Origin of the sequence: Actinopolyspora mortivallis DSM 44261 (assembly GCF_000384035.1) — a bacterium.
Classification (GTDB): Bacteria; Actinomycetota; Actinomycetes; order Mycobacteriales; family Pseudonocardiaceae; genus Actinopolyspora; species Actinopolyspora mortivallis.
The window spans coordinates 2,992,389-3,049,747 of sequence record NZ_KB913024.1 but is presented as its reverse complement, the minus strand read 5'-3'; the positions used below and the strand labels follow the sequence as shown (position 1 = coordinate 3,049,747).

Sequence of the window (57,359 nt, the reverse complement as noted above, 5' to 3'; positions counted from 1 at the left end):
CCGAACTGCAGCCGATCGGCGGTGGTCTGCTGAGCATGGAGGAGATCGTCGCGGCCGTACACGAAGCTCGCGGGGAGAGACCCGAACCGGATGACCAAGAGGGGACGGCTTGCTCGTCGTAGACACCTCCACCCTTGTCGCGTTTTTCCTGGGAGCCGGTCACAGCAGTCCGATGGTGCGGAGAACGCTGGGCGCGGACCCGCACTGGGCGGCTCCACCACATCAGCCAGTCGAGATGCTCAATGTGCTTCGTGGTCTGGTACGCGGACGCAGGATCTCGGAGCGGGATGCGCACACGGCCCTGGAACGCTGGTCCAGCGCCGCGGTGGAGACGCTCGATTTCACGATTCCGGTGAACGGGCGGATCTGGGAACTGCGTGACAACCTCTCCCCGTACGACGCCGCTTATGTCGCGGTCGCGGAGGTGCACGATTCAGTACTGGTCACGGGGGATACTCGGTTGGCGAGGGCGCCAGGGTTGCATTGTGAGATCCGGCTCGTGCGGTAGCCGGGCTCGCCTCGGAGGCCGGATGTCGGCAACCGGCTCGGCCGTGCCGAAGTGGTGGTCGGTAGCGGTGTCCGGCCGGGATCCGATCCCTCGCGAGATCTCTGCCCGGCCGGGATGTCGCCGAAACCCGTGACCACGGTTCGTCGCTGTGCTGCGGTACCGCCGAGGGTGGTCAGTAGCGCAGACTGCGCAGGAAGGCCCGCCACTGGTGGTGGTCGAAGGTCAGCACCGCGCCCTGGCGGTCCTTGGAGTCGCGGGCGGCGACCGCGCCGGGCAGCACGGCGACTTCGACGCACGCGCCGTTGTTGCCGCTGTAGCTGGACTTACGCCACCGCCAAGTATCGTGCCTAGTCGTCACCGCAAAAACCTTTCAATCGATACGTTCTTCGATAGCTGCGGCCGAGTCATCCGGAGACAGCGCTGTCGAGAGTGTTCGAGGTGTTCGCGGTGCACGGCGAACTCCACGGGAGGTTCCGGAGCCCGGAGTCGGCGCTGCGCCTGCTCTCCCGGCGACGCAGGCTGCACCTGGTCCGCCTCGGCTCCGAGCCGAACGGCTCCGGACACGCCGTTCCCGGATCTCACGGCGAACCGTGAAACCGGGACCGCGCAGGAGGACTCACCGCGGCAGGAGGGGCCTTCCCGGCGGAGCCGGACCACGTCCGAGGACTCCTCCGGGAGCGGGTGATCAGGCCGAACCGGGTCTCAGCGTGCCCGGGAACCGCGCTGCTCGGTGTCCTTGTCCTTCCCGGGCGGGTCCGTGTCGTTCTCGGCCGCGTCCTCGGGGGTCGATCCGGTCAGCATCGCCATCGAGTCGGCCAGTGCCCGGGCGGCCTCCCCCACGTTCGGCAGGGGCGAGGGTTGCGTGGCGCTGTCCAACACGTCGGTCGCTCCGCGTAATTTCCCGGCCAGCCCGGTGAGTTCCTCCGCTTCGACTCCGTTCATCGTCCGTCTCCCTCGTTCCGTCCTCGCGTCGGTCCTCGGCCGGACGGGAGTCCGAGTTCCGGATCCGTCGTGCCGTCGAACCCCGTGATCACTCCATCGGCAGGCCGAGCGACCCGCTGGAGGTCCTTCCGGTGCGGAAACGGTGTGGGCACCGTCGTCCGTTCCGAAAGCGGTTCGATCCGGACCGACTCGCGGGATTCCGTTCTGGAAAACCGAGCATACCGAGTTTCGGGGCGGAGGATGAAACATTTTCAGTGCTGATTGTCACATCGCCCGAGCGTCGTTTCCGATATTGTCGACGGCGAGGTCGATCCTATTGTCGACCAGAGGATTCTCACCTTCTGGAACGATGTTTCGTGCCCGGGTTATTCCCCTTGCGGAAGGACGGCGGAAACCCCGTCCGGATTCCTTCCGGAAAACGGGCCGGACCGGAAAGCACCCGACGGAAGCCCACCGGTCCGGCCGCAGGTCACGACCTCGACCCGGCCCGATCTCCGTCCAGCCGAGGGGCGGCCGCGGTCAGCAGCGGACCGAGATCACTCTCGTCGGGCGGTTCCGCCAGGGGCCACCAGCGCAGATCGACCGACTCGGCGCTGCGCCGGGCGAGGGCCCCCTCCGGGGCGCGCACCAGGAACCGCACGTCGAAGTGCCGGGTGGGCACGCCGAGCGAGCACGTCACCGGGTGCACGTCCAGATGCACCGGCTCCTCCTCCACGGTCAGCCCCTCGATCCCGGACTCCTCGGTGGCCTCGCGCAGGGCGGCCCCGGCGAGCGTCTCGTCCGGGCGTTCACAGTGCCCGCCGAGCTGCAACCAGCGCCCCACGCGGGGATGCAGGGTCAGCAGCACGTGTTCGGCCGTGTGATCCACCACCAGCGCGGAGGCGGTCACGTGCCCCGGTTCGCACTCGCGCAGACACGCGTCCGGTCGAGCCAGCAGCAGGGTCACGAAGGCGTGCCGCAAGGCCTCCTGGTCGGGGGAGAACTCCGCTGCGGACCACTGCCGCAGCGTCCGCAGCGCGTCGGTGTGCGGGCCGTTCACAGCTCCAACAGCCCCCTTTCCGGATCACGGGGCTCCCGAGGTCCCTCCGAGGGAGTCGCCGGGTGCCCGACCGCCACCGCCCCCAACGGCTCCCATGCCGCGGGCAGTTCGAGCACGGAACGCACCACCTCGGGGCAGAACAGGGTCGAGGAGACCCAGCACGAGCCCAGCTCCTCGGCGGCCAGGGCGACCAGCAGGTTCTGCACGGCCGCTCCCCCCGCGACCAGGAACATCGCCCGTTCCGCCCCGGCACGGCGTTCGTCCGGGTACTCGTGCGCCCCGTCGCGGACCAGGAACGGGACCACCAGTTCCGGAGCCGCGTAGAGCAGATCCCCCCGGGTGACCCTGCGTTGGGCCCGCTGCTCGGAGAGCCCGTCGGTGCGCAGGTCCTCCAGCCAGGCGGTGCGCATCGCGTCCAGCAGCTTGGTGCGCAGCGTCCGGTCCCGCAGCCACACGAACCGCACAGGTTCGGTGTGGTGCGGGGCGGGGGCGGTCAGTGCCGCACCCACGGCCCGACGCAGGGCTCCCGAGTCCACCGGCGTCTCGGAGAACTCGCGCACCGAGCGGCGCAGCAGCACAGCCTCACGGTGTCCCCGCGCGATCGCCTCGGCCGTTCCCAGACGGAACAGGTCCTCCTCGACGGTGCGGACGAGGTCGCCTGCCACGGATCCGTCGTCCCGGACGGTCAGCCCGCGCACCACGGCCACGGGGGTGCCGCCGAGCTTGCCCTTGACCAGATCGGCCGCGGCGGCGACCTCGTCGGCCACCGCGACCGTGGTGACCTCCAGGGCGTTGCCGAGCGAGTCCTCGGTGCCCGCGTAGTGGTGCAGCACGGAGAGCCCCGCCGAGCCGATCGCCACGTCGGTCTGCCCGACCCTCCAGGCCCGTCCCATGGTGTCGGTGATCACCACGGCCACCCGGACCCCGAGCCGTTCGGACAGCGCGGCGCGTAGTTCCTCGGCACTGGCGTCCGGGTCACGTGGCAGCAGCGCGATCTCGTCCGTGGCGACGTTGGAGGCGTCCACCCCGGAGGCCGCCTGCACGATGCCGAGCTTGTTCTGGGTGATCAGTGTTCTGCCGCGCCGTGCCAGCACGTGATCGGCCTCGGACAGCACCAGTTCACGACGCAACGCGTCCCGCTGCTCGGGGTCCCGGGGAGCACGGACGATCCGGCCCTCGACCTTGGAGAGGACCTTGCTGGTGACCACCAGCACGTCGCCGTCCCGCAGCCACGGGGCGCGTGCGGCCAGGGCCGCGGCGAGGTCGTCCCCCTCGGAGAACTCGGGCAGGCCGGGAACCGCGTGCAGCTCCAGTCCCTCCACCGCCGCGTGGTCGCTCATCCGGTCACCTCCGGCAGTGCCACGCCTCCGATGTCGAAGGCGGCGCGGGCCATCTCCGCGCTGGCCGACACGTCCGACATGAGCAACGGCACCGACCGTGTGGCCACACCGGAGATCTGGGCGGTGTCGGTGCTGTGCACCAGCCAGGCGTCCAGCACACCCTCCTCGGAGGTGGAGCGGGAACCGTAGTGCTCGCCCACGGCCTGGGCCGTGCTGTCCACGCCGACCGCCTTCAGGCAGGCCTCGGCCATGCCGCGCACCGCGCGTCCTCCGACCACCGGGGACAGTCCCACCACCGGGGCGGAGGTGGAGCGCAGTGCCGCCCGCATCCCGGGTACGGCGAGTACGGCGCCGATACTGACCACGGGGTTCGACGGTGCCAGCAGCACGAGGTCGGCGTCCGTGATCGCCGCCACCGTCTCCTCGTTGGCGGAGGCCTCCTCGGCACCGACCTGGACGATCGCGTGGGCCGGGGGTCCGGCTCCGTAGCGGACCCACCACTCCTGGAAGTGCACGGCCCTGGGGCCGGAACCGCCGGGATCCTCGATCGCGACGTGGGTCTCCACACGGTCGTCGGTGACGGGCAGCAGCCGCACCCCGGGGCGCCAGCGGTCGCACAGCGCCGCGGTCACGTCGGAGAGCGTGTATCCCGCCCGCAGCATTCTGGTGCGGACCAGGTGTGTCGCCAGATCCCGATCGCCGAGGCCGAACCAGCTCGGTTCCGCTCCGTAGGCGGCCAGCTCCTCGGAGGCCGACCACGTCTCGCGGGAGCGCCCCCAGCCCTTGGCGGTGTCGATGCCACCCCCGAGGGTGTACATGCAGGTGTCCAGGTCGGGGCACACCCGCAGTCCGTGCATCCAGACGTCGTCGGCGATGTTGACGATCGCGGAGATCTCGTGCGGTGAATCTTGCTCGGGCTCGCCGATCGCGGGCAGTCCCAGGGCACTTTTGACCCCGAGCAGGAACTGCGCGCCACCGACTCCGCCGACCAGTACTGCGACCTTCACGACGGAAATCCTCCCACGTCCGGGTGGGCGGCGGTGGCGAACCTCGCCTCTCGGGCGGGCTCGCCCCGTCTGCTCAGAGGCGTTCCCAGAAGCGGAACAGGTAGTCGCCCTGGACGGCCAGCATCTCCGTTCCGCCGACGGTGTCGAACAGGGCGAAGGCCGCGTCGAAGAAGAGCGGTCCGACTCCCGGAACCACGACCAGGACCAGAATGATCCCCAGCGGTGCCCACGGTCGGGCCTGTTCCCCGAAATGGCGGGCCTGGGGGGACAGCCAGGGTTCCAACGCCCCGTAGCCGTCGAGTCCGGGGATGGGAAGGATGTTGAGTACGAAGGCGATCACCTGCAGGAACGCGAGGTACGACAGCCCCGCCGCGAGGGGCAGCGGCATGGCGATCGTGGCCACGGACGCGGTGAGTCCGATCCCGATCAGCAGGTTCATCACCGGACCGGCCAGGGAGACGGTGGCCTCGTCCTTTTTGGAACGCAGTGCCGCGTGGTTGATCCACACGGCTCCACCCGGAAGAGGGATACCGCCGATGAGCACGAACAGTATCGGCAGCAGCAGGCTCAACACGGGGTCGGTGTAGTGACGCGGGTCGAGCGTGAGGTAGCCCTTGGCGCGCACGGCACGGTCCCCACCCCGGAACGCGGTGATCGCGTGACCGAATTCGTGCAGGCACAGCGAGGTGGCCCACCCTCCGAGCACGATCAGCACCACGCCCGTGGTGACGAGGAAGCCGTTGTCCAGTGTGGCCAGAACGCCACCCAGTACGGTGACAGCCAACAGGGCCAAGAACAGGGGGCTCACGCGCATCGAGGTGTTTCGCACCCCACCAGTCTCCCGCCCTTTCGTCGAGCGTCGTCGGGGCGTCGGTGGTATTCCTAGATCCGGGATCTTGAAAAGGCCGAACGGAGTAACGAAATGAACACGCTGTGACGGGATGGGCGTACTCCGTCGAGACGTTTCCGGTTCCCTCCACGGAAGGTCTCGGCTTGACCGCGGAGGGCTACACGGGTGTAATCACAACAGTGTTATTCAGCCACCGAAATAGTTGATCACCATCCCCGCCAGGTATGGCAATGATCACCCGATCGGTGGCGCCGGGTGTAGGGAGGCCCGGAGGAGTGCACGGTCGGGCGACTTCGTGGTGGCGTGGCCACGAACCGCCCGGCGGCCGGGAATGACCGGCCGAGCGTCGAACCGGTGGGGAGCCGGTTCCCTACGTCCCGCGTGTCCTGGGGAGGTCCGCGGGATCGGAATAACTAAACGGGGGAGGTTCACATGTTGCAGATCGAGCGAAGCGACCTCACGGCGGGGGACGAGGCTCGTGTGGGCGAGCTCGACATTCTGGCCGGCCTGATCGGAATGGAGGAGGATCAGGACTGGCAGGAGCGTGCCCTGTGCGCGCAAACGGACCCGGAGGCGTTCTTTCCGGAAAAAGGGGGCTCGACCCGCGAGGCGAAACGTATTTGTGCCGGGTGTGAAGTGCGTTCGGAATGCCTCGAATACGCTCTGGAACACGACGAGAGGTTCGGTATTTGGGGAGGTCTTTCCGAACGGGAGCGACGCAGGCTCAAGCGGCAGGCGGGCTGACCCGGGTTCGTGACCCGCGACCCGGCGTGCTCCGCGGCCGGGCCGCACCGAGCGAGTACGGGCAACGGCCACCCCGCCACCGTGCCGTCCATTACCGTTACGCGGTGATCGGACCCCGGCACACGGGAGGAGAGGGTGGCCGTATTCCGTGCCGCCGCGCAGTCCGCGGCTCGAGCGCGTCCCCGGACGGAACCGGTACTCGCGATCGTGGTGTGCCGTCGCGGGGCGGAGCAGCTGGCCGAGGTGCTGGCGGCCTTGGAGGAGCTGACGGTGCGTCCGCGCCACGTGCTGGCCGTGGACCTCGGAGCGGGGATCGAGGAGTCCTCCTCGGGTGAAGGACCGCCACACGGCGTGGTCACCCCCGAGGCGGACACCGGATCCGGGGCCGCCGTCAACCGGGCCCTGGAGCTGGCCGAGCGCCGTTGGGGAGACCCCGGCAGCTGGGTGTGGCTGCTGGACGACGACACCCTCCCCGAGCCGGAGTGCCTGCGGACTCTGCTCCACGTGGCCGACACCGACTCCTCGGCCGCCGCGCTCGGTCCACTCGCCCTCGACGCGGACGATCCCCGGTTCGTGGTGGACGCGGCGCTGTCCATGGACACCTCGGGGCGTGTTCGCACCGGGACGGCCGAGTTCGAGATCGACCCCTCGTTGCGGAACACCGGCGACGGTGCGGAGGAGCCCCTCCAGGTTTCCGAGGTGCTGGCCGTACCCGCCTCGGGAGCCCTGCTGCGACGGGAGGTGTTCGAGGAGCTCGGCGGGTTCGACGAGGAACTGTCCTCGGGTGGGTCCGAGGTGGACCTGGGATGGCGGATCAACGCCACGGGGCACGTGGTGTTGTCGGTTCCCGCCGCCCGAGTGCGGCGACCGGATCGGGACCGCTCCCGGCCGCTTCGCGGCACGGTCGTCGAGGACGGGGCCGGTCCCGCCGACAGACGGGCGGACGAACTGTTGGTCTACCTGGCCAACACGGGCCCGCGCGCCTACCGGACGGCGCTGCTCCGACTGCCGCTGACCGCGGTGCTCCTCGTGCTCGGCTGTGTCCTGAGCGGTCGGCGGGCCCGGGCCCGGGCCGAAGTCGTGGCCGTGGGAAGGCTGATGCGCGGCGGACTCCGAGTCCGTGCCGCACGGGAGGGGCACGGCCGGAGCGGTGCGGCCCACGACGTGCGGGAACTCCTGATCGGAAGAACCGCCCGGCTCCGCGCGGCACTGGTGACCGGTTACGCACGGCTCGTGCGACGTCGGGTGCGCCGGGACACCACCCTCGGACTGCCGGAGACCCGGGGCGGACGTCCGGTGGACAGGACCGGACACGACCTTCCCCGACACGGGCCGGACGCCCTGCCCGTCGGTGCCCTCGGCACGGGTGGCTCCCGGAGGAGGTCCGCCGTGGGACTGCGCAAACCGAACGGGTCCGTGGTGGTCTCCCTGCCGGAGGCAACCGCGACGGCGGAGGAGGACGAACAGCGCCCCTCCCCGCGTCCCCGTGGGCGGGAAGAGGCCGGGGAGCCCGCCCAGGATCTGCTGCTGGTGCCGGTGAGTCGTGCGCGGGTGGCGCGCGAGCTGTTGCTGAGTCCGCCGCTGGTGCTGGTCGTGGGGCTGACGCTGTTCTCGCTGGCGGTGCACGGTCTGGTGGCGGAGGTCAGCCGGTTCGGACTGGATCCGCACGGAGGGAGGCTGCTGCCGGTTCCCGATCTGGAAGGCACCTGGTCGACCTACCTGGCGGCCTGGCATCCGGTGCACGGCGGTACCGCAGCCCCCGCCTCCCCGGCCCTGCTGGTTCTGGGGCTGCTCGGAGGGGTGTTGGCCCCGTTCGGGGGCCCTCCGACCGCGCTCGCCCTGCTGCTGTTGCTCCAGGTGCCGCTGGCCGGGGTGGCGGCCTACCACGCCGGCGGAATCCTTCCGGCCTCCCGCGCGGCACGCGCGGTGGTGGCGGCCGCCTACGCGCTGTTGCCGGTGGGGATGCTCGCCACCAGCCAGGGACGGATCGACGTGGTACTCGCCCACGTGATGCTGCCACCGTTGCTGGTCGGGATCGGATCGGTGGTGGGGGCCCTTCCCGCCCGTACCCGGGGTGGACCGAACTGGCTGGGCACCACGTGCAGGCTCGTGCTCGGTCTGGCGCTGCTGGCGGCGTTCTCCCCGGGAACGTACGTGCTGTTGGTGTTGGTGGCCGTGGTGGGGTTCGTCTCCCCGGCCGCCGTGCCCACCGGACCGCTCCGCCGCACGGGTGGTTTCGCCGCCCTGGTGCTGTTACCCGTGGCCTGCCTGCTGCCCTGGCCCGGTGTCTGGCTGAGTGAGCCCGGAATCCTGCTGCACGGCACGGGCGCTCCGATGTCGGGGACCGCTTCGGGAACTCCGCCGTGGGGCTCGCCCCCGGATGTCGCGGCGCTCGGAGGGGCGGGGCTGGTACTGCTCGTCGCCGCGTTGTTCGCGGGGGTCTACGCCCGTGACCGTCTCGTGCTGCCCGGCGTGCTGCTCGTACTCCTCGGTGGGGGCGCGGCCCTGCTCGTGGTCTCACTCCGCCTCCCACCGGTGTCGGGTGGTTCTCCCGTCCCGGGGTGGCCGGGTGGTCCGCTGCTGGTCGTGTCCTGTGGTCTGCTGTGGATCGTGCTCGCTGCCGTGGCGGGAGCGGAGAGACCCCCGCTCTCCCCGTCGCTGCGCCGCGTGACCGCCACCGCCGTGGTGCTCTCGGTGCTACTGCTCGCCGCGGGCGCGGCTGCCGTGGGGCGCACCGGACCACTGCGCATGAGCGGAGGGGACACCAGTTCCGTAGCCGGGTTCACGGCGGACGGCTACTGGATGAGGCTGCGCCCGGGGCAGGTGCCGGTCCTGTCCCCACGACGGCAGCCGGAGTTCGGGACGGCGAGCCTGCCTCCCGCCGAGGGGGCGGTCTCCGCGTTGGAGCGGATCCAGCGGGATCTGCTGTCCGAACGGGCCGAGCGGGTTCGTTCCGGGGTGGTCGCCGCCGCCGCCCGAGGGACGGGGCGGATCGTGCTTCCCCAGCGACGGGCGTCTCCGTTCGGGGAACTCGCCGGTGACCTGGTGGAGGACCTCGGGCACGCCGACGGTCTCGGCAGGGTCTTCCGGGTGGAGTTCCCGCACACCCGGGTCGCTCTTCTCGGCCCCGCCCAGGCCACCGAGGCGCGGGAGGGAGCACCGCCGCGTCCCCAGTCCCGGCCGATCCGGGTGCGGGCGGAGCTTCCGCACGTGACGGTCCGTTTCTCCCGGGGAGCCCCGGGACGTGTGCTGCTGCTCGCCGCGCAGCGGGAACCGGGGTGGTGGGCCCGGGTGGACGGCGAGCGGGTCGGACTCGCCACCGGCTGGGGCGGGCAGCTGGCTGTTCCGCTTCCGGAGAAGGCCGGTGAGGTGACCATCGGCTACACCGGTGTTCCCCGCACCACGCTGCTGACGGTGCAGGCTGCCGCGCTGCTGTTCACCGTGATCGGTGCGCTTTCCCGACGTTCCCGGAGACCGGGCACGCGGCACCGGTGGTAGGGCCGCCGACCGCCCTCATCCCCGGCCGGGAACCGGGGACGACCACGCCGGTGGCCCTACTGGTTGCCCCCGATCACGCCGGGGTCGAGTCCCAGGTAGTTGGCGACCTGTTCCACCAGCACCTCGTACAGCAGGTCCACCAGGTCCGCACGGTTGCGTGCCCGGGCTTCCAGCGGTCTGCGGTACAGCACGATTCGGGCCCTGGTGGGCAGACCGCGTCGGTCCACCCCAGCGGGGACGAGACGGGCCAGCGGCACGTTCGAGTCGAGCACCACGTCGTCGCCCCAGACCACCGACTCGGGCGAGGTGCCCTCGACCTCCGGTACCTCGTCCACGGCCACGTCCAGCTGGGTCAGCTCCGTCTGCCAACGCTGCTCGATGGGTTCCAGCGCTTCCAGCACGAGCGCGTCGAAGCGTTGGGACCGGCTCTTGGCGGCCGGCAGTGAGGAGGGATAGAGCGGTCCGCGCAGCCCGCGGCCACGCCGTTCCCGACGCTTCCCGAGCCGTTGCCGAGTTTCCCGTGCGGTCACCACGCGACGAGGGTACGCCGCGTGTGTGGTGCTATGGCAATCGTGTGGACACATCCGGGGACAAACCCGCCCCCCGACAGGGGAGATCGGTCCTGTCCTCTCCACGTGTCGTACTTCACTGAACGAGTGATTCCCACGGTGTGAACGGGCGGTGAGCGGAGTCTTGTCGAGCTGTGCCGGTGCCGAGGCCCGGTTGTTCGGGTGTGTTTTCCGCGTGCCGACGAGTGCCGACGTGACAAGGGCGCTATGGTGCCAGGCGTGCGGAGCGTGAGGCGTTGCTCGCGAACCGGGTGTACCCGCCCGGCGGTGGCTACGCTGACCTATGCCTATGCGGATTCGACCGCCGTGGTCGGGCCGCTGGCCAGCTATGTCGAACCCCACAGTTACGATCTCTGCGAAGAGCACGCGATGCGGTTGACCGCCCCGAAGGGGTGGCACGTCGTGCGGCACGAAGGGGAGTTCGCCGCCGCGCAACCCTCCGAGGACGATCTGACGGCGCTGGCCGAGGCCGTTCGTGAGGCGGGGCGCACGGACCCCTCCGAAGGAGGGGAGTCCGGCTCCCGTCCCGGCAGGGGGATCCGCCGGGGGCATCTGCGCGCGTTGCCCGATCCGGGGGAGGAGTAGTTCCCCGCCGGTTCCGCGAGGCACGGAGGCGAGTGAGTGTGAGTCCTGGCACAGTCGTTACGCCCCCGGGACGGAGAGGGCGCCGCGCCCCCGGAAGGGCCCGGACGCGGAGGTGGACGACCATACGTGCGGGCGGCCTGGTGTCGGGCCGGGGAAACCGCGTGTCTTCGGGGTCCGGCGGTTCGGAGGGGCGGTGCTGGGCTGATCGGGCAGTGGTCTTGGCCGTCCGGCGGACAGCACACCGCCCGTGGGCGCCGGTAGGCTCGGCACGCGGGCAAGAGTGCCGTTAACTTACGGGGAGAGTGCAGCGTGCGGGACCTGTCGGGGATCGTCAAGGCGTACGACATCCGGGGTTTGGTGGGTGAGGAGCTGGACGCGGAGCTGGCCAGGGAGGTCGGTGCCGCGTTCACCAGACTGGTCGGAGGACCCGCCGTGGTGGTCGGCCACGACATGCGGGAGTCCTCCCCAGAACTGGCCGCGGCGTTCTCCGAAGGGGTGACCGGCCAGGGCATCGATGTCGTGCACATCGGTTTGGCCAGCACCGACATGCTCTACTTCGCCTCCGGGCACCTGGACCTGCCCGGTGCGATGTTCACCGCCAGCCACAACCCGCCCGAGTACAACGGGATCAAGCTGTGCCGGGCCGGGGCCGCCCCCGTGGGACAGGACAGCGGACTGTCCGAGATCAAGGAGCTGATCGGCCACGGAGTGCCCGAGTTCCTGGGGGCGCAGGGAAGCGTCACCCGACGCGACATGCTCCGCGAGTACGCCGACTACCTGCGCGGGCTGGTGGACCTGACCTCCATCCGTCCACTGCGGGTGGTGGTGGACGCGGGCAACGGCATGGCCGGACACACCGTGCCGAGCGTGTTCGAGGGACTGCCCATCGAGCTGGTACCCCTGTACTTCGACCTCGACGGGAGCTTCCCGAACCACGAGGCGAACCCGTTGGAGCCGGCCAACCTGGAGGATCTGCGTGCCAAGGTTCCCGAGGTGGGAGCCGACCTCGGACTGGCCTTCGACGGGGACGCGGACCGCTGCTTCGTGCTGGACGCCGCCGGTGAGGCCGTGTCCCCCAGCGCGATCACGGCGCTGATCGCCGTCCGGGAACTGGAGGTCGAACCGGGTGCCTCGATCATCCACAACCTGATCACCTCCAGGGCGGTTCCCGAGATCGTCAGCGAACACGGGGGCAAGCCGGTGCGTACCAGGGTCGGTCACTCCTTCATCAAGCAGACGATGGCCGAGACCGGTGCGATCTTCGGTGGGGAGCACTCGGCGCACTACTACTTCCGTGAGTTCTGGCGCGCGGACTCGGGGATGCTGGCCGCGCTGCACGTACTCGCCGCGTTGGGCGGGCAGCAGGACACCCTGGCCGGGTTGATGTCCGACTACTCCCGTTACGTCGCCTCCGGCGAGGTCAACTCGCGCGTGGACGACCAGACGAGCAGGATGCGTGCCGTGATCGAGGAGTTCCGTCACCGTAACGGTGCTCGTATCGACGAGCTCGACGGGCTTACCGTGGAGTTGTCGGACGGTTCGTGGTTCAACCTCCGTCCGTCCAACACGGAGCCGGTTCTCCGGTTGAACGTGGAGGCCACCGATTCCGAGAGGATGTCGGCGCTGCGTGACGAAGTGCTCACGATACTGCGCAGGTGAACGATCACGGGAAATGTGGGCGACGCTATCCACATGGAGGCTCGCCCCACGGGCGTGTCGGTGGGATGGTGTTCGTCCCGTCGGTGTCGGCGGCGTGAACATCCGGGAGGAACAGTGAGTATCGCGATGGATCCCCGACTGCGCGAGATCCTGGTGTGCCCCTGCCCACGGAACGCGCCACTGCGGGACGGTCTCCCCACGGATCCGGACGCCGATTACCTCACCTGCCAGTCCTGCGGACGGAGCTTTCCGGTCCGGGACGGGATTCCCGTGCTGCTGTTGCAGGAGGCGATCGGAGGCCCCGAGGCCGACACCCCCTCCGAAGGCCCTGGAAAGGGGTGAGGGTGGTGCTGGACGACAGCATGCTGGACGATCAGCGGCGCCTGTTCGAGGCGGACACCCAGGGGCTGCTCCGCCAGGCGGCCCTGGCCGGGGCGCAGGTGCGCTCGGCGGCGCACTCCGCGGCCGAGGTGGGACTGGACGTGCTCGGGGGGCAGCGCCCGCGTGCTCTCGTGCTGCTCTCCCGGCCGGGTGTGGGCGCGGCCGCCTGTGACTCGTTGGCCGCGTTGCTCGGCTCGTCCTGTCCGGTACCCGTGGTGCGTACCGAGGTGGTGCCGTCCTGGATCGGTCCGCTCGACGTGGTCTTCGCCCACGGCCCGGACGGTGGGGACCGGGAGCTGGCCGAGTCGTTGGAGGTCGCCGGCAGGAGAGGGGCCGGGGTGGTGCTCGCCACCCCGGACGAGGGTCCGGTGGCCGCCGCCGTCGCCGGTCGGGCGCGAACGGTGTCGCCGCGGATTCCGGTGGCCGCCGGACTGGACTTCGCCCACGTGTTCACGGTGGGGGCCTGCCTGTTGGAGGCGCTCGGGCTGCTGCGGATCGACACCGAGGAGCTGGCCGACGCCCTGGACGAGCGAGCGGCTGCCACCCATCCCGCCCACGAGAGTTCGCGGAATCCGGCGAAGAACCTGGCCCTGCGCTTGGCCGAGCGGATGCCGTTGCTGTGGGGAGTGGACGAGCTGGCCACGGCCGTGGCCGGGCACGGCGCGTTCGTGCTCGGCTGTTACGGGGGAGTGCCGTGTGACGTGGGCGAGTACGCCCAGGCCGTGAACCGCTACGCCCTGTACGACAGGGCGGCGAGCGCGGGAAGCGAAGCCGAGTTGTTCGCCGATCCGGGGGAGGGCACGGCAGGGCTGCGGGTCCTCCTGCTGACCACCCGGGCCGGTGAGCGGGCGGGTTTCCTCGAACAGCGGGCCACGGCGGCCTTGCCGGGGGCGGACGTGCTCTCCCCGCCGGAGACGGCGCGGGAGGACGCGACGCTGCGTGCGGGGCTGCTGGCGGTCGGTTTCGACATGGCCGCGGTGTATCTCGGACTGGCCTCGGGGTTACTGGACGGTCACCAGCGTCCTATGCTCACGACGTCCTGAGGCGAGGGACGGGTGGTTGTCCTGGAGCTCCTTCGGAGTGTTCGGGACCAGGCGATGAATCCCCGGGTGCGGTGAACAACGGGCCTCGGAGTGGTCCCCGGTGTGACCGGACGGGGCCGGTGCGGGGAAACGCGGTTAGACGAGGAAGCGAGAAGGACAGTGGAGTTACTGCGCAACGCGGTACGCCCGTACGCCTGGGGGTCCCGGACCGCGATCGCGGAGCTGCTCGGTCGTCCCGTACCCGCACCCCATCCCGAGGCGGAACTCTGGATGGGAGCTCATCCCGGTGATTCCTCGCGACTGCTGCGCCACGACGGGTCCGAGGTCCCGCTGGTACGACTGCTGGACTCGGAACCCACCTACCAGCTGGGGCGGGGATGCACCGGACGGTGGGGCAATCGCCTTCCCTTCCTGATGAAGGTGCTCGCGGCCGACGAGCCGTTGAGCCTACAGGCGCATCCCTCCTCCGAGCAGGCCGCCGAGGGGTTCGCCCGGGAGGAGGAGGCCGGCATCCCGCGCAACGCACCGGACCGCAACTATCCTGACCCCACCGCCAAACCCGAGCTGATCTGTGCGCTGACGGAGTTCCACGCCCTGGCCGGCTTCCGCGACGCCCACCGCACCGTTCGTCTGTTGAACCAGCTCGACGTGCCGGGGCTGCGCGCTCACACCGGACTGCTGGAGGCACAACCCGACCGGGACGGGCTGCGGGCGCTGTTCACCACGTGGATCACCCTTCCCGAGGACAACCTGCGTGCGCTGATGCCGGAGCTGTTGCGCGCCTGCTCGGAGCACGTGCGTGCCGAGGGAGAGTTCCGGCTGGAGTGCGCGACCGTGCTGGAACTGGGCGAGTCCTACCCGAACGACGCGGGTGTGCTCGCGAGCCTGCTGCTCAACAGGCTGGTGCTCCAGCCGGGTGAGGCCATCTACCTGCCTCCGGGGAACCTGCACGCCTATCTGCGGGGCACCGGGATCGAGATCCTGGCGAACTCGGACAACATCCTCCGCTGCGGGTTGACTCCCAAGCACGTCGACGTCGCCGAGTTGTTGCGGGTGCTCGACTTCGACAACGGACGGATGCGGGTTTCGACGGGAACGAGGCGCGACGCGAACCTGACCGTCTACCAGACGGAGGCCGACGAGTTCGAGCTGTCCAGGGTGGACTGGCCCTGTGGCGACAACTCCGAGGTGGCCCTGGACTCGGCGGGGCCGCAGATCCTGCTGTGCACCGGGGGCGGGGTGCGACTCTCACCGTTGAACACCGGGCACGGGGTCAACGGGCACGGTGTGCCTTCCTCCCTGCGGGAGCTGGAACTCGAACGCGGCGACTCGGTGTGGTTGGCCGCCTCCGATCCCTGTGTGGTGGCCCGTCCGCTCGACACGGCCGCCGAGACCCAGTTGTTCCGGGCCGCGCCGGGACTCGTGTGAACCCTGGGGCACGTTCGGCGTAGGTGTGTCTTCCGAGGTTGCGGGGGCGTCGCCCGGAGCCTTCCGATTTTCCCATCATGCGAGAGGTATTGTCCCGTTCCTTGGGTGAGGCACGTCACCGACGACGTCGTGGAACCTCGGAAATCCGGACGAAACGGTCTGCCGGGGCACGCGGGAGACACGAAACCCTATCACGGTGGCCGATTTTCGTGGTTGTCCGTGATCGGACCTTCACCGTGTGGATGGGCTGCCGATACCTGGGGCGAGGGATCTCGTAACCCGGGGTATACCCTTTTCGGGGGAACGGGAACGTTTTCCCACGGTATGGGAAACGCTCCGCGAGGGTGGTCGAGCTGCGGGCGCACCTCGTTCGGCGCCGGTGGTTTTCCCGCATCGTGGACGCGAGTCATGGGGGCCGGTTCGTGGGAGGAGTCCTCTCCACCCCGTGTCCGACGCGGTGGGCCCGTTAGCGGATCGTGCTCCCGATCGTCATGGACAACGACCACGTGGCCGCTATCGTGCGGTCTCACACGAGAGCCTGTCCGAAGCCGTGCTCGGTGCCGAGGAGCCGGTGTCACGCCGTGACGCGAGGTTGACTCGACTCCGCGAACCGGCCGACTTCGACACGACAGGCGTCGACAGTGATTCGAGGAGGCAGGGTGCCGGGACACGGACTATGGCGAACCAAGACAGTTGAGCAGTCGATCCTGGATACCGACGAACCGGACACCAAACTGCGGAAGAACCTCGGAACATGGGACCTGATCGTCTTCGGTGTCTCCGTGGTCATCGGAGCCGGGATCTTCACCATCGCCGCCCAGACCGCCGGAGACGTCTCCGGACCCTCGGTGTCCCTGGCATTCCTGCTGGCCGCCGTGGCCTGCGCGCTGGCCGCGCTGTGCTACGCGGAGTTCGCCTCCACCGTTCCCGTGGCGGGCAGTGCCTACACCTACTCCTACGCCACCTTCGGGGAGTTCCTGGCCTGGATCATCGGCTGGGACCTGATCCTGGAGTTCTCCATCGCCGCCGCCGCCGTGGCCAAGGGCTGGTCCTCCTACCTGCACCAGGTCCTGTCCAGCGCGGGCCTGCCGGTGGAGACCATGATTCCCCTGGGGCCGTTACACCTGGACTGGGGGGCGATGCTGCTGGTGGCCGTGCTGGTCGGCGTGCTGGCCAGCGGAACCAAGCTCTCCGCGCGGGTCAGTCTGGTCATCACCGCTATCAAGGTCTCGGTGGTGCTGTTCATCATCATCGCCGGGATCGCCTACATCAAACCGGACAACTACACACCGTTCATCCCCGAAGCCCAGTCGGCCTCCGAGAGCGGGCCGGTACTGGAGCAGTCCCTGTTCTCGCTGATCGTCGGCGGTGAGACCAGCAACTACGGTGTCTACGGCCTGCTGGCGGGAGCCTCGCTGGTGTTCTTCGCCTTCATCGGGTTCGACATCGTCGCCACCACGGCCGAGGAGACCAAGGACCCGCAGCGGAACGCTCCCCGGGGAATCCTCGGCTCGGTGGCGATAACCACCGGCCTCTACGTCGCGGTGGCGCTCGTGGTGACCGGTATGGCCAACTACACCGAGCTGGCCACCGGTCCGGACGGGGAAAGCGCCACCCTGGCCACCGCCTTCCAACTCAACGGGGTGCACTGGGCGGCCAGCCTCATCTCACTCGGAGCGCTGATCGGGCTGACCACGGTGGTGATGGTGCTGTTGCTCGGACAGACCCGGGTGCTGTTCGCCATGTCCCGGGACGGACTGCTGCCTCGGGGCCTGGCCAAAACCGACCAGCGCACCGGCACGCCCGTGCGCACCACCCTGTTGGTCGGCGGGGCGGTTTTCCTCGCCGCGGGTTTCTTCCCGTTCAGCAGGCTGGCCGAGATGGTCAACGTCGGCACGCTGTTCGCCTTCAGCCTGGTCTCGGTGGGGGTGATCGTGCTGCGGCGCAAACGTCCCGACCTGCCCCGTGGCTTCCGCGCCCCGCTGGTGCCGCTGGTGCCGATCCTGGCCGTGGTGGCCTGTGTCTGGCTGATGCTCAACCTCACGGCGCTGACCTGGATCCGCTTCGCGGTGTGGATGGTGGCCGGAGTCGTCATCTACTTCCTCTACAGCCGCAGCCACTCGGTGCTGGCCGAACGGGAGCGTGCCGGGGAGATCCCCGACTGAGCCGCCCCCACAGGGGCCCGGTGACGACGCCGGGGAGGACCGTCCCCGGGACGGTTCTCCCCACGGGAGGCCGGAACACCTCCACCACGGACGATGCGGGCCGCCGAGTCAGGACACCCCCTGGTGAACCGTGTGGCCGGCTCCCCTGGCGCGGCTGGGCAGCCTCAGCCGCATGGCGGGGTAGGGACGTGCCTCGAACCCGAACTCCCGGTACATGTTCGAGCCCTCCCCGGTGGCGAACAGGTCGATGTCGGCGACCTCCGTCTCGGCGCGGAACCAGTCGAGCAGCTGACGCACGCAGGCTCGCGCGTAGCCCCTGCGGCGGTACGGGGCGGCCGTGACCACGTTCGAGATCCGCCCCCGTATCCCCGTGGTGTTCGAGGGACTCGGCGGATCGTGGTTGATCTCTCCCAGGGCAGCGGCGACCAACCGGCCGTCGGACACTTCGGCGACGACCACCACGGCCTCCTCGGCGGAAAGCTTCCGCGTGAACCACGCCGCGGCATACGAGCGCCACGTGTGATCGTCGGAGTTCCTGCCCATGGACGTGAACATCTGGGCGCGCAGCTCGACCAGCGCGTCGATGTCAGCCGTGGTGGCTCTGCGGATATTCACCATGACTCGTCATTTTCCTCAGAGGCCGGTGACGAAGTCCACCTGATTCGTCGTCGACCGGCTTCAGTGCCCGGAAGGACGCAGCGCCGGCCCCCGTTCCCACGGGGGAGTGATTCCCGGAGGGTCGAAGGTCTCGGTGGTGGGGTCGGTAACGGTTCTTCGTGTCCCGGACGGTTCCGCCGGTGCGCCCGCCTGCTCCGGACGTGGTTCCGCCGGAGTGTCCTCACCGGTACCTCGTGTCTCGGCCGCGCCCCCGTGACGGAGGGGGGACTGCTCCGGAGCCGCCGGTTCCAGCGGGATGACGGGAGCCGACCGCTCGGGCGGAGAGCCGTCGGGGGAGGCCGGTTGCGGGGCCCCGTTGAGTGTGGGGGAGTGGGCCGCGACCCCGGCCACCGGCGTGCTGAGCGGCAGTTGGGTCCCCCGGGCGGGAATCTCCAGCCCCGCCGCCATGGAAACCGCCCGATCCCACTCCGGATCGCCGCTGTACTCCCAGTGGCGAAGCAGTCCGGCCATCCAACGGCGGTGTTCGAACGGTCCCCGCTGCGGATCCGGCAGCCAATGGTCCCCCCCGAGAACCAGGGCCCCGGTCGGTCCCCGGGCGGCCGCGGGCAGCGGCCCCGTCGTCCCGTCGGGACGGAAACCGACTCCCAGCAGCTTGCCGTCGTAGACCTGCCTGCTCCAGGTGCTCACCCCACCCCCGATGGGGTCGGTCCCCCGGCACAGCGAACGCCAGCGCCCGTCCAGTTCCCCGGCCAGCTCCCGCTGGGAGTCGTGGCCGAGTACGGCGGGGAATCCCCGGGCGTAGGCCCACTGTAGCTGTGAGCCGGCCGTGACGAGACCGACGCGGCGACGATCCCGTTCGTCCAGCTCGCGGAGCAGCCGCGCCGTCGCGACGGAGGCGAGCAGACTGCCCTGGCTGTGGCCGGTGATCACCACGCGCGTGTGCGGGTCCTCCAGGTGTTCCCTGGCCCTGTTGACCAGTTCCGGCACGACTTTCAGCGCGTAACACGGAGGGACCATGGGATGGGCCTCACGGGGCCAGAAGAGCGTGAGGTCGCACAGTACACCGAGTTCTCGGGCCGCTTCGGGTCTGCGTACGGCCAGATACACCATGCGGAGAAGAAACGCGGCCAGGGTTGCCAGCGTGCCCACCCCGAGGACCATGAGCCAGCGACCCCAGAACGGGGGGTGGGAGAAACCCAGCCGCAGCGCGGCTGCCGTCACCGCCCCGGCCGACAGCACTCCGGCGAGCACGAGTACCGCCTTGTGCCCGTGCGCGCGTTGCAGCTCGGCCCACTTCCACGCTCGCTCGGCGCTGCGCTGGTCGGCGGAGCGGCCCGCGTGTAACAACTCGACCTCGGCGGAGACCGGTTCCGCTCCGCGCAGCGTGTTCCACCAGCGGAGCCAGACCCAGGGGACGAGGACGAACCCGGCCGTGACGAGCAACGCCGTGGCCGAGCCCCACAACAGGGTGGCGGTGTCGTAGGAGTCGGGCAGCAGCGGTCGCCCACCGAGAGCCTCGCGGGTGGTCAGGGTCAGCCCCGCCCCGAAGCCGGTCCCCAGCAGGCAGGCGATCAACAGCACCGGCGCGGCGAACCACCCGCCGGCCCAGGGGCGAAGTCGGGCGGGCAGGCCGCGCCAGCGGTCGCGAGCCAGCAGCACGGTGGGCACCAGCAGCAGGGCCACGAATCCGCAGGAGACCAGCATCCCGACAGTCAGCAGCTCGATGACCGGTCCGGAACCGGCGAGCGGGCCGTTGAGTTCGACCGTCGGTGCGGTCACCAGCACCACCAGCATCGTGAACGCGACGAGCACCCTCCGTGGTCTGCGGGACAACACCGTTCGGACCGCACGACGGAAGGGGGGCTCGGCGCGTCCTTCGGAGTCGGTGGGATCGTCCAGCAGCAGCACACCGACCACGCACCCGACGGTGAGCACCGCGGTGACCCACCAGCGCGGGTCCGGGGAGGGGGCGGGTCCGCCCAACGCGATCAGCAGCATCGCGCACAGCCCGGCCACCGTGTGCAGTATCCGCAGCGCCGGCGTCTCCGGGTCGCGCACCACCTCGGCACCGGGCAGTCGCGGGCTGCGCGCCGGGGAGGTGCTCTCGGGTCCCCTCCGTCCGCACACCCGCCAGGACCTGGCCGAAAGACGGTGCATTCCCAGCACCACCGCCGAGACGAAGGCCATGGCCACGACCGAACGCGGTGCCTGGAAGACGCGGGCCCCTTCGGGGAAGGGGGGCAGGCACTCCGCTCCGGGACGCAGGCACTGGGAGGCGATCAGATCCAGACTCAGCACGGTCAGGTGCGCGACGAACAACATCGTCAGCAGCAGCGCCGTCAGGCGGATTCCGGCGCGCAGCGTTCCACCGAGCCACCGGAGCGGACGTGACCCCGTCTCGGTGGGGGGAAGCATCCAGTGCGCCATGTTCGCCAGGGCGAAGGGGAACAGCAGTGCCCAGAGGGCCTTGCTTCCCCCCGAGGTCATGTCACCCCACACATATCCCTCGATCGAGCGAGGAACGGTGCGTTCGCCCGCCGTCAGGTCCGGTCCCGGAACGGGCCGCAGCAGTCTGTCCGCCGGACGCACGATGCGCCCGACCCCGTCTCCGGCGACGTCCACGGAGGCCACCGAGTCCGTCAGATCCTGGGGTTTCGTGCCGAGAATGCCGTGTACCCGCAGCTCGACCACGCGAGTGTCCGGCCCGGGTACGTGCACTGTTCCTCCTGTGGGTCGACGGCGGAGTGCGGGACACGCCTTCAGCCGATTGTCTCTTCTCGACGGTCGTGTTGCGAGCGTTCCGGTGGAGATTGTGCGCCGATTCCCCGGAACTGCCCAACAGTGTGAATCGTTGCTCGGGTTCCCTCGCCCACACCGGGTGTCCTCGTCGGCGACGTTTCCCCGGTGAGTAGGGTTGCCCGCCGTGGGGCGGCTGATCGTGATCGAAGGACTGGACGGTGCGGGCAAGCAGACCCTGACCGCCGCGCTGTCGACCGAGCTGGAACGCAGGGGGTGCTCGGTGGGCGGGGCTGCCTTCCCCCGCTACGGAACGGACGTGCACGCGGACCTGATCTCCGAGGCCCTGCGCGGAGACCACGGGGACCTCGCCGAGTCCGTCTACGGGATGGCGGTGCTCTACGCGCTGGACAGGTGGTACTCCCGCACCTGGCTGCGGGAGCGGGTCGCCGAGCACGACGTGCTGCTGTTGGACCGCTACGTGGCCTCCAACGCCGCTTACGGGGCGGCCCGGCTGGGGCAGGACGCCGCGGGGGAGTTCGTCGACTGGGTGGGACGGCTGGAGACGGAGCGGTTCGCCATGCCCACACCCGACCTGCAGGTTCTGCTGAACGTTCCCACCGAGGTCGCGGCACGGCGGGCCGAGCGACGGGAACGGGCGGCCGGACGTGGCGGTGGAGACCGCTTCGAAGTGGACTCCTCGTTGCAGGAGCGTTGTGGCGAGGTCTATCTCGGGCTCGCCGAGTCCTCGTGGTGGTCCCCCTGGCACGTGGTGGACAACGCGGACGCCGCGGACCCGGCGGGGCTGGCCGACCGGGTTCTCGCCTAGTTCCCCCGACAGGAGGTGCTCCGTTCGGCCGTATCCGCTCCTACGCTCTGGGCAATGGTTCGGCGACCTGCAGTGATGATTACCGGGCGGTGTGTGCCCCCGTGGTGCGAAGTGCAACCATGTGGGGCATGAAGTCACGCGTGCTCGTGGTGGACGACGACCCGGCCCTGGCGGAGATGCTGACGATCGTGCTCCGTGGTGAGGGGTTCGACACCGCCGTCGTCAACGACGGCACCAAGGCGATGCCCGCGCTGCGTGAACTCAAACCCGACCTGGTGCTGCTGGACCTGATGCTGCCGGGGATGAACGGCATCGACGTGTGCAAGGCGATCCGTGCCGAGTCGATGGTTCCCGTCGTCATGCTCACCGCGAAGAGTGACACCGTGGATGTGGTCCTCGGTCTGGAGTCCGGTGCCGACGACTACATCGTCAAGCCGTTCAAACCCAAGGAGCTGGTGGCGCGGCTGCGGGTGAGGTTGCGGCGGACCGAGGCCGAACCCGCCGAGGTGCTGTCCATCGGTGACCTCACGATCGACGTTCCCGGGCACGAGGTCACCAGGGACGGGGTACCGATCTCGCTGACCCCGCTGGAGTTCGACCTGCTGGTCGCGCTGGCCCGGAAACCGCGTCAGGTGTTCACGCGCGAAGTGCTGTTGGAACAGGTGTGGGGGTATCGTCACGCTGCGGACACCAGGCTGGTCAACGTGCACGTGCAGCGACTCCGTTCGAAGATCGAGAAGGATCCGGAGCATCCGGAGGTCGTGCTCACGGTGCGCGGGGTCGGTTACAAGGCCGGCCCTCCGTGATCCGCGCTTCGGCCAGCACGTTCGTACGGCGGGACGGACACCGTGAGTGACAGGAGAATCCGGCGCGGTTGGCCGCGTTCGCTGTTGTGGATGCGTGAGGAGGTACGTCGGCACTGGCATCGGTTCGAGTCGGTCTGGCGCCGGTCGATGCAGCTGCGCGTGGTGGTCAGCACGCTCGCGCTTTCCTCCGCCGTGGTGTTCGTCCTGGGGATGGTGCTGCAGACGCAGATAACGAACCAGATGCTGCAGACCAAGAAGGAAGCGGCCATCCGCCAGGTGGAGCAGAACCTTCCCGTGCTGGAACGCCAGCTGTCTGCCGTGGATCCGAACTCCGAGGAAGTGGACGAGCAGCTGGAGGGAGCGCTCAACCGACTGACCACCGCTCCTTCGGTGCAGGCCGACACCGACTCGGTCGCCGGGGCCTACGACCCCGTTCTCGTGGACGGCTACGCGGTCACCGAGGACGGTGAGGAACCCCCGTCCGCGGGACCGGTGCACGACGTGCCCCGGGCTCTGCGCCAGTACGTCAAGAAGGACCAGTTCGCCGCCCAGATCGTCACGGTCCCGCGGGGGCGGGACAGGGTCACCATGCTGGCGATCGGGAGTCCGGCCGGAGCCCCCACCCGCCCGTTGCAGGCGTACTTCCTGTTCCCGCTGACGGCCGAGCAGAGCACCATGGCCGTGGTGCAGCGCACCCTGCTGGTCGGAGGGCTGGTGCTGCTCGTGCTGCTCGGGGCCATCACGAACCTGGTGACACGTCAGGTGGTGCGCCCCGTGCGGCAGGCGGCCCGCACGGCGGAACGGCTCGCCAGTGGTGATCTGGACGAGCGGATGCGGGTGATCGGTGAGGACGATGTCGCCCGGTTGGCGGACTCGTTCAACGAGATGGCCGACAGCCTGGCGCAACAGATCCAGCAGCTCGAGGAGTTCGGCCAGTTGCAGCGGCGGTTCACCTCCGACGTCTCGCACGAACTGCGGACCCCGTTGACCACCGTGCGGATGGCCGCCGACGTGCTGCACGCCTCCCGGGACGAGTTCCCGGCCGGTTTGGAACGCTCCGCCGAACTGCTGGTCGACGAACTCGACCGCTTCGAGGCGTTGCTCGGGGACCTGCTGGAGATATCGCGGCTGGACGCGGGGGTGGCCGAGCTCTCCACCGAGTCCCTGGACATCCCCGAGCTGATCCGCCGCGCCGTGGACTCCCTCCGACCGATAGCGGACACCAGCGGGGTGGAACTGCGTCTCCAGGTCCCCGAGGAGGAGGTCACCGTTTTCGCCGACGCGCGGCGCGTGGAACGCATCGTGCGCAATCTGGTGGCCAACGCCATCGACCACGCCGAGGGAGGGCCGGTCGACATCGCCTTCGGCGAGGGAACGAACGAGGTGGCGATCACCGTCCGGGACTACGGGGTGGGACTGCGCCCCGGTGAGGCAGAACTGGTGTTCACCCGGTTCTGGCGCGCGGACCCCTCACGGGACCGCCAGACGGGAGGAACCGGGCTGGGGTTGTCCATCGCCTCCGAGGACGCCCGCCTGCACGGTGGGTGGTTGGACGCCTGGGGCGAACCCGGGCAGGGTTCCTGCTTCCGGTTGACGTTGCCGAAGTACTCGGTCGACCAGGAGATCTCCGAGAGCCCGCTGCCGCTTCCGAGCGCGCGCAGCATAGCGGCTCCCGAAGCGCTGCTCGCGGTTCCCGCCGAGGCCGACGAGGAGGGCCGGGAGCAGGACGAGGCCACCGGGCAACGTCCGGACGGTGACGGTGGGGAGGAAGAACGATGAGGCGAGGCGTTCGACTGGTCACACTGCTGCTCGTGCTGTGCGTGCCGATCGCGGGATGTGCCTCGATCCCCGAGGAGACCTCTCCCGAGGTGATCAGGCAGGTCGAGGAGGGCAAGCCCACCAGCACCACCGTCGAGCCTCCCCCGGAGGGCATAGACGCTCCCGACCTGGTGCGTGACTTCGTCGCCGCCGGGGCCCGTCCCGCCGACGACTACGCCGCCGCGCGCATGCACCTGACCGAGCGGGCCGCGCGGTCCTGGCGGGTTCCTCCGGAACTGACGATCGTCGACAGCGTGGACACGATCCCGCTGCGGGACGAGAACCTGCCCAATTCGGTCCAGCTGGTCAGGGTGAGCATGAACGTCGTCGGCACGCTGCGGTCGGACCACTCCTTCGTCCCGCGCGAGCAGAGCAGGGAGATACGGTTCCGGGTGAAAAGGAACTCCGAGGGGCAGTGGCGGATCACCAATCCCCCGGAGAACCTGTTGTTGGCCGGTCGCAGTGCCTTCGCCTCCAACTATCGGTCCGTGTCCGTGTACTTCACGGACGAACAGCAGGAGACCGTGGTTCCGGATGTTCGTTGGGTGCGTCAGCAGCCGCGCAGCACCCTTCCCTCCCGGGTGATCGACCTGTTGCTGGAGGGGCCCTCGGCCGGTTTCGACGCGGCGATGAACACGGCCATTCCGGAGGGTACGACCACCGTCAGCAACGTCAGCGAGGACGACGAGGGTGCGCTGCTGGTGAATCTGAGTGATCTCGGGGAGCTCAGCAGCGAGCAGAAGCGTCTGATCGCCGCCCAGGTGGTGCTCACACTGCGGGGCGTCCGCACCGCGCGGGTGCTGCTGCAGGAGGAGGGGACCCAGCTGATCTCCTCCACGAACGACTCCAGGTTGCGGCCGGCCGATGTGGCTTCCTACGAACAGGGGAACAAGGTTTCCTCGGACGTGGCTCCGTTGGCCGTGGTCGACGAGCGTCTCGTGGTGTTCGACGAACAGGCCTCTCCCGTTCCCGGGGACGCGGGATCGGGGAAGTTCAAGATCACCAAGGCGGCTCGTTCGGACCAGGGGGAACGGCTGGCGGCAGTGGTTCTTCGTTCCGGTGGGCGACGAGTGGAGCTGCGTGTGGGCGGTTACGGAGGGAAACTCCGTGCCCTCCCCGTTCGGGGCAGTTTCATGTCCCGGCCGACCTGGCGGAACGACTCCGAGGTGTGGACGGTCGTGGACGGTGAACGGATCGTCCGGGCCAGCCGGGACAAGAACGGCTCCTGGTCGGTCAGCGAGGTCGACTCCGCGGAGTTCGCCGGGGACAAGGAGATCCAGGACCTGCGTGTCTCCCGGGACGGAACCCGGTTGGCCGGGGTGGTGGACGGCCGGATCGTGGTCGCCGGAATAGCGGGTACCGGTTCGGAGGCGATGCTGCAGGAACCGACTCCGTTGGTCGGTCGCTACAGCGACTCCCGGATCAAACGGGTGGACTGGCTGAGCGGTAAGGACCTCGTCGCCATCACCGACACCGACTCCCTGCCCGTGGTCCGGGTTTCGGTGGACGGTTTCACCTGGAAACCGTACAACTCCTCGAACCTGACCCCTCCGCTGCGAAGATTGACCGTGGGCCCCGGGCAGAAGGTCATCGTCGCCGACCACGCCTATCTCTGGCAGGCCAGGGACCAGGAGGAGGTCTGGGAGGTGCTGCAGGACATCCCCGTCGGTCCGAAGTCGATACCGTTCTACCCCGGCTGAGTCACCGGGGATCGCCCTCCGTGGCGTCCGACACGCCCGTGGTTTTCCCGGATCACGTCATGGACGTCTCCTCTCACCGGGATGCTGCCGGGTATGGTGCGAGATCGTTTCGGTCCGGGCAAACCCGCGCGGGCCCTCGTGGAACTGGCCGTTCCGCTCCGTTGCGCCGGCTGCGCCCGTCACGGGGCCGTGTTGTGCGCCGACTGCGACGGTGAGTTCGGGAGGTTGCGGCGGGTCCGCCCCGGCCTGCTCGCCGAGTCTCCTCCCGTCTACGCGCTCGGGCGTTACCGGGGAGGCGCGCGGAGGGCGGTACTCGCCTACAAGGAGTACGGCAGACGTGATCTGGTGCGGCCCTTGGGAGACCGACTGGCACGTGCTGTCGGGACGGTGCGTGGGGAGTGCGTGGAGTTCCCGGACGAGGGACCCTTCCGGATGGTTCCGGTCCCGTCGAGACCGGCCGCCGTTCGGGCGAGGGGTGGGGCGCACCTGGTGCGGTTGGCACACCGGGCGGCGCGTTGTCTGGGGGAGGACGCCGTGGTGGACGACCGCCTGCGGCTGAGTCGCGTGAGCAGGGACTCTGTGGGGTTGGACGCGACACGGCGGCTCGACAACATCAGGCGTGGGCTCCGGGTGCGTGCTCCTCGAGCGCCCCGCCGAGGGGAGCCGGTCGTGGTGCTCGACGACGTGGTGACCACCGGTGCCACGGTGTCCTGTTGCGTGGACGCCCTGGGCGCGGACGGAACCAGGGTGGTGGCCGTGGTGGTACTGGCGGCGGCCCGGGGGTGACCGGAGTGGACCACGCCCGGGGCAGCCGGAGATCGGAAACTTTTCCGGACACGCGGGAACCACGGGTTTGCTCCGAGCGTTGTCCGGGTATACGCGAGTAGCCGAGCCCGCCGAGGCTTCGTACCCGAAGGGGTGGTGGGAGTGACTGTGCTGTCACCCGAACGGAGGTACCTGGGGTGCTGTCGGGGTGGCGGGGACGGCCGCTCTTCCGATGGGCTGGGCGAGGGAGTTCGCGCTCGTCCACTCGGCGGTATCGATTACACAGAGTGGTCGGTTGACGTCCCTCTGGTCGGGGGTGTTGCGAACGGAGGAAGCGAGCTAGTGTGCGTGCCAATCAGCCGTATCCGACCTGAGGAAGAGGTGAGGCAGTGACTCCCCGGCGTCGGACGTGAGCTGAGGTTGCTCCCTCCGGCGTCGCCGTGACCAGGGTTCACGGAAGAACGCTGAGCAATGGAGGTCGCGAATGGACATCGTCGTCAAGGGCCGCAACGTCGAGGTGCCCACCCACTACCAGAGGCACGTCGGTGAAAAGCTCAACCGTCTCGACCGCTACGACAGAAAAGCCATGCGAGCCGACGTGGAACTGCACCACGAGCGTAACCCGCGCCAGGCGAAGAACTGTCAGCGGGTCGAAATAACCCTGAAGGGACGTGGACCGGCTGTCCGTGCCGAAGCCAGTGCCCCCGACTTCTATGCCGCCCTGGACGCCGCGACGACGAAGTTGGAGAGCCGGCTGCGTAAGAAGCACGACCAGCGGAAAGTCCACCACGGTCGGCGCAGTCCCCGTTCCGTGGCAGAGGCGACCGCGGCGCTGGCCGACCGCCCCGTCGCCGTCGCCGGGGCCGGAGGAACGCCACAGCACGGCACCCGCACCACACTGCTGGAGCCTCCCGCCGAGCAGGCGCGTACCGACGCCGAAGAGCGCTCCGTTCCCTCGACCTCCGAAACCTCCTCGCACATGGATCTTCCCGGGCAGCGTCACGGAGACAACGGCTACGAGCCGGGCCGCATCGTTCGCGAGAAGGAGCACCCGGCCACACCCATGACGGTTGACCAAGCGCTGTACGAGATGGAGTTGGTCGGTCACGACTTCTATCTCTTCTTCGACGCCGAGTCCGCCAAACCCAGCGTGGTGTACCGCCGCAAGGGGTTCGACTACGGAGTGATCAGACTGGCCTCCGACAAGTGAATTGATTCATACGGAGCATAACGACGGGGGCCGTCCTCCGCGTACCGTGGTACGCGGGGACGGTCCCGTTCATGGGTGTACGCTCCTGGACGGTCCGGGCCCGGCCACCGCACGATCGGGTGCGGCGGGAACACGCGTACGTGTCCGAAACGTTCGTAGTCCGTGGCCGCTCCCGGCGTTCGAGCGGGCTGCTTGGTGCGAGGAGCCTGTTCGAACGGTGCGTGGGTGGGCTTCTAATACCATGGCCGTAAAGCGTCCGTGACGGGCGCGTCACGATCAGCAAGTGAGGTCGACCGGATGGTCCTGTCCCGACTGCTCCGCGCTGGCGAAGGCAAGATGCTCAAGCGCCTGCGTTCCATCGCGGCGCACATCAACGAGCTCGAAGACGACACGGTCGCGCTGTCCGACAGCGAGCTGCGGGCCAAGACCGACGAGTTCAAGAGCCGTTACGCCGACGGTGAGCAGCTGGACAAGCTGTTGCCCGAGGCGTTCGCCGTCGCGCGGGAGGGTGCACGCCGAACGCTGGGCAACCGGCACTTCGACGTCCAACTCATGGGCGGAGCCGCCCTGCACTTCGGCCAGATCGCCGAGATGAAGACCGGTGAGGGCAAGACCCTCACCTGTGTACTGCCCGGCTACCTCAACGCGATCACGGGCAACAGCGTGCACGTCATCACGGTCAACGACTACCTGGCCAGGCGTGACTCCGAGTGGATGGGGCGGATCTACCGCTTTCTCGGGATGGAGGTCGCCGCGATCACGGCCGACATGGCTCCCGAACAGCGCAGGGAGGCCTACGCGGCGGACGTCATCTACGGCACCAACAACGAGTTCGGCTTCGACTACCTGCGTGACAACATGGCCTGGAGCCTGGCGGAGTGCGTCCAGCGTGACCACAACTTCGCGATCGTCGACGAGGTGGACTCGATCCTCATCGACGAGGCACGGACGCCGTTGATCATTTCCGGGCCGGCCGACCAGTCCTCGCGGTGGTACCAGGAGTTCGCCCGGCTCGCCCCGATGCTCAAACGTGACGAGCACTACGAGGTGGACGAGCGCAAGAGGACCGTCGGTATCACCGAGGAGGGCGTCGAGGTCATCGAGGACCAACTGGGGATCGACAATCTCTACGACGCCGCGAACACCCCGCTCGTCGGCTACCTCAACAACGCGTTGAAGGCCAAGGAGCTGTACCACCGCGACAAGGACTACATCGTCCGCAACGGTGAGGTGGCCATCGTCGACGAGTTCACCGGCCGGGTGCTTCACGGACGCCGTTACAACGAGGGGATGCACCAGGCGATCGAGGCCAAGGAAGGCGTCGAGATCCAGGCCGAGAACCAGACGCTGGCCACGATCACCCTGCAGAACTACTTCCGGCTCTACGACAAGCTCGCGGGCATGACCGGTACCGCCCAGACGGAGGCGGCCGAGTTCCAGAGCACCTACAAGCTCGGTGTGGTGAGCATCCCCACGAACGAGCCGATGATCCGCAAGGACCAGCCGGACCTGATCTACAAGACGGAGGAGGCGAAGTTCGCCGCCGTCGCCGAGGACATCGAGGAGCGGCACCGGAAGGGACAACCGGTCCTGGTGGGAACCACGAGCGTCGACCGCTCCGAGTACCTGGCGAAACTGCTCACCAAGCGTGGTGTGCCACACAGTGTGCTGAACGCCAAGCACCACGAGTCCGAGGCGGGCATCGTCGCCGAGGCGGGACGCAAGGGCGCCGTGACGGTGGCGACGAACATGGCGGGTCGCGGTACCGACATCGTGCTCGGCGGCAACGTCGATCACCTCGCCGACGCCGAGCTGCGCAAGCGCGGACTGGACCCGGTGGAGAACCGCGAGGAGTACGAGGCCGAGTGGCCCGCGGTGGTGAGCAAGATCAAGGAGCAGGCCGAGGCCGAGGCCGAGGAGGTTCGTGCCGCGGGCGGCCTGTACGTGCTCGGCACGGAGCGGCACGAGTCCCGACGCATCGACAACCAGCTGCGTGGGCGTTCGGGACGTCAGGGTGATCCCGGTGAGTCCCGGTTCTATCTCTCCCTCGGCGACGAGCTGATGCGCCGGTTCAACGCGAACATGGTCGAGAGCGTGATGACCCGTCTCAAGGTGCCCGACGAGGTGCCGATCGAGCACAAGATGGTCACCAAGGCCATACGCAGCGCGCAGACCCAGGTCGAACAACAGAACATGGAGATCCGCAAGAACGTCCTCAAATACGACGAGGTACTCAACCAGCAGCGCTCGGTGATCTACACCGAACGCAGAAGGGTTCTCGAAGGGGAGGACCTGCGTGAGCAGGTTGAGCACATGATCGAGGACGTCGTCGGTGCCTATGTGAACGGGGCGACCTCGGAGGGCTACGCGGAGGACTGGGACCTCGACCAGCTGTGGTCGGCGCTGAAAACGCTGTACCCGGTGTCTGTTCACTGGGAGGACCTGGCAGAGGAGGACGGCGACCTCAGCAGGGAACGGCTGCGCGAAGCGGTGGTGGAGGACGCCAAGGCGGCCTACGACCGACGCGAGGCCGAGATCGAGAGCCAGGTCGGCGAGGGTGCGATGCGGGAGCTCGAACGCCGCGTCGTGCTGAGTGTGCTGGACCGGAAGTGGCGTGAACACCTCTACGAGATGGATTACCTCAAGGAGGGCATAGGGCTGCGGGCCATGGCCCAGCGGGACCCGTTGCTCGAGTACCGGCGCGAGGGTTTCGACATGTTCAACGCGATGTTGGAAGCCCTCAAGGAGGAGTCCGTCAGCTTCCTGTTCCATGTCCAGGTGGAGGCGGCCGAGTCCCAGGAGTCCCAGGAACCGGCCGTCCCGGTTTCGGTCACCCAGTCCGCCGATGGCCAGCACGACGGGGCGGACTCCGGAGCGGCGCAACCGAGTTCGAAACGCGCGCGGAAGTCGCGCAGCGCGGCGGGCCCCGCGCTGAGTCAGCTCTCGGCGGGTGAACAGAGCGATCAGGACCGGGTCCCGGCCGGGCTTCGCGGAGACGGGAGCGGACCCGACCAGCGGAACCTGAGTTATTCCGGACCGTCCGAGAGCGGTGAGGTACGCAGGAGTGGTGCCGCCGCGGACAACTCCGATCCGGAACAGCAGGGAACCCGGCGGGAGCGCCGTGCCGCTGCCCGCGCGGAGGCCAAGCGGAACAAGCGTCGCTGAGCGTGCGGTCGGGAGCCGTGCGTCGCGGAGGGCGCACGGCTCAGCCCTAGACCAGGGCGAACAGCGTGCAGCACCAGTGCAACCTGTCCCGCTGGAGCCGGAGGGTCATCGCCCGGTGGCGTGCTCCCTCGTCGACGATCACGCAGGCTTCCACGGTGGTGGACGTGGTCAGGCAGGCGTGCACCGAGCTCAGTCTGGTTCGTTCGTGCAGGAGGTTCCCGGAGCGGACGAGGGTGGCCAGCAGACTGGCGACCGGTCTGCTGAGCCACTGTCGGACCTGGTGGAGCGGGCGTCGTCCGGTGAGTACCTCGACGATGCCGTGTCCGGCGCGGTCCGCCAGGGCCGAGGCGGAGTAGTGCGGTGGGGTTCTGCTTTCGTGGGGCGGTTTGACGGGAGTTCCACGGGTTTCCGGGGACGCGGGTGAGGGTGCGGGGGCCCTGTGGGGACGTGTGCCGTGTATGATGACGCTCCTTGGTCGACTGCCTCTGTTGGACAGGAGGGCTCTCCCCGTACCGGGAATTCGGTTGTGGGGGAGTCTTCACCGGAAGGTGTGAGTTCCTTCGGGAGGAGAGCCGTATGTGGACGGGCCTTTCGGCCCTCGTCATGGACTACGGGGGAGTGCTGGATGATCCCGGCACGGAGCGGCCCGGCACGCGAGCTCCGCTGCTCGTGCGGCTGGGGGAGCTGCGAGAGCGGGGAGTCGCCACGGCTCTGTTGTCGAACGGGAACTCGGTGCCGCCCGAAGTGGCGGGCGCCGGGGTGCTGGACGTGATGGTGTTGTCCGCGGAAGTGGGGACGAGTAAGCCCGACCCGGCGATCTACCACCTCACGGCCGAGTCCTTGGGGGTCTCGCCGCGGAACTGTGTCTTCGTCGACGACGTGGCACGAAACGTCGAGGCAGCGGTGCGGACGGGGATGGTCGGGGTGCTGCACCGGGACGTGGCATCCACCTTGGATGAGTTGGCGGTGCTCTTCGAGTGCGTGGAACTCGCGTGAGGGGCACCTTCCGAACTGCTGTTTCGGTTCTCGGTTCGACGATGGTGACCCCCCGTTCGGGGGTTGTTCGACGGGTGTGTAGAGTTGTACCCAACAGAGGTCGGGACGGGCTCTGTAGAGTCGCTCGGATGACGGGTGGTTCGAGGAGTCCGTGTCGGTTTCTGGGGAGTGCCCACCCCCCTTGAAGAATCGGGCGGCGGGTGGTGTAGAGTAGAAAAGCGGCACGGGCGGTTTCGTTTCGTGTCGAGCGTTGTTTGAGTGTGAATACTGTAGCCGGTCCGGTAGCATCGGATCGGGAAGCCCACGGTGGTGGGTGTGTTCTTTGAGAATTCAACAGTGCCTCGTGTTGTGTGTGCGTGTGGGGCCTGTGTTGTGGGTCTTGTGGTTGTTGTGAGTGTTTTTGCTGGGGTTTTTTCTCTGGTTGTTTGTTGGAGAGTTTGATCCTGGCTCAGGACGAACGCTGACGGCGCGCTTCACACATGCAAGTCGAACGCTCGCACCCCGGGTGCCTTCCCCTCTTTTTGGGGGGTGGGTGGGGTGTGGGAGTGGCGGACGGGTGAGTAACACGTGAGTAACCTGCCCTGGGCGTGGGGATAACCCTGGGAAACTGGGGCTAATACCGGATGGCTCGCATGCCCCGCATGGGGGGTGTGGGAAAGGTTCTCTCCTGTGAGGGGGGGTTCCGGCCTGGGAGGGGCTCGCGGCCCATCAGCTTGTTGGTGCGGTGAGGGCGTACCAAGGCGATGACGGGTAGCCGGCCTGAGAGGGTGATCGGCCACACTGGGACTGAGACACGGCCCAGACTCCTACGGGAGGCAGCAGTGGGGAATTTTGCGCAATGGGCGGAAGCCTGACGCAGCGACGCCGTGTGGGGGAGGACGGCCTTCGGGTTGTAAACCCCTTTCGGCCCTGACGAATGTGACGGTAGGGGCTAAAGAAGCGCCGGCTAACTACGTGCCAGCAGCCGCGGTAATACGTAGGGCGCGAGCGTTGTCCGGATTTACTGGGCGTAAAGGGCTCGTAGGCGGTTTGTCGCGTCGGTCGTGGAAATGTGCGGCTTAACCGGGCACGTGCGGCCGATACGGGCAGACTCGAGGGCGGTAGGGGCAAGCGGAATTCCTGGTGTAGCGGTGAAATGCGCAGATATCAGGAGGAACACCGATGGCGAAGGCAGCTTGCTGGGCCGTTCCTGACGCTGAGGAGCGAAAGCATGGGGAGCGAACAGGATTAGATACCCTGGTAGTCCATGCTGTAAACGTTGGGCGCTAGGTGTGGGGACCGGGTGATGGTGTCCGTGCCGTAGCTAACGCATTAAGCGCCCCGCCTGGGGAGTACGGCCGCAAGGCTAAAACTCAAAGGAATTGACGGGGGCCCGCACAAGCGGCGGAGCATGTGGATTAATTCGATGCAACGCGAAGAACCTTACCTGGGTTTGACATACACCGGATCGCTCCAGAGATGGGGTTTCCTTTCGGGGCTGGTGTACAGGTGGTGCATGGCTGTCGTCAGCTCGTGTCGTGAGATGTTGGGTTAAGTCCCGTAACGAGCGCAACCCTTGTCCCGTGTTGCCAGCGGTGCGGCCGGGGACTCGCGGGAGACTGCCGGGGTCAACTCGGAGGAAGGCGGGGACGACGTCAAGTCATCATGCCCCTGATGTCCAGGGCTTCACACATGCTACAATGGCCGGTACAGAGGGTGGCGAGACCGTGAGGTGGAGCGAATCCCGGAAAGCCGGTCTCAGTTCGGATCGGGGTCTGCAACTCGACCCTGTGAAGTCGGAGTCGCTAGTAATCGCAGATCAGCAGTGCTGCGGTGAATACGTTCCCGGGCCTTGTACACACCGCCCGTCACGTCATGAAAGTCGGTAACACCCTAAGCCCATGGTCCAACCCGGTTGCGGGGGGGGCGTGGTCGAAGGTGGGACTGGCGATTGGGACGAAGTCGTAACAAGGTAGCCGTACCGGAAGGTGCGGCTGGATCACCTCCTTTCTAAGGAGACCCTGTTGAGGCGGGCGTTACACGCACGCGTGGTGGGGCACTGTTGGGTTCTCTGGGGGCGCACCCGTGTGGTGGGCTCTGGTGGCTGGTTGAGAACTGTATAGTGGTGGCGAGCATCTGATCATCGTGTGGTGGTCGGTGTGTGGTTTCGTGTCCAGGGGCGTACGGTGGATGCCTGGGCATCAGACGCTGAAGAAGGACGTGGGAGGCCGCGATAGGCCTGGGGGAGCTGTCAACCGAGCTGTGATCCCAGGGTGTCCGAATGGGGAAACCCGGCCGGGGTGATGCCCGGTCACCGGTGCCTGAACAGTGGTATAGGGCATCGGGAGGCACGGGGGGAACTGAAACATCTCAGTACCTCCAGGAGGAGAAAACAAACAGTGATTCCCTCAGTAGTGGTGAGCGAACGGGGAGCAGGCTAAACCGGGTGCGTGGGCGAGTCGGCAGACGGTGCGTGCCCGGGGTTGTGGGAGTGTGTGGTGTCTGTGCTGCCGCGCAGGCGCGTGTGCCCGATGGTGAGCCGAAGGTGTTGGAAGGCACCGGCGCAGTGGGTGAGACCCCCGTAGGTGAACACGGTCGGGTGGGCGTGCACGCATGTCCCGAGTAGCGCGGGGCCCGGGAAATCCCGTGTGAATCGGCCAGGACCGCCTGGTAAGCCTAAATACGTCTGGTGACCGATAGTGGATGTGTACCGTGAGGGACTGGTGAAAAGTACCCCGGGAGGGGAGTGAAAGAGTTCCTGAAACCGTGCGCCCACAAGCCGTCAGAGCATCCCCGTGCGGGGGTGTGATGGCGTGCCTTTTGAAGAATGAGCCTGCGAGTTAGTGGTGCGTGGCGAGGTTAACCCGTGAGGGGAAGCCGCAGCGAAAGCGAGTCCGAACAGGGCGGGACAGTCGCGTGCTCTAGACCCGAAACCGAGTGAGCTACCCGTGGCCAGGGTGAAGCGCGGGTAAGACCGTGTGGAGGCCCGCACCCACCAGGGTTGAAAACCTGGGGGATGAGCTGCGGGTAGGGGTGAAAGGCCAATCAAACTCGGAGATAGCTGGTTCTCCCCGAAATGCATTTAGGTGCAGCGTCGTGACAGGCCTGGTGCTGGTAGAGCGACTGGATGGCGAAGGGCCCGGTGCGGGTACTGACGTCAACCAAACTCCGAATGGTGTCAGGCAGTGCGCGGCAGTGAGTCCCTGGGGGACAAGCTCCAGGGTCGAGAGGGAAACAGCCCAGATCACCGGCTAAGGCCCCCAAGTGTGTGCTGAGTGGAAAAGGATGTGGGATCGCCGAGACAACCAGGAGGTTGGCTTAGAAGCAGCCATCCTTGAAAGAGTGCGTAACAGCTCACTGGTCAAGTGATCCTGCGCCGATAATATAGCGGGGCTTGCAAGCACACCGCCGAAGCCGTGGCACCGCCCCTTGGTGGGGTGGTGGGTAGGGGAGCATCCCTCACCGCGGTGAAGCATCCCCGTAAGGGGGTGTGGAGTGTGGGGGAGTGAGAATGCAGGCATGAGTAGTGCTAGGACAGTGAGAATCTGTCCCGCCGAATGACCAAGGGTTCCAGGGCCAGGCTGATCCGCCCTGGGTGAGTCGGATCCTAAGGCGAGGCCGACAGGCGTAGTCGACAGGACAACGGGTTGATATTCCCGTACCCGCCTTGACACGTCCCATACCAGCCCCCACGACACCAGCATCAACCGGTGGGCCCGGTCTCGTTCGCGAGACCACGGCTGGACCGGTGGTGGTGTGTGTGGTGGGTGTGTTGGTCAGCGACGGGGTGACGCAGAAGGGTAGCCCAACCCGGGCGATGGTGGTTCCCGGGGTAACGGTGTAGCCGGCCGGCCCAGGCAAATCCGGGCCGGCGTCGACGGTGAGACCGGAGGCCGAGCCAGTGTGGCGAAGTGGGTAAGCCCCGGCTGCCGAGAAAAGCCTCTAGCGAGTGTGAGGGCGGTCCGTACCCGAAACCGACACAGGTGGTCTGGTAGAGCATACCGAGGCGAGCGGGCGAACCGTGGTTAAGGAATTCGGCAACATGTCCCCGTAACTTCGGGAGAAGGGGAGCCGCCGCTGGTGACCCCCCCTGCGGGGTGAGCTGGCAGCGGCCGCAGAGAATGGGCCCAAGCGACTGTTTACTAAAAACACAGGTCCGTGCGAAGTCGTAAGACGCGGTATACGGACTGACGCCTGCCCGGTGCCGGAACGTTAAGGGGAGCCGTGAACCCCCCACGAGGGGGTGTGGCGGCGAACCGAAGCGCCGGTAAACGGCGGTGGTAACTATAACCATCCTAAGGTAGCGAAATTCCTTGTCGGGTAAGTTCCGACCTGCACGAATGGCGTAACGACTTGGGCGCTGTCTCGACCACGGACCCGACGAAATTGCACGACGAGTTAAGATGCTCGTTTCGCGCGGCAGGACGGAAAGACCCCGGGACCTTTACTACAGCTTGGTATGGGCGTCCGCGGCGGCTTGTGTAGGATAGGTGGGAAACTGGGAAGGTCACACGCCAGTGTGGCCGGAGTTGCTGGTGAAATACCACTCTGGTCGTTGTGGGCGTCTAACCTCGGTCCGTCACCCGGACCAGGGACAGTGCCTGGTGGGTAGTTTAACTGGGGCGGTTGCCTCCCAAACAGTAACGGAGGCGCCCAACGGTTCCCTCAGCCTGGACGGAAACCAGGTGACGAGTGCAAGTGCACAAGGGAGCTTGACTGTGAGACCGACAGGTCAAGCAGGTGCGAAAGCAGGGACTAGTGATCCGGCACCGGCACGCGGACGCGGTGTCGCTCAACGGATAACAGGTACCCCGGGGATAACAGGCTGATCTTGCCCAAGAGTCCCTATCGACGGCATGGTTTGGCACCTCGATGTCGGCTCGTCGCATCCTGGGGCTGAAGTCGGTCCCAAGGGTTGGGCTGTTCGCCCATTAAAGCGGCACGCGAGCTGGGTTTAGAACGTCGTGAGACAGTTCGGTCCCTATCCGCCGCGCGCGCACGGAGACGTGCGGGGAGCTGTCCCCAGTACGAGAGGACCGGGACGGACGAACCTCTAGTCTGCCAGTTGTCCCGCCAGGGGCAGGGCTGGTTCGCTACGTTCGGCACGGATAACCGCTGAAAGCATCTAAGCGGGAAGCCCACCCCAAGACCACGTCTCCCACCCCCCACCGGGGGGATAAGGCCCCCAGCAGACGACTGGGTCGATAGGCCCGACATGCACCCACAGCAATGTGCTCAGTGGACGGGTACTAACCGGCCGAACGACGAACACCCACACCCCACCCCCGCGCTCGCCACCACTACACAGCCTCAACCACCCACCCCCCAACAAGGGGCACCACAACTCCATACAACACACGCCCCCGCCCCCCCGTGGCGGCGGGGTCGGTGGCCACAGCGGAGCGGGACACGCCCGGACCCATCCCGAACCCGGCAGCTAAGCCCTCCAGCGCCCGACCTACTGCACCCCCACGAGTGCGGGAACCACGGACACCGCCGACCCCCCACCACACCCACCCCCCCACACACGAGGGGGGATTTTTCATGCCAGCCGCCCTCCTGGAGAGCTCCAGCATCGGAAGCAGCCCGCTTTTCGCGATCGAACCACGTTGTTCGCTGTCAGTGGTTCCGGCTGTACTCCCGCCGAAGCAGCTCATAGCACACCACGCTGGCCGCGGCACTCACGTTCAACGACTCCAATCCCGCGCACATCGGGATTCTGATGCGTTCGGCGATCAGCTCCGCAACCGTCCTGGACAATCCCGCTGTTTCACTGCCGAGCACGAAAACGGCTCTTTCCGGGAACTCTGCCCGGAACAGTTCCTGTTCTCCGTGCGAGTCCAGTGAGTACAGGGGATAGCCCGCTTCGATGAGCGACTCCGCGGCGGTGCCTGCGTCGGGGGCACGCAGAATCGGGGCGTGAAAAGCCACCCCGGCGGAGGCTTTGACGACGAGGGGATCCAGGTTGGCGACCCCTCGATGCGGCAGTATTATCCCGTCGATTCCGGCAGCGGTCGCGCTGCGCAGCACCATGCCCACATTCGCGGGTGTGGTCAGCCCGTCCAGCAGCAGCATCCTCCGCGGAGCACGGGCGGGATCGGCGAGTGCGTCCTCCAGCGGACGCATCCCGCGGGCGACCACGTCGGCCACCACGCCCTGATCGTGCCTGCCGTTTCCGGCGAGGAGTTTCACCCGCTGCGCGCTGGCCCGCTTCACGGGGACGGCTCGGTCGGCCGCCGCCTCGGTTATTTCGTGGATGATCTCGCCACGTGCTCCCTCGGCGAGGACCACCTTGTCCACACGGAGTTCGAGGTCCTCGAGCGCTTCGAGAACGGGTTTGCGCCCGTAGATGGTGATGAAACGGTCCCGCGGGGATACCTGCTTCGACAACGGGCGAAACTCCTTTCGGGGGCGGGAAGCGTTCTCGCGCGGAACCCGCCTGACACGTCGAACGTTCGCTGCCCAGTATCCCACGCCGGGTTTTCCTCTTCGCGGGCCTGTGCGCGTGTGCCAGGATCACCGCCATGGTCGACCGACTTTCCGCGCTCGATGCTTCGTTCCTCCACATGGAGGATCACACGACCCCCATGCATGTGGGTGGGGTGGCGGTGTTCGAACGGCCCGCGCACGGACTCGACTACGACGACGTGCTCGCCGTCGTCCGGCGCGGGTTGAGGGACGCGCCTCGTTACAGGCAGAAAGTCGTACGACTTCCGGGTTTTATGGGACGGCCCGTCTGGGTGGACGATCCGGATTTCGACATCCGTTACCACGTTCGTCGTTCGGCGTTGCCGGAACCGGGGGAGGACGAGCAGCTGTACGAGCTCACCCAGCGGTTGATGTCCCGAAAGCTGGACACCACTCGACCGTTGTGGGAACTCCACCTGATCGAAGGACTCTCCCGGGGGAGAGTCGCCGTGATCACCAAGACGCATCAGGCGATGATCGACGGGGTCGGTGCCCTGGACCTGGGGCAGCTGATCCTGGACACCACTCCGGAGCGCAGCCTCGTCCGGAGGGAGGACCGGTGGAGTCCCGCCCCGGTGCCGGGCTTCGCCGGTCTCGCCGCGTCCGCGGTGGAAGAAGTGCTCAGCCAACCGGGTGAGTTAACCGAGAACCTCCGGACGGCGGCGACGGGGGCGCGGGTGGCCCTGCGGCGGATGACCGGAGTCCTCGGCGGGGTTTGTTCGACCCTGGCAGCCGCGTTGACCACCTCGTCCTCGGGTGTCCTGAACGCCCCCACCTCCGCACACCGGTGTTTCGCGGTCGCACGAGGACGTCTGGAGGACTTTCGGGCTGTGCACCACAGACACGGGGGAACGGTCAACGGCGTGATCCTGACGACGTTGGCCGGGGCGCTGCGCACCTGGCTGCTCTGGCGGGGTGAGGCGGTCACAGCCCGGACCACGGTTCGTGCGCTTGTTCCGGTTCCGGTCGATGAGGGGACGTCGGAGAGCGGAGAATCGGGGAAGACCCGGAGAGCCTTCGACCGGGTGGCGGCCTGCCTGGTGGATCTTCCGGTGGGCGAACCCGATCCGCTCGTGCGGCTGCACCAGGTGGGGTACGCGATGCGTGCCCGTCAGGACACGGGCCAGCCGGTGACCGTTCAGGCCCTGCTCAGGCTGTCCGGATTCGCCCCTCCCACGTTGCACGCGCTCGGGGCGCGCGTGGCCGGTGGGTTGTCCGACCGGCTGTTCAACCTGCTGGTGACCAACGCCGCCGGACCACAGGTTCCGCTGTACGGGGCGGGGGCACTCATGGAGGAGATATTCCCGGTGGTACCCCTGATGAGGAATCAGTCCCTGGCGATAGGGATCACCTCGTACAACGGGGGCGTGTTCATCGGGCTCAACGCTGATCGGGTGGCCGTGCCGGATGTGAACGTCCTCGCTGCGATGATCGAGGAATCGGTGGAAGAGATGATCGGGACGGTCGGACGATGAGGATCTACATACCCGCCACGCTGGGCATGCTGCGGGACTTCTTCGAACAGCAACAACTGCAACCGCTGAGCGGAACGGCTTTCGCACTGACTCCGGCGCTGCGCGAAGCCTATTCGAGCGGGGACGCCGAGGAGCTGGAGTACGCGGCCATGCGCGAGGCGGCACGGGCCTCGTTGCGACTGCTTTCCGGTCAGGAGGGCGACACCGGAGAGGAGCAGCCACGCCGGGTGGTGGTTTCCGCCGACGTCAAGGACGTGACCCTACGACCCGATCTGGATCACGCCGTGGTGCGGGTGTCCGGGCCGGTCCCGTGGAAGAAGGTGGCCGCTGTGCACGTGGACACCACCGAAGCCGAACAGGACGTGCGCCAGGCTGCTGCCGTGATAGACGCGGCCGATCTGGGGGACGAGAAGGCCGAGTTGGCGCTGGGTGACGCCGAGGACCACGAGCTGGCCTGGTTCGCTCCGCAGGAGGTTCCCTTCATGCTGGAGCTGATGTAGTCCCCGGACGGCGAAGCCGTGTGTCCCGCTGTTCCGGAAGACTTTCCACGGACGGCTTCCCTCGGCCGCAGCCGAGGGAAGCCGTTTTCGGCGAGCAACGAGTCAGAATTCGTTGACCTTGCTCTCGGGAGGAACGGTGATGTCCACCGGAGCGCCCCAGTCGGAGTAGGTCACCGTGGTGGTGGTTTCGGGGATCTCCTGTCCCATCATCGTCATGGGAGGGCTCACCGTCTCCACCTTCGCGGGAAGCTCCTCGGAGTCCACCCACAGGGTGGTCCGGATTTCACCGTCCATGTTCTCGGCGAGCATTCCGTACTTGCTCGCGATGTCACCGTCGGCCTGCTCGACCACCTTGTTCGGGTCGGTGACGACCTCGTACTTGGTGGTCTGCTTACCGTTGACCTTCTCGGCGGACTCTCCGGTGATCTCCGAGCCCGGGGGAAGCATGGAGTCGATGTCGGAGAACTGCTTGAACCGCCCCATCTGGTTCATTCCTCCGGAGTCGGAGGAATTCATGCTGATTTTCGTCCAGGGCTTTTCCGCGCTTCCCATTTCGGGGATCTTGGAGTAGATGGCGTCCTCGGTCATGACGGTCGAGGTGGCGCCCTCACAGGCTATGCGTTTGTTGGTGATGTCCACCTGGCAGCTCTGGTTCTGGGTCTTGGCGAGCGGGGAACCCTGGAGTGCTCCGCCGTCGACCTCGATGGTCATCCGCACCGTCTCCTTGGCGTCCATGGTGCTCGACGCCTGGGACGCCAGTTTCGTGACGTCGCGGAACTGGGCGTTCTCCCCGGACTGCTGGGCGTTGTCGCCGTTCTCGGAGGCGGACTGTGACGGGCTGCCGCAGGCTCCTAACGTGCTCACCAGAGCCAGCGCTGACAGCGTCATCATCGTGCGGCGCACAGTTGTGCTCCCCTCGTGTCGATCAGGTCTGAACCAGGATCAAGCTAACAGAGCACTTCGTTGCCTGGGGGCAACTTCCCGGATCGATCGGGCGTTGTCCTGTGAGGAATCGCACGGGGAAAGCGGGATTCGACGGGCCGTGTCGCTCGTACTTCCCGTGCGGGCCGTCGCCACGTGTTCGGCGACGGCCCGTCGGAAGGCGGCCACGTCACCGCCTCGATGGGGGATTCCGTGGAATCCCGCTGGCACGCTTTCCTGCCGGGGCGTGCGGAGGTCAGTTCTGGCCCTGCTGGCTGAGCATGACCTGCTTCAGCTCCTCGGCTTCCGAAGGGGTGAGTTCGCGAGTGTCCTCATCGGGAGGAAGCTTTATCTCTGGCTGCTCGTCCCAGCTGTAGAGGGCTTCGACCCGGAGGTCATTCTTGAATTCTTCTGGTTCCGGAGCGTCGACGATCACTTTCAGGGGACGTCCCGAGGAGTCGACCCACATCGTGTAGTCCAAGTCTTCCTTGTTCGCCTCTTTGAGCTTCTTTATTCTTTCCCTTCTCTCCGGGCCTACTTCCACTCCGTTCTCTTCGGCCTTGTTCTGGAGGTGTTTTTCCAGGTCGACGATGACGTCGTAGCGCAGGGCCTTCTTCCCGTCCAGCTCGACTCGCTCGCTCCCCTCGATGCGGGATCCCTCGGGAAGGAGTTCTCCGAGATCGGTGTACTGCTCGGGACTGCCGAACATCTCACGGAAGACGTCGCTCTTGCCGGACGGGACCTTGATCCACTTCTTCGCCTCGGGGCCGGTTTCTCCGGATTCGAGGTAGAATCCCTCCGAGTCGGCAGCGAACTCGACCATCCCCGAGCACCGCTGGAGTGATTCGGCGAAGTCGAGCGCACAGTCGAGGTTCGGAAGCATGCCTTGGTAGTCGGGAGGGGCACCGAGCGTGTTGGTCTCGATCCGCACGGTCTGCGCCTTGTCCATGGCCGCGTTGGCCGTTTTCTTCAGTTCGGAGACACTGGCAACGGGGGTGATCTCGGACGGCTCCTCCGAGGGCTCGTTCCCGTCGGAGGGGGATTGTGTTCCGCAGGCCCCCACCAGGCCCGTGACGGCGACGGCAGCCATTGCCGCGGACAGTCTTCGCATCGTTTCCTTCCTCGGTTGTTTCCGACCGACGTGGGACCGTAGCAACACGGGAAGTCCCGAAGGAAACCGATTTATCGAATTGATTCACTCGTCACGGCCGGTGCGCGAACGCAGCAGTCTCCGTAGTGAGGACAGTTGCCGGTGGTGCCCCTCACGGGCGGCGAACTCGTCCAGCCTGCACTCCGGATCCTCGGGAGCGCCGAGGTGGCCACAGTTCGGAGGACACTCCTCGGCGGTTTCCGCGAGGTCCTCGAAGGCGTTCACCAGGTCCCCGGTCGTTATGTGCGCCAGTCCGAACGAGCGGATGCCCGGTGTGTCCACCACCCATCCCCCTGCCTCGTCCGGCAGGGGCATGGCCACGGCCGAGGTGGAGGTGTGTCGGCCCTTGCCCGTCTCGCTGACCTCGGCGGTGGTGCGACGGGCCCGGGGAACCAGACGGTTGACCAGGGTGGACTTGCCCACCCCGGAGTGCCCGACGAGAGCCGACAGCCTGCCCCTCAGTACCGCGCGGAGTTCCTCCGGCTCTGTGTCCGGCCGCGTGGTGAGCACGCTCATGTCGAAACCCGCGTAACCGTCCGCCCACTCGGTGGGGTCGGCCAGGTCCGCCTTGGTCAGGCACAGCACGGGGGTGAGCCCTCCTGCGTAGGCGGCGACCAGGCACCGGTCGACGAACCCGGGGCGGGGTGGTGGGTCGGCGAGAGAACTCACGATGACGAGCTGCTCGGCGTTGGCCACCACGACCCTTTCGTACGGGTCGGTGTCGTCCGCGGTGCGGCGCAGCACGCTCTCGCGTTCGTCCACCCGCACTATCCGGGCCAGGGTGTCCGGCTCCCCCGAGGTGTCCCCGACCAACCACACCCGGTCACCCACCACGATCGGCGTACGACCGAGTTCCCGGGCGCGCATGGCCACCACCTGGTGGTCGGGATTCCCGTCGACCGCGCAGGTCCACCTGCCCCGGTCCACGGCGATCACCATGCCGACCACGGCGTCCCGGTGGGCGGGGCGTTGCTTGCTGCGCGGCCTGCTGTTGCGCCGCCCGGGACGCACTTTGACGTCGGACTCGTCCAGATCGCGCCATCCTCGTTGGGCCATCAGCGCACCGTCTCCAGCATCCGGGACCACATCCGGGGGAAGTCGGGAAGGGTTTTGCTCGTGGTGGCGATGTCGTCGACGGTCACGTCGGGAACACGCAGCCCCAGCACCGCCCCGGCGGTGGCCATGCGGTGGTCGGCGTAGGCCCGCCACTGTCCCCCGTGCGGTTCTCCGGGGGTGATGACCAGCCCGTCCTCCGTTTCCTCGGCCCGCACCCCGATGTTGCCGAGCTCCCGGCACAGAGCGGCGAGCCGGTCGGTTTCGTGGCCGCGCAGGTGGGCGATGCCGCGCAGTCTGGACGTCCCGTCGGCCAGCGCGGCGAGCGCGGCCACCGTGGGAGTCAGTTCGCCGACCTCGTGCAGGTCCAGATCGACGGGCGACAGGGTGTGCGGTCCCGTCACGGTCAGACCACGTTCGTCCAGCAGGATCTCGGCTCCCATACGGGCGAGTATGCCCCGCATGGCGTCCCCGGCCTGGGTGGTTTCGGTGGGCCACCCCGGCACGGTCACCCGACCGCCGGTGATCGCCGCGGCGGCGAGGAACGGAGCGGCGTTGGACAGGTCCGGTTCCACGGTCATCTCCAGTGGCCGCACCTCCCCGGGAAGGACGCTCCAGGTGTCCGGCTGGGAGTCGTCCACCCGCACCCCGTGCTCACGCAGCATCCGCACCGTCATGGCGACGTGGGGCAGTGAGGGCATGGCGGCTCCCTCGTGGCGTACGGTCACCCCGTTCCGGAAGGCCGGAGCCGAGAGCAGCAACCCAGACACGAACTGGGAGGACGCCGAGGCGTCGATGGTGACCTCTCCACCCGCGAGCCCGCCGCCTCCGTGGACGGTGAACGGCAGTGAGTTCCCGTCGATCTCGCCGCCCAGCGTCCGGAGGGCGTCGAGCACCTGGTGCAGGGGCCGTTCCCGGGCCCGGGGATCCCCGTCGAAGGTGATCTCCCCCTCGGCCAGGCAGGCCAGCGGGGGCAGGAAGCGCAGCACCGTTCCGGCGAGACCGCAGTCGACCGTGGCCGGTCCACGGGGTGCTCGCGGGGTCACCAGCCATTCCCCGTCGGGGCCGTCGGAGACCTCCGCTCCGAGACAGCGGAGGGCCTCGGCCATGAGGATGGTGTCCCTGCTGCGTAACGGAGCCCGCAGCACGGAGGGCGCCGACGCCAGACATGCCAGGACCAGAGCCCGGTTGGTGATCGATTTCGAGCCGGGGACCTCGACGGTGGCGTGCACCGCCCCGGGGGCCACGGGAGCGAGCCAGGGAGTGGTCATAGGGTCATGGTCGCTCATAGCGGGCTCGGAATCCGGGTGTGGGTGCGTTATCGTTGCCCTGCCGGCAGCGGGAGTGCTCCCCGGAACTGCGGGGACGGAAGCGGCGGCATACGGTCGGCGCGTCGGGTCGGGAGCCGGCGGCCCGCGGTGCACGACGAGTCCGGGAGGTGCGCCGACGATGTGCGGCAGATACGTCTTGTCGAAGACCGCCGAGGAACTGGCCACCGAGTTCGGGGCCAGGGACGCCACCGGTGAGAAGGCCCCGGGCCCCGACTACAACATCGCGCCCACCAAGTCGGTCTGCGCCGTCGTGCAGCGGTATCCGAAGGATGAGGAGGGCAACGTGACCTCCGAGTTCTCCGAGCGCAGCGTGCGGGTGATGCGGTGGGGGCTGGTTCCGAAGTGGGCCAAGGATCCCTCGGTGGGAAACCGAATGATCAACGCCAGGTCGGAGACGGTGTCCACCAAACCGGCTTTCCGGGGGGCCGTGCGGCACTACCGTTGCCTGCTTCCCGCCGACGGTTGGTACGAGTGGAAGGGCACCGGTAGTCCCAAGCAGCCGTACTTCGCGGGTGCGGGGGACGGATCGAGCCTGGGCATGGCGGGAATATGGGCCACCTGGCGGGATCCCTCCGACCCGCGAGGGACACCGCTGGTGAGCTGCGCCGTGCTGACCACCGACGCGGTGGGCGAGTTGGCCGAGATCCACGAACGGATGCCGCTGGTGCTGCCCCGTGATCTCTGGGGGCGGTGGTTGGACCCGGACACCGAGAGTGTCGAGGAGCTGCTGGCTCCCCCCGATCCCGGATTCGTCGCCGGTTTCACGCTGCGTCCGGTGTCCCGGGCGGTCAACAATGTGTCCAACAACGGGCCGGAGTTGACCGAGTCGGTCCCCGAGACGGAGAACACACTGTTCGAATCATGACCAGGGTAGAGGTGGAAACTCCCCACGGCACCGCTCGGGCGGAGCTGCACAGCGCCTCCGAGGGACGTGCCGCGCTGTTGCTCGGTCACGGGGCAGGGGGTGGTTTCGGGGCCGAGGACCTGATCTGCGCCACGCGCACGGCCACCGCCGCCGGGGTGCACGTCGCCCTCGTCGAACAGCCCTACCGCGTGGCGGGACGACGCGCCCCGGCTCCGGCCCGGCAGCTCGACGCGGCGTGGTTGTCCGTGGTCGAGGATCTGGGGCAACGGTGGTTCCCCGAACTTCCGTTGATCTTCGGTGGGCGTTCCTCGGGTGCCCGGGTGGCCTGTCGCACCGCGGAGGAGGGCGGCGCCTCCGCCGTGGTGTGCCTGGCCTTTCCGCTACACCCCCCGGGCAGGCCGGACAGGGACCGCGGTGCCGAACTCGATGCCGTGGAGGTGCCCACACTGGTGGTGCAGGGAGACCGTGACCCGTTCGGCGAGCCCTCCCCGGCCAGCAACCGCGAGGTCGTGCTCGTGCCCGGCGATCACGCGCTCCGGGCGGACACGAGCGCGGTGTCCAGGGCCGTGGCCGAGTGGCTGGGACGCGTGTTGCGGCTGATCGACTGAGGTCGCCGCCTCTCGCACCGGGGCTGGCGGGCGTTACCTCGTGGATCGGAGACCGGGGAATAACGGTCCGGGGGGTCCTGTTGAACGGGACGTGTTGACGGAGCGAAGCGGCACGGCCGTGTGCGAGCAGCAACCCAGCCTCAAGGAGTGCGTGTCCCCACCCACGGCACGGGACTCGTCGAGGCGTAGTCGGGAGCGCACCGGGGTATCCTGGGAGAGTACTCATGTCGTCGAGGGCATGGGGTCGTCACCATCACCGTTGTCGAGCTGGTGGCGGGAAGGGAGCCCGGTGCCTGGTAGCAGGGGGCAGGCGGACACTGCCGAGAACGCGCGGCCGGAGGACACCGGCGAGGAGCAGCCGGAGCGGGCCGTTCAGCCGAACGCGGAGTCCGCGGCCACGGAACCCGAGGACGCGGAGACCGCCGAGGAACGTGTCGCGCGGTTCGAGCGGGACGCGATGCCGTTGCTGGACCAGCTCTACGGCGCCGCGTTGCGCATGACGCGCAATTCGGCCGATGCCGAGGACCTCGTCCAGGAGACCTACCTCAAGGCGTACTCGGCGTTCAAGTCCTACACCAGGGGAACCAACCTCAAGGCCTGGCTGTACCGCATTCTGACCAACACCTACATCAACGGCTACCGCAAGAGACAACGGCAGCCGCAGCAGCAGCCGACCGACGAGATCGCCGACTGGCAGTTGGCCCAGGCGGAGAGTCACACGTCCAGCGGACTGCGCTCGGCGGAGCTGGAGGCTCTGGACCGACTGCCGGACACCGACGTCAAGAACGCGTTGCAGCAGTTGGCCGAGGAGTTCCGCATGGTGGTCTACCTGGCCGACGTCGAGGGGTTCGCCTACAAGGAGATCGCCGAGATCATGGACACCCCCATCGGCACCGTGATGTCGCGGTTGCATCGTGGACGCAGGCAGCTACGGGAGATGCTGACCGATGTGGCGCGTGAACGTGGTTTCCTCCGTACGCGGGGTCAGGAGGTGAGCGCGTCGTGAGCCACGAGGACCATGCGCAAACCTCCTGTGCGGACGTGCTCGCCGAGGTCTGGCTGTTTTTGGACAACGAGTGTGACCAGGAGCGCCGGGCGGTCCTGCGCAGACATCTCGACGAGTGTGGTTCCTGTCTGGAGCACTACGGGATCGAGGAACACCTCAAGGAGCTGTTGCACCGCAAGTGTGGTGGGGAGCACGCTCCGGCCGAGCTGCGGGACCGGCTGCGCAGTTCTATCCGGCAGAGCGTTCTTCGTCAGGCCGACGTGACGGTCGAACGGGGCCCGGAGGGCACCTCGGTGGAGGTGCGGGAGAAGCAGCACCCCACCACGGAGTGAACCCTGTCCCACCACGGTCGGGACCGGCGCGGAACGAGCGGCGCCGGTGCCACCGCGCCACCCGTTCCGCGCGGGGGCGTCACTTGCCGCGCAGGGGACGCTTGCCGTGGTTGGCGTTGTTCTTGCGCGCGGCCTTCTTCTTGCGGGCCCGCTTGGCCATAGGGCACTCCTCATCCGACTCGAGTTCGAACCCCTCCAGTCTGACATGTTCGGTGACCTGCTGTTCGTGGGCGGTTGCCGACATGGTTTCCTGGTGAGCAGGGTTGACCCGGCCGGAGTGAGAAGGGAAGCGGTAGCTGATGGCGCAGGAGGTCCGTGCCGAGCTGGTGGCCAACGTCATGTCCGTCGACGTGAACGTCGGTGACCGGGTCTCGGACGGTGACTCGCTGGTGGTGCTGGAGTCGATGAAGATGGAGATTCCGGTACTGCTCGAAGGCTCGGGTCGTGTGGACCGGGTGGCCGTGCGACCTGGCGACGTGGTCCATGAGGGGGACCTGCTGGCCGTGGTCGAGGAACTCGATGCGGAGAAGGCGACCTCGGAGCGGGAGTGAAGTCCTCCGGACCCGGGTGTCCTGGTGTGGTCCCGGAAACCGAAGTGCGGGGCGGCTCGTGACCGGAGATCTCCAACGGCTCGTGGGAAGGGTGTAGGGGCCTCTCGTGTCCACGCTCAGTGATCTGCTCGCCGAACACACGGGCCTGCCCGGTTCGGTGGCGGACCATCTCCAACTGGTCGTCGCCGAGTGGCAGTTGTTGTCGGACCTGTCCTTTGCCGACTTCCTGCTCTGGGTGCCGGTCGGCGCTGAGGGAGTCGCCGACGATCGTTTCCTCTGCGTGGCCCAGGCCCGGCCCACGACGGCTCCCACCGCCCACCCCGAGGACATGGTGGGCACCGAGGTCACTCCCCAGGAGCATCCCCAGTTGCAGCGGGCGGCGCGGGAGCGGCGGATCTGCCGGGAGGAGGATCCCCGCTGGCACATGGGGGTGCCCGTGCGCAGGGAGACGATCCCCGTCCGGCTGGGGGAGAGCGTGGTCGCGGTGCTGAGCCGGGACACCAATCTGGCGGTTCCCAGGGTGCCGAGCCCGTTGGAGATCTCGTATCTGGGCAGTGCGGCCGATCTGTGCCAGATGATCGCCGACGGCAGTTTCCCCACGGCCGAACCAGCCCCCGACGTGCACACCAGCCCCCGGGTGGGGGACGGGCTGATTCGGTTGGACAGTGCGGGCACGGTGGTTTTCGCCAGTCCGAACGCGTTGTCCGCCTACCACAGGATGGGGCACGCGGCCGATCTCGTGGGGGGACCGTTGGCCCCGTTGACACGGTCACTGCTGTCCGATCCCTTCGACGCCGACGAGGTCTCCCAGCGGATCCGGCAGGCGCTGGACGGGCAGCCGGGGATGCGTATCGAGGCGGAGGCCCAAGGGGCCACAGTGTTGTTCCGGGCTCTGCCGTTGCAGCCGCGTGGTCAGGCCGCGGGGGCGTTGGTGCTGGTCCGGGACGTGACCGAGGTCAAGCGCCGGGACCGGGCCCTGATGTCCAAGGACGCCACGATCCGGGAGATCCACCACCGGGTGAAGAACAACCTGCAGACGGTGGCGGCCCTGTTGCGGTTGCAGTCCCGACGTACCGGCAACGGCGCCGCCAGGCAGGCACTGGACGAGTCCGTGCGCAGGGTGACCTCGATCGCCCTGGTGCACGAGACGTTGTCCATGTCCGTCGACGAGCGGGTGGATCTGGACGACGTCGTGGACCGGGTCATTCCGATGATGAGCGATCTGACCAGTGTCGGACCCGGTGTGACCGTGCGCAGGGAGGGCAGGTTCGGGGTGGTTGCCGCCGAACTCGCCACCCCGTTGGTGATGGTGCTGACCGAGCTGGTGCAGAACGCTCTGGAACACGCCTTTCCGGAGGACCGGGGCGGGGAGGTGGTGGTGCGGGCGGAGCGTTCGGCGCGTTGGCTGGATGTGGTGATCTCCGACGACGGACGTGGTCTGCCGACGGACTTCTCCCTCGAACACGCCGAACGTCTCGGCCTGCAGATCGTGCGAACCCTGGTGGAGTCGGAGCTCCGGGGCTCGTTGAGTTTGCGCGGTCGTGATCAGCGGGGTACCGAAGCGGTGTTGCGGGTACCGCTGAAGCACCGCCGCTGAGTCCGGTGACCGCCGGGTGCGTCGATGGTGTTCGCACACGGGATAGGGTGTGCGTGGGTCGATCCTGTCGGCCCCCCTGTTGGAGCGCGTTCCCGCGCTCGCGACCGACATCGACGCGGATCGACCGGAACGGGTGTTGTGGTTGTCCGGTTCGTTCCGGGTGTCCGACTCGTCGTCCCGGGATTCCGTCGGGCCTGCCCGCCCGTCAGTGCGGAGTCCGTTCAGGACGGTCGATTCGACACCTCAGGCGTTGGTCCGGGCGCGGGTCCGTGCGTTGCGCCGCTTGAGGGCACGACGCTCGTCCTCGCTCATGCCGCCCCATACGCCGGCGTCCTGCCCGGTTTCCAGCGCCCAGGCGAGGCACTCGGAGGTCACCGGGCAGCGGCGGCAGACCGCCTTGGCCTCGGCGATCTGCAGCAGGGCTGGACCGCTGTTCCCGACCGGGAAGAAGAGTTCGGGGTCCTCGTCGCGGCAAACCGCGCGGTGGCGCCAGTCCATCGTCCTTGCTCCTCGCTAGGCACGACGAAGCGTGCCGATCGTTGGTACGGGGTGTTTGTGAATACTTTCACGGAGTCCGTGCGCTTGTGAATACTTTCACGAACTCGCGTAATGTCAAGGGGTCGATCAGAACCGAGTGAGTGAAGTCACCCGGAAGATCGACAGGCCTTGACCTGGGGTTGGGGCCACCGGAACGGAGTGGTGCGCCCGGTCCGGATGGCGGGTCCGTGCGAATTACCCGACGACGTGCAGAGCGTTCGGCACCGACTCGAAATCGATCACCGAGAGCTCTCCGAGGGAGTCGCCGTCGATCTGTACTCGCAACGGCTCCTGACAGACTACTCGTAGGGTGCCGAGGTTCGCACGCCTGAAAAGAGTTTTTCCGTGTGGTTTAGCTCTATCGCGGAGCATTTGCGCTACATGTCGTGACACGTAGTGAGGAAGCATGCTGCGGAGGGCGAAGACGCCGATACCCGAATCGAAGCTGGTTTCGGGGTTGGTGTGCACCGGCCTGGAGCCGAGGTAGGTCCATGGGTCCGCGTTGGAGATCATGACGGCGTGTACCCCGGAAACGGGATCTTCGGTGTCGGGGTGCACGGTCAGTAGTGGTCGTCGGTGAATACCGCGCAGGTAACAGCCCAGGGCGACCCTGGCGTAGAGCCAGGGAGTGACCCTGCGCCCCCGTTCGCGTTGTCGTTCGACCTCGGCGACCACGTCGGCGTCGATGCCCACTCCGGCGTTGAAGGTGAACCAGCGCCCGTTGGCTCTGCCGAGCCCGATCCAGCGCCCGCTTTCCCGTTCGAGGGCCCGCAGGAGGTGGTGGGTGGCTTCGATCGGCGTCCGCGGTATCCCGAGCGCCCCCGCGAAGACGTTGGCCGAGCCTCCGGGGATCACGGCCAGGCTCGGCCGTCGCGCGCCCGTGCTCACCTCGGTGCGCAGCATCCCGTTGACGACCTCGTTCACGGTCCCGTCCCCGCCGTGTACCACCACCAGGTCGTGTCCTTCGACAGTGGCACGTGCTCCGGTGTCCGCCGCGTGGCCGCGGTAACGGGTTTCGACCAGCTCCAGCTTGACCGCCCCCGCCAGGGCGTGGGACAGCACGTCCCTGCCCGCCGGACTGGTGGAGGTCGCCTCCGGGTTCACCACGAGAACAGCGCGCACACCCGAAGCCTAGCCACACCGTCCCCGTCCGTTCACTCGACCGGGGTGATCCTCGGGGGCTCCCGCGCCGCCACCTCCTCGCCGTACCCTCCCCGGGGTCACCCACCCCTCGGCGTGCTCCGACACGCTTCGGGGATCGGCTCCGTTGCCGGACGGGCAAACACCCCGAAAACCCGCCCGGTGGGCACCGATCCTGTCCGCAGGATGCTCCCCGGTTCCGGCGGCGGTCATGCGGCAATCGGGCGGTATTACCATCGGCGACGGGTACGTACCGTGACCAGTGGCGTGTTCAGCCAGGAAAGAGGCTCCTCGTGTCGGCAGCGACAGCCCCCCGTACAGTCCGCCTCGCCGGTGCGGTGACCGTGCTGCAGGCACTGGCCGGCTTGGTTTTCGTCGTGGCTCTGCTGATCCGCGCCAGCCAGCTCGACCTGGGCTCGGCCGGTTCGCTCAGCCGGAGTTCCACGTACGGTGAGGCCGGTTACTTCGGGATCATCTCCCTCGGTGTGCTGGCCGCGGGGATCGGCCTGCTGCGGAGCAAGCACTGGGCACGCACACCGGTACTGCTGCTGCAGTTGTTGCTGCTCGGGGTCTCCTGGTACGCGATGGGCCCCTCGGACAGCCCGCTGGTGGCGTTCGCGTTCGCGGTGCCCGCCGTGTTCGTGCTGTGGTGTCTGTTCAACCGTGCCGGCAGGAACTGGTGGACGGGTTCCGTGACGGCCGCGCGGGGGGAGCGCGAAACACGGTGAGTGCATGTCGGTCTCCGTCCGACGGAGTCCGAGTGGCTGGGATCACCGGGGACGACCCGACCCGTTCTCGCCACGGGGGTCGCCGGGAAGACTCCGGGGGTTGGCGGCGGCCCAGTTCTCGGCGATGCGTGCCAGCGCCCCGGGCTTGTCCCAGTCCGAGGGGTTGGCGGGGATCGCCGCCACCCAGGTTTCCCGGTCCCGGGCCGGGTCCTCGGAGGGGCGGTCGGATATCGCGAAGTGCTTGGGCCTGGTCACCTCGATGAACGGGTTGCCCTCCACGACGTAACCGCGTTTCACGGCGATCTCGCGGTCTCCCTGGGCCCAGCGGAACGTCAGTCCGTGGTTGAAGTACCTGCTGATCGGCCGAGTGGGCATGCCGACACCTCGCGTCGTGCTGCGTTCCGGTTGGCCCGGCCAGATTATCCTTTTTCCCACCGGACGGAATCCGTCAACCGTGGGCCGTTCGTTCGAGTTTCCGTGGGACACGGGCAGGGGCGCTCGTTCGTCCGGAAGACGGCGTCGAGTGGTTCGGCAACGAGTCCCCGCGCTGCCCGTGCCGGAGTGGGAGGGAGTTCAGCGCGGCGTCCACTCCGGTCGGCACGAACCGCGTGGAACGAGGGTGAAGGGGTACCGGCCCGGGGTGGCCGACATGCGCACCTGGTCGGTGACACCCTGGTAGGTCCCCAGGGGAGTCTCGTCCGTGAAGGTCTCCGGGTCGAGGTAGGCGTGACGTGTTCCGGTGCCCGCCACCCGGTGGGCGTAGTCCCTGTCGAAGATTCCGAGGCTGAGGATCCACAGCGCCGCTCGGGTCAGCGAGACGTGCACCCGGTAGCTGCCGCCCTCGACGGCCCGTCTGGCCAGTGCCCGCCCGACGCCCGCGGCCAACAGCCAGGAGACGATGTAGTCGTTGACCACCATGATCGGGGGAAGGGCCGGCCGTTGGCCGTCGCCCTCCAGGTGCATCATCCCGGCCAGGCTGCCCGCGGTCTGGTCGAAACCCACCCGGTCGGCCCACGGGCCGGTGGGGCCGTTGAGGGTGGTGGTGGCGTGCACGATCCCCGGTCGCACGGCGGCGGCCTGCTCCGCGTCGAATCCGATCTCGTGCAGGTAGCCGGGGCGCCGGTTGGCGTAGAAGACGTCCGCCTCGCCCAGCAGTTCCCGCAACCGGCAGGCCCCTTCGGGGGAACGCGGGTCGACCGTGGCGGAGCGGACACCGACATTGGCGGTGGCGTAGGTGGTGTCGTGCTCGTGTTCACCGGGGCGCCAGATGTTCAACGTGTCGGCGCCGTGCAGCGCCAGGGCGCGACCGACTCCGGCTCCGGCGATCACGTGTCCCATTCCCAGGGCTCTGATGCCGCTCAAGGGTTGTTCGCCGTCCGAGGGGAGCGGTTCGGCGGGGCTGTCTCCGATTCTGTCGACCCGGACCAGTGGCATGTGGGCGAGGTGGTCCCGGTACTGGGGTTCGGCGAGGATCTCCTCGGGCGAGCGCAGCACGGGCATCACGACCCCGGCCTCGGCCCCGGCCCGCTCCAGGTCCCAGGAGCGCCACCGGGACACCGCCCGCGCCACGGCGTCCGGGTCGTCGGGGACGTCCAACAGCTTCTGGGCGGCCACCTTGATCCCGGGGTAGGGGTTCAACGGCATCACCCAGCGGGAGTCGGAGGTGGGGTAGAAGGAGAAGTTGAACGCCTGGTTGACGTTGCTGGTGGTGGCCGGTGGGTAACCGTTCAGCAGTTCCCAGCGGCGGTCGTAGAACGGGCACAGTCGGTGGGGCGCGCTGCGCAGGTCGACGGAGATGTCCTGACCCGGTCCGCCGCGCCACCGCCACAGTGTGGCCACGGCGGCGGACTTGGCCGCCAGGGCGATGCCGGCGGCCGCTCCCAGCCGCAGGGTGCTCGGCACGACGGGGTCGGCTCCGTGGAAGGTGACCCTGCCCCCGGTGTCCTGCGGGGTCATCCCGAGCTCGGCGAGCACTTCCGCGAACGCGGTGTCCACGTCGAAGGCGTCGTCGGTGGCGGGTCGGGTGATGGCCTGTTCGATGCGTCGGGTGAGTTCCGGTTCCTCCCGGGCGCTCATGGGGCGGCTCCCTGGTCTGTGCACGCGGTTCCTGGCCGGGGGTGCTGTCGACCTCCTTATGTTGCATAGTACACCTAAATAAGTGTTCGTGCGCCGAGCCCGGAGAGGACACGGCCTGGGGATCCCCGGAGGGGAGCGAGGCGCCGCATCTCCCGCCGGGCGAGAGTGCCGCTCGGGGTGGAAAGGAGAGAACCCTGGCTGGTGCACGACGTCACGCGCCCTCTCAGGCCCTCTGAGTGCGGCTTCCATCCGAAGCGGTGCTACAAGTCAACCGGTCCGGATGAATGTGAACGGATTGTGCTGTTCGACAAACACTCGGTTTTCTCGTTCGTCGCGAACAACAACGAGAAACGGATGACGCTCATTCGGCTCTGGCTGCCTACGGGATGTCTGGAGGTGGTGTTCCGAGATCATGTCAGGATGAGAACGGTGGCTCTGTTGCCTCTTGGTGAGAGCTAGTACTGTGAGGTCGCTGTGACGCAGATATCGTCCAAGTTCCTGGTGGCTGGTTCCATACTTCTTCTTCTGGTCGACTTCACGCTGATAGTGAACGTGACCTCGGGGGCGAGTTCGCTCTTGCCGGAACCTATTAGATGGATTCTGGTCATACTGACAACAGCCCTTCTCGTGGCTAGTCTGGTAGAACTCGTGCGGCGTAAAGCGGGCGGTCCGACGTGCGGTGACGGTGAATAACCGAAAAGTCAAATCATTGCCGGCATGTTTTCTCGCGGGGCGTGTTGGCGGTTCTCTTTTGACGATCCCTCCTTTTGGGGAGTTCGACGGTCCTGAGTCCGGGCCGATCGGCCCCCAACTTCCCTCTTCCGTCAGTGTGGTCCTCTGTGTGCCGTCGGCCGTCCACAGTCCGTAGGAGCCGGTCGACATGAAACGGCGCTGACCGACGAAGTGGTGTTTTCGCCGGTCAGCGCCGTGAAGAAGGCTACGGCTTCAGCCCTTCTTGGTTTCCCAGAAGATCTTGTCGATCTCGGCGATGTAGTCCAGCAGCTCCTGGCCGGTGGACGGGTCCATCGAGCCCTTGGTACCGGCGGCACCGGCTGCCTTGGTCGCCTTGTTCACCAGCTCGTGCAGCTGCGGGTACTTCTCGAAGTGGTGGGCCTTGAAGTAGTCGGTCCACAGTACCCAGAGGTGGTGCTTGACCAGCTCCGAACGCTGCTCGGCGATGTTGATCGCGCGAGTGCGGAACTCGGGGTCCTCGTTGTTCTGGTACTTCTCCTGGATGGCCTTGACCGATTCGGCCTCGATCCGGGCCTGAGCCGGGTCGTACACGCCGCACGGCAGGTCACAGTGCGCGGTGGCCTCCAGACGAGGACCGAGAAGTCGCGACAGCAATCGCATACTTCCTCCCTGACAGTGACAGTGAATGCTCCGACAGGGCCGACCCTACTCCGTTAGGATCGGCTTTGTCTTACGGAGGTGGGTGTGAGTTCCCTCGGCCGGTTGCGGTGGCGCAGGCTGCGCGTGCGTGGGCCCTCGATGGCGCCCACACTGCGGGACGGGGACGTGGTCGTGCTCAGGCTCCGCGCCGAGCCGGCTCCGGGGGACGTGGTGTTGGTGCGCTGGCCCTCGCGTCCGGAACAGCTCTCGGTCAAGCGAGCCGTGTGCCGTCAGGACGGTGGTTGGTTCGTGACCGGTGACCACCCCGAGGCGTCCACGGACTCCCGGCAGCTCGGTCCCGCCGAGGTGCTGGGGGTGCTGCGGTGGCGACTCACCCCTCGTCCCGGTCGAATACGTTGAGTGTTCGTTTTTCCGTGGTGTCACACCATGTCGTGTATTTGACGTGAACTCCTGGTCCGGGCCTCCGGGGCCTCCCAGGATGATCGGAGTGATCAACTCGGATCTTTCGCGGAGACGTTTCCTGGGGTTGGCCGCCGTGCAGTCCGCCGCCGCTCTCGGCCTCGAACGGATAGCCCTCGGGTCCGAACAGGATTCGGATTCATTGCCCTCCTTCGTGCCCGCTCTCGTGGTGGGAAGCGGCTACGGCGGTGCGGTGAGTGCCCTACGACTCGGCGAGGCCGGCCTCCGTACGCTGGTGTTGGAGGAGGGGAAACTGTGGAACGAGCCAGGGCCCGACGGTGAGGTCTTCTGCTCCGTGATCGATCCGGACCGCCGTTCCACCTGGTTGCGGACCCGAACCCAGGCCCCGCTGGGCACGTTCCTGTGGCTGGACGTGGTCAACCGCGACATCGAACGCTTCACCGGCGTGCTCGACCGGGTCGAACACCCCAACATGGCCATCTACCAGGGGCGAGGAGTCGGTGGCGGTTCCCTGGTGAACGGGGGCATGGCCGTGGTGCCACAGCGACGCGCCCTGCGCCGGGCGCTACCCGCCGTGTCCCCCGAGAGCATGTACGAGCGCTACTTCCCCCGAGCCCGCCGACAGCTCGGGGTCAACGAGATCTCACCGGCGTGGTTCGAACACACCGAGTGGTACCGCTACGCCAGGGTGGCCCGCAGGCACGCGGCCCGGGCCGGACTGGACTCGGTGCTCGTGCCCAACGTCTACGACTTCGCCCACATGCGGCGCGAGGCCGAGGGCGAGGCACCGCGTTCGGCGCTGGCCGCCGAGGTCATCTACGGAAACAACCACGGCAAACGCAGTCTCGATCGGACCTATCTGGCCGAC

Annotated in this window: 51 protein-coding genes and 3 rRNA genes (2 of these 54 cut by a window edge); 33 read left to right on the top strand and 21 right to left on the bottom strand. The window is 67.8% G+C overall.

Annotation, left to right across the window (positions count from 1 at the left end; translation table 11 throughout):
* Positions 1–122, top strand: partial view of a FitA-like ribbon-helix-helix domain-containing protein gene (locus ACTMO_RS23010; RefSeq protein ID WP_157062898.1) — the 3' end only. 145 nt of this gene lie to the left of the window's left edge; only the last 122 of its 267 coding nucleotides appear in the window; its start codon lies off the left edge, out of view; its stop codon occupies positions 120–122.
* Between the two features lie 50 nt (positions 123–172).
* Positions 173–508, top strand: a complete 336-nt coding sequence (locus ACTMO_RS0114345) for a type II toxin-antitoxin system VapC family toxin (protein ID WP_245556188.1) — start codon at positions 173–175, stop codon at positions 506–508.
* Positions 509–680: 172 nt separating this feature from the next.
* On the opposite strand, the gene ACTMO_RS0114340 is transcribed toward ACTMO_RS0114345, so the two are convergent.
* The gene (locus ACTMO_RS0114340) at positions 681–866 is read right to left on the bottom strand and encodes a DUF397 domain-containing protein (protein ID WP_026449246.1); all 186 of its coding nucleotides are present in this window, start codon (positions 864–866) and stop codon (positions 681–683) included.
* An 89-nt stretch (positions 867–955) separates the two neighbouring features.
* Between ACTMO_RS0114340 and ACTMO_RS23005 the strand changes: the two genes are divergently transcribed.
* On the top strand, positions 956–1,102 hold the full coding sequence (locus tag ACTMO_RS23005; RefSeq protein ID WP_169509067.1) for a hypothetical protein: 147 nt from the start codon (positions 956–958) through the stop codon (positions 1,100–1,102).
* 108 nt (positions 1,103–1,210) lie between these two features.
* Here ACTMO_RS23005 and ACTMO_RS21130 read toward each other — a convergent pair whose 3' ends face one another.
* The 5 genes from ACTMO_RS21130 to ACTMO_RS0114310 form a co-directional block, all read right to left on the bottom strand.
* Positions 1,211–1,450 carry a hypothetical protein gene (locus tag ACTMO_RS21130; protein ID WP_019855382.1) on the bottom strand — a complete coding sequence of 80 codons (240 nt, stop codon included), beginning with the start codon at positions 1,448–1,450 and terminating at the stop codon, positions 1,211–1,213.
* Positions 1,451–1,919: 469 nt separating this feature from the next.
* Complete coding sequence (locus ACTMO_RS0114325) at positions 1,920–2,489, bottom strand: NUDIX hydrolase (RefSeq protein WP_019855381.1); 570 nt, start codon at positions 2,487–2,489, stop codon at positions 1,920–1,922.
* On the bottom strand, positions 2,486–3,829 hold the full coding sequence (locus tag ACTMO_RS0114320; RefSeq protein WP_019855380.1) for a coenzyme F420-0:L-glutamate ligase: 1,344 nt from the start codon (positions 3,827–3,829) through the stop codon (positions 2,486–2,488). The genes ACTMO_RS0114325 and ACTMO_RS0114320 overlap by 4 nt, the downstream gene beginning before the upstream one ends.
* Positions 3,826–4,836, bottom strand: a complete 1,011-nt coding sequence (gene cofD / locus ACTMO_RS0114315) for a 2-phospho-L-lactate transferase (RefSeq protein WP_019855379.1) — start codon at positions 4,834–4,836, stop codon at positions 3,826–3,828. The genes ACTMO_RS0114320 and cofD overlap by 4 nt, the downstream gene beginning before the upstream one ends.
* 73 nt (positions 4,837–4,909) lie before the next feature.
* On the bottom strand, positions 4,910–5,665 hold the full coding sequence (locus ACTMO_RS0114310) for a site-2 protease family protein (protein WP_019855378.1): 756 nt from the start codon (positions 5,663–5,665) through the stop codon (positions 4,910–4,912).
* A 537-nt stretch (positions 5,666–6,202) separates the two neighbouring features.
* Here ACTMO_RS0114310 and ACTMO_RS21125 point away from each other — a divergent pair.
* Both ACTMO_RS21125 and ACTMO_RS0114300 read left to right on the top strand, forming a co-directional pair.
* Complete coding sequence (locus tag ACTMO_RS21125; protein ID WP_169509107.1) at positions 6,203–6,430, top strand: WhiB family transcriptional regulator; 228 nt, start codon at positions 6,203–6,205, stop codon at positions 6,428–6,430.
* A 135-nt stretch (positions 6,431–6,565) separates the two neighbouring features.
* Positions 6,566–9,928, top strand: a complete 3,363-nt coding sequence (locus ACTMO_RS0114300) for a glycosyltransferase (protein WP_019855376.1) — start codon at positions 6,566–6,568, stop codon at positions 9,926–9,928.
* Between the two features lie 56 nt (positions 9,929–9,984).
* Here the strand turns inward: ACTMO_RS0114300 and ACTMO_RS0114295 are convergent, their stop codons facing one another.
* Positions 9,985–10,461: a metallopeptidase family protein gene (locus tag ACTMO_RS0114295; protein WP_019855375.1), complete on the bottom strand. Its 477-nt coding sequence runs from the start codon at positions 10,459–10,461 to the stop codon at positions 9,985–9,987.
* A gap of 255 nt (positions 10,462–10,716) precedes the next feature.
* On the opposite strand from ACTMO_RS0114295, the gene ACTMO_RS0114290 reads away from it, so the two are divergent.
* From ACTMO_RS0114290 to ACTMO_RS0114265, 6 genes are all read left to right on the top strand, one after another.
* Positions 10,717–11,082: a DUF3499 domain-containing protein gene (locus ACTMO_RS0114290; RefSeq protein WP_342670111.1), complete on the top strand. Its 366-nt coding sequence runs from the start codon at positions 10,717–10,719 to the stop codon at positions 11,080–11,082.
* Between the two features lie 309 nt (positions 11,083–11,391).
* Complete coding sequence (locus tag ACTMO_RS0114285) at positions 11,392–12,741, top strand: phosphomannomutase/phosphoglucomutase (protein ID WP_019855373.1); 1,350 nt, start codon at positions 11,392–11,394, stop codon at positions 12,739–12,741.
* Positions 12,742–12,855: 114 nt separating this feature from the next.
* Positions 12,856–13,083, top strand: a complete 228-nt coding sequence (locus ACTMO_RS0114280; RefSeq protein ID WP_019855372.1) for a Trm112 family protein — start codon at positions 12,856–12,858, stop codon at positions 13,081–13,083.
* Positions 13,080–14,165 carry a hypothetical protein gene (locus tag ACTMO_RS0114275; protein ID WP_019855371.1) on the top strand — a complete coding sequence of 362 codons (1,086 nt, stop codon included), beginning with the start codon at positions 13,080–13,082 and terminating at the stop codon, positions 14,163–14,165. Before ACTMO_RS0114280 ends, ACTMO_RS0114275 begins: the two co-directional genes overlap by 4 nt.
* A 159-nt stretch (positions 14,166–14,324) precedes the next feature.
* The gene (gene manA, locus ACTMO_RS0114270) at positions 14,325–15,593 is read left to right on the top strand and encodes a mannose-6-phosphate isomerase, class I (protein ID WP_019855370.1); all 1,269 of its coding nucleotides are present in this window, start codon (positions 14,325–14,327) and stop codon (positions 15,591–15,593) included.
* A gap of 659 nt (positions 15,594–16,252) precedes the next feature.
* Positions 16,253–17,758, top strand: coding sequence for an amino acid permease (locus tag ACTMO_RS0114265; RefSeq protein ID WP_019855369.1), 1,506 nt, complete (start codon positions 16,253–16,255; stop codon positions 17,756–17,758).
* A gap of 108 nt (positions 17,759–17,866) precedes the next feature.
* On the opposite strand, the gene ACTMO_RS21120 is transcribed toward ACTMO_RS0114265, so the two are convergent.
* Both ACTMO_RS21120 and ACTMO_RS21115 read right to left on the bottom strand, forming a co-directional pair.
* Positions 17,867–18,376, bottom strand: coding sequence for a GNAT family N-acetyltransferase (locus tag ACTMO_RS21120; protein ID WP_019855368.1), 510 nt, complete (start codon positions 18,374–18,376; stop codon positions 17,867–17,869).
* A gap of 60 nt (positions 18,377–18,436) precedes the next feature.
* Positions 18,437–21,094 (bottom strand): lipase family protein, encoded by a 2,658-nt coding sequence (locus tag ACTMO_RS21115; protein ID WP_033401547.1) that lies wholly within the window; start codon positions 21,092–21,094, stop codon positions 18,437–18,439.
* A gap of 205 nt (positions 21,095–21,299) precedes the next feature.
* Here ACTMO_RS21115 and ACTMO_RS0114250 point away from each other — a divergent pair, with 205 nt between their 5' ends.
* The 7 genes from ACTMO_RS0114250 to secA all read left to right on the top strand — a co-directional run bounded on the left by ACTMO_RS0114250 (position 21,300) and on the right by secA (position 31,405).
* The gene (locus tag ACTMO_RS0114250; RefSeq protein ID WP_033401955.1) at positions 21,300–21,941 is read left to right on the top strand and encodes a dTMP kinase; all 642 of its coding nucleotides are present in this window, start codon (positions 21,300–21,302) and stop codon (positions 21,939–21,941) included.
* A gap of 128 nt (positions 21,942–22,069) precedes the next feature.
* Positions 22,070–22,747: an MtrAB system response regulator MtrA gene (gene mtrA / locus ACTMO_RS0114245; protein WP_026449242.1), complete on the top strand. Its 678-nt coding sequence runs from the start codon at positions 22,070–22,072 to the stop codon at positions 22,745–22,747.
* 90 nt (positions 22,748–22,837) lie between these two features.
* Positions 22,838–24,526 carry an MtrAB system histidine kinase MtrB gene (mtrB, locus tag ACTMO_RS0114240; RefSeq protein WP_019855364.1) on the top strand — a complete coding sequence of 563 codons (1,689 nt, stop codon included), beginning with the start codon at positions 22,838–22,840 and terminating at the stop codon, positions 24,524–24,526.
* On the top strand, positions 24,523–26,265 hold the full coding sequence (locus ACTMO_RS0114235) for an LpqB family beta-propeller domain-containing protein (protein ID WP_019855363.1): 1,743 nt from the start codon (positions 24,523–24,525) through the stop codon (positions 26,263–26,265). The genes mtrB and ACTMO_RS0114235 overlap by 4 nt, the downstream gene beginning before the upstream one ends.
* Positions 26,266–26,358: 93 nt before the next feature.
* Positions 26,359–27,051, top strand: a complete 693-nt coding sequence (locus tag ACTMO_RS0114230) for a ComF family protein (protein ID WP_157062897.1) — start codon at positions 26,359–26,361, stop codon at positions 27,049–27,051.
* 463 nt (positions 27,052–27,514) lie between these two features.
* Positions 27,515–28,240 (top strand): ribosome hibernation-promoting factor, HPF/YfiA family, encoded by a 726-nt coding sequence (hpf, locus tag ACTMO_RS0114225; protein WP_019855361.1) that lies wholly within the window; start codon positions 27,515–27,517, stop codon positions 28,238–28,240.
* 297 nt (positions 28,241–28,537) lie between these two features.
* Positions 28,538–31,405 carry a preprotein translocase subunit SecA gene (gene secA, locus ACTMO_RS0114220; protein WP_026449241.1) on the top strand — a complete coding sequence of 956 codons (2,868 nt, stop codon included), beginning with the start codon at positions 28,538–28,540 and terminating at the stop codon, positions 31,403–31,405.
* 46 nt (positions 31,406–31,451) lie between these two features.
* Here secA and ACTMO_RS23745 read toward each other — a convergent pair whose 3' ends face one another.
* Complete coding sequence (locus tag ACTMO_RS23745; RefSeq protein ID WP_281167520.1) at positions 31,452–31,745, bottom strand: Rv3235 family protein; 294 nt, start codon at positions 31,743–31,745, stop codon at positions 31,452–31,454.
* A gap of 236 nt (positions 31,746–31,981) precedes the next feature.
* On the opposite strand from ACTMO_RS23745, the gene ACTMO_RS0114210 reads away from it, so the two are divergent.
* The 4 genes from ACTMO_RS0114210 to rrf all read left to right on the top strand — a co-directional run bounded on the left by ACTMO_RS0114210 (position 31,982) and on the right by rrf (position 37,882).
* Positions 31,982–32,401, top strand: coding sequence for an HAD-IA family hydrolase (locus ACTMO_RS0114210; RefSeq protein ID WP_019855358.1), 420 nt, complete (start codon positions 31,982–31,984; stop codon positions 32,399–32,401).
* Positions 32,402–32,826: 425 nt separating this feature from the next.
* Positions 32,827–34,390 (top strand): 16S ribosomal RNA (locus ACTMO_RS0114205).
* A gap of 153 nt (positions 34,391–34,543) precedes the next feature.
* Positions 34,544–37,655: ribosomal RNA gene (locus tag ACTMO_RS0114200) — 23S ribosomal RNA — on the top strand.
* 109 nt (positions 37,656–37,764) lie between these two features.
* Positions 37,765–37,882 (top strand): 5S ribosomal RNA (rrf, locus tag ACTMO_RS0114195).
* Together the 16S, 23S and 5S rRNA genes form the textbook arrangement of a ribosomal RNA operon.
* Before the next feature lie 117 nt (positions 37,883–37,999).
* On the opposite strand, the gene ACTMO_RS0114190 is transcribed toward rrf, so the two are convergent.
* Complete coding sequence (locus ACTMO_RS0114190) at positions 38,000–38,770, bottom strand: TrmH family RNA methyltransferase (protein ID WP_019855357.1); 771 nt, start codon at positions 38,768–38,770, stop codon at positions 38,000–38,002.
* Between the two features lie 134 nt (positions 38,771–38,904).
* On the opposite strand from ACTMO_RS0114190, the gene ACTMO_RS0114185 reads away from it, so the two are divergent.
* Together ACTMO_RS0114185 and ACTMO_RS0114180 are read left to right on the top strand one after the other, a co-directional pair.
* The gene (locus ACTMO_RS0114185) at positions 38,905–40,323 is read left to right on the top strand and encodes a WS/DGAT/MGAT family O-acyltransferase (protein WP_026449240.1); all 1,419 of its coding nucleotides are present in this window, start codon (positions 38,905–38,907) and stop codon (positions 40,321–40,323) included.
* The gene (locus ACTMO_RS0114180) at positions 40,320–40,823 is read left to right on the top strand and encodes a DUF6912 family protein (RefSeq protein WP_019855355.1); all 504 of its coding nucleotides are present in this window, start codon (positions 40,320–40,322) and stop codon (positions 40,821–40,823) included. Before ACTMO_RS0114185 ends, ACTMO_RS0114180 begins: the two co-directional genes overlap by 4 nt.
* 102 nt (positions 40,824–40,925) lie before the next feature.
* Here the strand turns inward: ACTMO_RS0114180 and ACTMO_RS0114175 are convergent, their stop codons facing one another.
* From ACTMO_RS0114175 to aroA, 4 genes are all read right to left on the bottom strand, one after another.
* The gene (locus ACTMO_RS0114175) at positions 40,926–41,726 is read right to left on the bottom strand and encodes an SCO4651 family lipoprotein (RefSeq protein WP_019855354.1); all 801 of its coding nucleotides are present in this window, start codon (positions 41,724–41,726) and stop codon (positions 40,926–40,928) included.
* 274 nt (positions 41,727–42,000) lie between these two features.
* The gene (locus ACTMO_RS0114170; protein WP_245556182.1) at positions 42,001–42,855 is read right to left on the bottom strand and encodes a hypothetical protein; all 855 of its coding nucleotides are present in this window, start codon (positions 42,853–42,855) and stop codon (positions 42,001–42,003) included.
* Between the two features lie 84 nt (positions 42,856–42,939).
* Positions 42,940–43,950: a ribosome small subunit-dependent GTPase A gene (gene rsgA / locus ACTMO_RS0114165; RefSeq protein ID WP_019855352.1), complete on the bottom strand. Its 1,011-nt coding sequence runs from the start codon at positions 43,948–43,950 to the stop codon at positions 42,940–42,942.
* On the bottom strand, positions 43,950–45,218 hold the full coding sequence (aroA, locus tag ACTMO_RS0114160) for a 3-phosphoshikimate 1-carboxyvinyltransferase (RefSeq protein ID WP_019855351.1): 1,269 nt from the start codon (positions 45,216–45,218) through the stop codon (positions 43,950–43,952). Before aroA ends, rsgA begins: the two co-directional genes overlap by 1 nt.
* A gap of 178 nt (positions 45,219–45,396) precedes the next feature.
* Between aroA and ACTMO_RS0114155 the strand changes: the two genes are divergently transcribed.
* The 4 genes from ACTMO_RS0114155 to rsrA all read left to right on the top strand — a co-directional run bounded on the left by ACTMO_RS0114155 (position 45,397) and on the right by rsrA (position 48,089).
* Positions 45,397–46,143 (top strand): SOS response-associated peptidase, encoded by a 747-nt coding sequence (locus ACTMO_RS0114155; RefSeq protein WP_019855350.1) that lies wholly within the window; start codon positions 45,397–45,399, stop codon positions 46,141–46,143.
* A complete protein-coding gene (locus ACTMO_RS21110) occupies positions 46,140–46,751 on the top strand; it encodes an alpha/beta hydrolase family protein (RefSeq protein ID WP_019855349.1) in 612 nt (203 codons plus the stop codon). The genes ACTMO_RS0114155 and ACTMO_RS21110 overlap by 4 nt, the downstream gene beginning before the upstream one ends.
* A 289-nt stretch (positions 46,752–47,040) precedes the next feature.
* Entirely contained in the window at positions 47,041–47,757 is a 717-nt protein-coding gene (locus ACTMO_RS0114145; protein WP_019855348.1) for a sigma-70 family RNA polymerase sigma factor, read from the top strand.
* The gene (gene rsrA, locus ACTMO_RS0114140; protein WP_019855347.1) at positions 47,754–48,089 is read left to right on the top strand and encodes a mycothiol system anti-sigma-R factor; all 336 of its coding nucleotides are present in this window, start codon (positions 47,754–47,756) and stop codon (positions 48,087–48,089) included. Before ACTMO_RS0114145 ends, rsrA begins: the two co-directional genes overlap by 4 nt.
* A 79-nt stretch (positions 48,090–48,168) precedes the next feature.
* On the opposite strand, the gene ACTMO_RS22995 is transcribed toward rsrA, so the two are convergent.
* Positions 48,169–48,333, bottom strand: a complete 165-nt coding sequence (locus ACTMO_RS22995; RefSeq protein WP_019855346.1) for a 50S ribosomal protein bL37 — start codon at positions 48,331–48,333, stop codon at positions 48,169–48,171.
* Between the two features lie 55 nt (positions 48,334–48,388).
* Here ACTMO_RS22995 and ACTMO_RS0114130 point away from each other — a divergent pair, with 55 nt between their 5' ends.
* Both ACTMO_RS0114130 and ACTMO_RS0114125 read left to right on the top strand, forming a co-directional pair.
* A complete protein-coding gene (locus tag ACTMO_RS0114130; protein ID WP_019855345.1) occupies positions 48,389–48,640 on the top strand; it encodes a biotin/lipoyl-binding carrier protein in 252 nt (83 codons plus the stop codon).
* 106 nt (positions 48,641–48,746) lie between these two features.
* Positions 48,747–50,237: a sensor histidine kinase gene (locus tag ACTMO_RS0114125; RefSeq protein ID WP_019855344.1), complete on the top strand. Its 1,491-nt coding sequence runs from the start codon at positions 48,747–48,749 to the stop codon at positions 50,235–50,237.
* Positions 50,238–50,480: 243 nt separating this feature from the next.
* Here the strand turns inward: ACTMO_RS0114125 and ACTMO_RS0114120 are convergent, their stop codons facing one another.
* Both ACTMO_RS0114120 and ACTMO_RS0114115 read right to left on the bottom strand, forming a co-directional pair.
* A complete protein-coding gene (locus ACTMO_RS0114120) occupies positions 50,481–50,735 on the bottom strand; it encodes a WhiB family transcriptional regulator (RefSeq protein WP_019855343.1) in 255 nt (84 codons plus the stop codon).
* Between the two features lie 234 nt (positions 50,736–50,969).
* Entirely contained in the window at positions 50,970–51,896 is a 927-nt protein-coding gene (locus tag ACTMO_RS0114115) for a diacylglycerol/lipid kinase family protein (protein WP_026449239.1), read from the bottom strand.
* 311 nt (positions 51,897–52,207) lie between these two features.
* Between ACTMO_RS0114115 and ACTMO_RS0114110 the strand changes: the two genes are divergently transcribed.
* Complete coding sequence (locus ACTMO_RS0114110; RefSeq protein ID WP_026449238.1) at positions 52,208–52,642, top strand: hypothetical protein; 435 nt, start codon at positions 52,208–52,210, stop codon at positions 52,640–52,642.
* Between the two features lie 42 nt (positions 52,643–52,684).
* Here ACTMO_RS0114110 and ACTMO_RS0114105 read toward each other — a convergent pair whose 3' ends face one another.
* The 3 genes from ACTMO_RS0114105 to sodN form a co-directional block, all read right to left on the bottom strand.
* Positions 52,685–53,017 (bottom strand): hypothetical protein, encoded by a 333-nt coding sequence (locus ACTMO_RS0114105; protein ID WP_019855340.1) that lies wholly within the window; start codon positions 53,015–53,017, stop codon positions 52,685–52,687.
* A gap of 198 nt (positions 53,018–53,215) precedes the next feature.
* Positions 53,216–54,718 (bottom strand): CoA transferase, encoded by a 1,503-nt coding sequence (locus ACTMO_RS0114100; RefSeq protein ID WP_019855339.1) that lies wholly within the window; start codon positions 54,716–54,718, stop codon positions 53,216–53,218.
* 945 nt (positions 54,719–55,663) lie between these two features.
* Positions 55,664–56,071: a superoxide dismutase, Ni gene (gene sodN / locus ACTMO_RS0114090; RefSeq protein WP_019855337.1), complete on the bottom strand. Its 408-nt coding sequence runs from the start codon at positions 56,069–56,071 to the stop codon at positions 55,664–55,666.
* A gap of 84 nt (positions 56,072–56,155) precedes the next feature.
* On the opposite strand from sodN, the gene sodX reads away from it, so the two are divergent.
* Together sodX and ACTMO_RS0114080 are read left to right on the top strand one after the other, a co-directional pair.
* Positions 56,156–56,470, top strand: a complete 315-nt coding sequence (sodX, locus tag ACTMO_RS0114085; RefSeq protein ID WP_019855336.1) for a nickel-type superoxide dismutase maturation protease — start codon at positions 56,156–56,158, stop codon at positions 56,468–56,470.
* 79 nt (positions 56,471–56,549) lie between these two features.
* Positions 56,550–57,359, top strand: the start of a protein-coding gene (locus ACTMO_RS0114080; protein ID WP_019855335.1) for a GMC oxidoreductase. The gene runs 825 nt beyond the window's last position; the window shows 810 of its 1,635 coding nt (coding positions 1–810); the start codon lies at positions 56,550–56,552; its stop codon lies beyond the right edge, outside the window.

Bases quoted from the DNA above. Each gene is read 5' to 3' on its own strand.
- ACTMO_RS0114230 (WP_157062897.1), top strand. From the start codon at position 26,359: ATGGTGCGAGATCGTTTCGGTCCGGGCAAACCCGCGCGGGCCCTCGTG.
- ACTMO_RS0114210 (WP_019855358.1), top strand. From the start codon at position 31,982: ATGTGGACGGGCCTTTCGGCCCTCGTCATGGACTACGGGGGAGTGCTG.
- ACTMO_RS21110 (WP_019855349.1), top strand. From the start codon at position 46,140: ATGACCAGGGTAGAGGTGGAAACTCCCCACGGCACCGCTCGGGCGGAG.
- ACTMO_RS0114235 (WP_019855363.1), top strand. From the start codon at position 24,523: ATGAGGCGAGGCGTTCGACTGGTCACACTGCTGCTCGTGCTGTGCGTG.
- ACTMO_RS0114105 (WP_019855340.1), bottom strand. From the start codon at position 53,017: ATGCCCACTCGGCCGATCAGCAGGTACTTCAACCACGGACTGACGTTC.
- mtrA (WP_026449242.1), top strand. From the start codon at position 22,070: ATGAAGTCACGCGTGCTCGTGGTGGACGACGACCCGGCCCTGGCGGAG.
- ACTMO_RS21130 (WP_019855382.1), bottom strand. From the start codon at position 1,450: ATGAACGGAGTCGAAGCGGAGGAACTCACCGGGCTGGCCGGGAAATTA.
- ACTMO_RS0114185 (WP_026449240.1), top strand. From the start codon at position 38,905: ATGGTCGACCGACTTTCCGCGCTCGATGCTTCGTTCCTCCACATGGAG.
- ACTMO_RS22995 (WP_019855346.1), bottom strand. From the start codon at position 48,333: ATGTCGGCAACCGCCCACGAACAGCAGGTCACCGAACATGTCAGACTG.
- hpf (WP_019855361.1), top strand. From the start codon at position 27,515: ATGGACATCGTCGTCAAGGGCCGCAACGTCGAGGTGCCCACCCACTAC.
- ACTMO_RS0114155 (WP_019855350.1), top strand. From the start codon at position 45,397: ATGTGCGGCAGATACGTCTTGTCGAAGACCGCCGAGGAACTGGCCACC.
- aroA (WP_019855351.1), bottom strand. From the start codon at position 45,218: ATGACCACTCCCTGGCTCGCTCCCGTGGCCCCCGGGGCGGTGCACGCC.
- sodN (WP_019855337.1), bottom strand. From the start codon at position 56,071: ATGCGATTGCTGTCGCGACTTCTCGGTCCTCGTCTGGAGGCCACCGCG.
- ACTMO_RS21125 (WP_169509107.1), top strand. From the start codon at position 6,203: ATGGAGGAGGATCAGGACTGGCAGGAGCGTGCCCTGTGCGCGCAAACG.
- secA (WP_026449241.1), top strand. From the start codon at position 28,538: ATGGTCCTGTCCCGACTGCTCCGCGCTGGCGAAGGCAAGATGCTCAAG.
- ACTMO_RS0114345 (WP_245556188.1), top strand. From the start codon at position 173: ATGGTGCGGAGAACGCTGGGCGCGGACCCGCACTGGGCGGCTCCACCA.
- mtrB (WP_019855364.1), top strand. From the start codon at position 22,838: ATGCGTGAGGAGGTACGTCGGCACTGGCATCGGTTCGAGTCGGTCTGG.
- ACTMO_RS0114320 (WP_019855380.1), bottom strand. From the start codon at position 3,829: ATGAGCGACCACGCGGCGGTGGAGGGACTGGAGCTGCACGCGGTTCCC.
- ACTMO_RS0114130 (WP_019855345.1), top strand. From the start codon at position 48,389: ATGGCGCAGGAGGTCCGTGCCGAGCTGGTGGCCAACGTCATGTCCGTC.
- ACTMO_RS0114180 (WP_019855355.1), top strand. From the start codon at position 40,320: ATGAGGATCTACATACCCGCCACGCTGGGCATGCTGCGGGACTTCTTC.
- ACTMO_RS21120 (WP_019855368.1), bottom strand. From the start codon at position 18,376: ATGGTGAATATCCGCAGAGCCACCACGGCTGACATCGACGCGCTGGTC.
- ACTMO_RS0114120 (WP_019855343.1), bottom strand. From the start codon at position 50,735: ATGGACTGGCGCCACCGCGCGGTTTGCCGCGACGAGGACCCCGAACTC.
- rsgA (WP_019855352.1), bottom strand. From the start codon at position 43,950: ATGGCCCAACGAGGATGGCGCGATCTGGACGAGTCCGACGTCAAAGTG.
- ACTMO_RS0114100 (WP_019855339.1), bottom strand. From the start codon at position 54,718: ATGAGCGCCCGGGAGGAACCGGAACTCACCCGACGCATCGAACAGGCC.
- ACTMO_RS0114170 (WP_245556182.1), bottom strand. From the start codon at position 42,855: ATGCGAAGACTGTCCGCGGCAATGGCTGCCGTCGCCGTCACGGGCCTG.